Origin of the sequence: Paenibacillus chartarius, assembly GCF_042432825.1 — a bacterium.
In the GTDB taxonomy this organism is placed as follows: Bacteria; Bacillota; Bacilli; order Paenibacillales; family NBRC-103111; genus Gordoniibacillus; species Gordoniibacillus chartarius.
In genome coordinates this window covers 1-57,671 of sequence record NZ_JBHLWN010000060.1, presented here as the reverse complement: position 1 = coordinate 57,671, position 57,671 = coordinate 1, and the positions used below count along the sequence as shown (strand labels likewise).

Below are 57,671 nucleotides of genomic sequence, written 5' to 3'. Positions count from 1 at the left end.
CCGTTCCTGAAGCAATCGTACCGATACGGAGAGGAGCTTGTCCTATGAATGTGAAGAATAATGTTCGGCTGCTCTATGCATGCCGGTTTTTTCAGAGCCTGATTCCTGCTTACGTGATCGAGCGGCTGTTCTGGGAGCAGCGAGGCATGACGATCCCGATGGTCGTCTATACGGAATTGATTTTCGCCGTAACCGTGATGCTGCTGGAGGTTCCTACCGGCATTGCCGCGGACCGCTTGGGGCGGAGGCGTCTGCTGATCTTGAGCGCGCTGATGGGCTGCTTTGAATTTGTCATTCTGGTGTATGCTTCGCAATTTTGGCATTTCGCCGCTGTCGTCGTCATCGCCGGAATCGCGCGCTCGGCGGCCAGCGGAGCGGAGAACGCCCTGCTGTACGATACGCTTCTGCAGCATGGTCAAGAAGCGAGATTCGAGCGCCATCTCGGCCGTATGCAGGCGATCGACCTTACAGCCGCCGTCTTGGCCGCACTGTGCGGGAGCTTGCTGGCCAGCCGCTTCGAGCTTGAGCTGAATTACTGGATCTCGGCCTGCGCCGCAGGAATTGCGCTATGCGTTACTCTGCTTCTTGCCGAACCGCGTTCGGCCGTGTCCGGCGAAGCCGCCGAACCGGCGGCCGTGGGCTGGGGGCTGGCCTGGACCGTGCCGCTGCGCTTCTTCCGGAAGAATCCCGGCGTGCGCAGCGTAGTCCTGTGCGGAATCGTCGCCGGCGCTGCGATGAGCTATATTTATGAATTTTGGCAGCTGTACTTGGAGCGTCTGAATATCGAGATTGCTTATTTCGGACTCGTTTCCGCCGTATTGATGCTGATTCAGCTGCCGGGCAGCATCTTCGCCCATCGGCTTAAAGGCCGAATTCGCTATCGGACTTTACTGACCGGCATCATTGCCGTGTTCGCGGCAGGGTTCCTGTATGCAGCATGGGCGAAGGACATAACCGGGCTGGCTGCGATGATGCTCGTCTGCTTCGTATCGGGCTTGCTCGAGCCTCTTACGGCCGGCTATCTGCATCACCGGATCGATTCCTCGCTGCGGGCTACGGCCGATTCCTTCCAATCCTTAGGGGAGAATGCCGTGCTTATGCTGTCCGGGCTAGGCTTTGGCTACATGTCTTCGCGTTACGATATTTTCGGGGGATACGGCTGGATGGCCGCGGTATGCGGCGCTTGGCTGATCTATATGATCGCGGCGGGCGGCAGGAAAATCGAAGACTAGCTATTAACAAACAAGGAAGCAGTTTGCCGCGGCAAGCTGCTCCCTTGCTTGTTTAATCATCGGTGCTGTGAAGACTCCAATCAAATCCACCACTCACATAAAGTCAATTCCGGCTGGGAGGGGAAATATGTATATGGTAATGCTAGTTTTATCCACAAAAAGGATTATTATGTAATTCACTGGCAATCCAATTAGGAAAATCGGAGGCAGTTACATTAGATTCTTTTTGCTTTGGCGGTTTGATACCAGAAAAGCCTGCATACATACAGGAATCTCTCGAACAGCCAAATGTCGAGGCTAGATTCCTGCGAATCTGCAGGCATTTGAAGTCAGAACATCCATAACCGCCCCTACGCAGCAAAGATTCCTGTACATTTACAACCCTTCGTCTCTGTTAGCCGGTGAATGATCAAAATATCTGCACTCTCGCATTAATATTTTGAAGAAAAGACCCAGTCAGCTCCGTTCCAATCGGTAATGATTATTTTTTACCGTCCTCGTTCTAGGCTAGCCAGCCACTTCTCAGCGTACCAGGAACCAATGGAGAATATAATGGCTGTCGCTGTGTAACAGCAATAGAACAAGCTTGCTTCTTTAGAAAATGGATTCAGCAGCAAATACAGACTCAGAGGGAGGAAAGCTCCACCCATCGCAATAAAACCGGGGATTAGGAAAAGGAAGGTTTGAACAATCAGAGAGGGCCGGCAGACCGCCCGTAAGAATAAGATAACGGCAATATAAATTGGGACAACAAAGAAAAAGTAAGGCAATCCGATCCATACCCAAATCAAATGAGCATCGCTACCCATTCCTTGGTTATAGAAAAGTCCCAATGCCCCTAAGTAACATAAAACACCGGTAAAATAACTAATTACGCTGATCAACAAATACATAAGCAGGCGTTTAACCAAGTTTGGCGTCCCCCCCCCCCGTCATGCAGAGGAAGAGCCTACATATGCCGCTTCCCCGGCTACCTCGTTTGTTACTTAGTAGTCTAGCATAGGAGCATTCCCTCCGATACAGGTATCTCATTCCACTCGAATCATATCCATAAACGTCCGCAGCGGCTGTGAGATCCACTTCTTGGGCCGCAGGCCCAGCAGCAAATCCAGCCGAATTGCAGGATGTCGTATAGGAAGTACAGCCAGCTCGCCGCGCCGTATTTCTTCCTCCGCCGCCATGCGCGGCAGAACCGAAACGCCTGAGCCTGCCGCCAAGCACCGCTTGATCGCCTCCGGATTGCCGAGTTCCAGCGCAATCCGGTATGGGATGCCTTCGTCTCGCAGCACACGCTCTAGCATCGAGCGGTAATTACAACTTTCTTCAGCCATAATCCATTCGCTGTTTGAAAGGTGTTCCAGCATAACGAGATCGGACGCCCTCAGCGCTTCAGCTGGATTTGCGAGGAACACCAGCGGCTCCTCCCGGATCGTAGTCCATTGCAGAGCCGAATCGGGGGGGCCATTTTCAAGCAAAAGACAAACATCCTGCTCCCCTTCCTTTACCCGGTCGATCATCGTCTGCTCACGGCCGGTCACGATGCGGATGGAAAGTTCGGGGTAACGCGCCCTTAGCGGCTGAATGATCGCCGGCAGATAGTACGACGCGATCGAGTCAATTGTGCCGATCGTCAGCGTCCCGCCGCTCTGTCGCGCCAGACTCTCTCTCGACAACTGGTGGAGTTCAAGCATTTGCAGCGCGATTTTCAGCAATTCGTCGCCCGCGCTCGTCAGGCGCAGCCCTCTGCCGGATCGCTCGAACAGCTTGACATCGTAGTATTGCTCCAGTTTCTGCATCTGCATCGTGACGCTCGATTGCGCGTAACCGAGTTCCGCCGCCGCTCGCGTAAAGCTCCGTTGGAGTGCGACAGCGCGAAAAGTATGGAGATAGGTCAGGTCCATGGCTCCCACCATTATCATTATTTTTGATTTTGTTTATCACCTATTATAGATAACTGTTATGTTCGTTGCGATGGTAAACTGTCCTCAGTTGAAAAATAATCTAGTTTCTATAGGCGGTGGACATATGCTTCATGTAGAAAATCTAAAGGGTATTTTCGTTCCGGTCGCAACCCCGTTCACGCAGGACGGCGAGATTGACTTGGCTTCGTTCATTCATTATCTCGAGGAATTGCTGCGGCATCCGATACAAGGAATTGTGCTTAACGGAACGACCGGCGAAGCGCCGACGGTGGAATGGGCGGAGGTCGAAACGTTGTTTCATGCCGCGCGGACTGTCATCCGAAGGCTTGGCATTTGTATGCCTATTATCGTCGGGACCGGCACCAACGACACGAGAACGACAATAAGACGGACGGAGGCCGCTGGCAAATGGGGGGCGGATGCGGTTCTGGCTGTCACTCCGTATTACAGTCGTCCGTCCGCAGATGGCGTATATCGACACTTCAAGGCTGTTGCACATACCGGAGTTCCCCTCGTCGCTTACGAGGTGCCGGAGCGGACAGGGATTCGGGTGCCGGTTGACACGATGGTGCGGATCCTTGAACTCGACGGCGTGATCGGACTGAAGGACGCTTCGGGTGGTTTCGAATTGGTCAACGCTTTGGCAGGCCGTTCGGCGAAGCCGATCCTGGCCGGCTCGGACGACCTATTCGCTGCGATGCTCCGCTATGGCGCAAGCGGCGGCTTGTTGGCATCGGCGCATGTCCGGACGGAGGCGTTTCTGGAAGTATACCGGCTGGCAGAGGAAGGCCGATACGATGAGGCGGAAGCGGCCTTTAGCAAGCTTCTGCCGCTAATCCGCCTGCTCTTCCGGGAGACGAATCCCGCTCCAATCAAGTGGGTGCTCGCGCAGGCCGGCCTCTTCGCCTCCGATGCGCTGCGGCTGCCGCTTACACCAATCACCCAAGAACTTCAGAAGGAGCTGTCAGCCTTCTTGGCTTCTCCATGATGGAGGCCTTCCCTTTTCCGAATTCCGGATGGGGGAAGGCCTTCCTTTATTTGCCACCCCCCGAAAACTTTCCAGACCGCCGAAATTTTGTATCGAAATCATCCATTGGGTTTATTTAACAGTATCAATCAACGAGGAGCGAAGAACATGAAACGGTATCTCCCTATGAAGAAGCTGCTTGCAGCAACATTGGCCCTTTCGCTGGCGATCGGAACGGGCACGACGGCGTTTGCGAAGGACGGCAAAGGCAACAACAAGGACAACGATCACGACAACGGACGGCATCTCGGTCAAATCAAGCTGGATTTCAAGGACCTGCAAAGCAGCGACTTCGAATGGGCGCTCCGCTATATCGCCGAGCTGGCGTCCCGCCGCGTATTCGAAGGCTACTCGGACGGCACGTTCCGGCCGAACGAGAGCGTATCCCGCATAGAAGCGATCACAGCGGCGGTTCGCGTCATGGGCTTGCGCGAGAAGGCCGAGTCCGCCGAGGAAATGCAGACGAAGCTGAATTTCAAAGATGCGGCACTCGTGCCTGCCTGGGCAGTCGGCTACGTCGCCGTCGCTGTAGAGAACGGATTGTTCTCGGAGACCGATTCATTTGTCAATCCGCAGCAGCCGGCCGACCGGCTGTGGGCCACGACGCTGCTGGTCAAAGCGCTCAAGCTGCAGCAAGAAGCGGAAGCCAATATGAACGCCACGCTTCCGTTCAAGGATGCGAAGAGCATTCCGGCCGGCTCCGTCGGCTATGTCAAGGTCGCCATCGACAAGAAGCTCGTCGACGGCTTCGAGGATAACACGTTCCGCCCGAATCAGCCGGTCACCCGCGCGCAGATTGCAGCGCTGCTGACACGTGCCGGCGAGCAGCTGCCGGGGAATGCCGACGGGCTGTACACGGGAACCGTAAGCGCCCCTGTGTCCGGCAGCGTGCTGGCGGTCAGCCAGAACGGTCAGACGACCAGCCTAACGCTGGACGCGAATGCATTCATTTACCGTAACGGTGCCAAGGTCGGCTCTTCCCAGCTGCAGGTCGGCGATGTCGTGAGGGTGCGCGTATATAACAACCTTGTCATTTTCGTTGAAGTTACCCGAGCGGCCGGCACGAACCAGAATCCGAATCCGGTACCGGCTGCGGGCGTGCGGAACGGGACGGTAGCGGCCGCTGTAAACGGCGGCGTGCTGACACTGCTGAGCGGCGGCACGACCGTTGCTTTGCCGGTGAACGGCAACGCGCTGTACTTCCGCGGCGGCACGCAGGTGGGCGCTTCAAGCCTGCAGGTTGGCGACGTCGTTACGACTCGTTCCTATAATAACGCTGTCGTATACGTGGAGGTCACACAGCCGGTCGGAAGCACATCGACGCCTTCCTACAGCCGAAGCTTCACCGCAACCGTAACGGCTCCGGCTTCCGGCGGCACCATCACCTACGTCGCCGACGGCCAACAAGGCGTGATGTCGCTCAGCAGCGGCGCGTTCATCTATCGCAGCGGCGTACAGACGGATGCATCCGCATTGCAGGCCGGCGACGTGGTGACCGTGTACGCTTATAACAATACAGCCGCTGTCGTTGAGGTCAGGCAGACGGCTTCCACCGTTCCCGCTACGGGCAAAGGCGATCTCTCCGGAACCGTCGTCGGCTACGCGCAGAACAACGTCATCGCTGTGAAGAGCGGCGACAAGACGTACAAATTAACGTTCCACGCCAACGCTTTCGTATATCGGGGCGGTGTGCAAACCGCCGCCGGGGCGCTGCGGCCGGGCGACACGGTAACGTTCCGTTACGTTAACGGCGTCGTGCTCATCGCGGAAGTGACGAAGGAAGCCGGCGGCGCGAACTCGGCGCAGCCTGGCGTCGCACAGCATTCCGGTCAATTCGTCTCTGCGGCAAACGGCATGCTGACGTTTATTTCGGGGACGCAAACCGTCTCGCTGCAGCGGCATACGAACAGCTTCTTCCTGCGCGGCGGCCAAGTGGTAAGCGCCGATGCCCTCCAAGCGGGCGACATCATCACTGCGCGCGTTTACAATAACTTCGTGATCTTGACGGAAGTAACCTCCATGTCCAACAGTCAAAGCTCCGTCGTCTCCGGTACGTTCCAAAGCTCGACGTTGAACAATAGCGGCAAAATCGCCACGATCGCTATCATCAAGTCAGGCGAGAGCGCCACGACCGTTTACCAGGCGGCTTCAAACGTCACCATCACCGGCAATACCGGCAATCTCGTGCAGAACCGTCCTGTCGTGCTTCAAGTGACCAACAACGTCGTAACGGGCATCATCATTCAATAATTCGGCTCGGGAAAATAAACCAAACAGGCTATCGAAATGACTCGATAGCCTGTCAAGAGGGCATAACCGCCGGCAGCGTCAGTAACCGGCGGGACTGCCCTCTTTTTCGTATTCGCGCCAGAATTACTGCCAGCCCATTCTCTCTATGAGCGACTGAATTTGGCCGATATGATGGCGGCCATGCCAAGCGTATCTTTGAGCAGCTTCGTGAAGCGTCATCTCGCCGTAAGCAGGTGAAATGACCGTACGTTCGAATTGCTCCGGGGACAGCTTCCGCAGCAGCAGCACAAATCGTTGATGAAGGGCTTCCATGAGCTGAATGGAAATCTCGATCGGAGTGTCGTTAGTATCGCTAAGCTCGGCCCACTCCGCCTGCCTGTAGGAGCTTGCCGTCGGAGTCTCTTCCGTCAGCGCCCGCTTGAAACGTATGTACGCATTCATGTCATTGTCCGCGAGATGGTGCACGATTTGCCGTACGTTCCAGCCCCCCGGACGGTACGGGACCAACAGCTGTTCCGCCGTCAGCGATTGTACCGTAGACCGGAGAATCCCGGGCATTTGGGCAATGTCCTTGATCCATTCCTGCCGATGCTCCTCGGCAGGATGCGGCTCAGCCGCAAATTTTCCGATCGGATACATCAAAGCTTCCATAAGCTCACTCTCCTGCGAGTTCTTGATAGCCGATCCGCGCGGCGCTATCGCACCATGACCGCCCGAATGGCTTCAATGCCTTCCCACATATTCCCCGGTCGATCGAAGATGATCGAGACCGGCGCCTCGCACCCGCTACTCTTCACGATGTCCAGCAGTCTGCCAAATGACTCCGTATCGATGGATCCGTCCGCAAGGTAATCGGGCTTGGCATGAATGGAATGAGCTTGCGGAGCCCCGAAAGCGATACCGGCCTCCTTCTCCTCTTCCGTCAAATTGCCGAAGTCGACGATCGTGGCCTGCTTCTGGCCGAAGCCGACCAGCACCGCCGACCAGCTGCTGATGGTAGAAGTTAGAGAACGGAAGTTTTCCGTCACTATACGAACGCCTTGCGCGGACGCATACGCATCCAGCGAGCGAAGCGCTTCACAGCTGCGGGCGATAGCCGCGGCGTCCCCGGCCGGCTGCTCGCCGGCTACGATCCGGACAGCACGGGCCCCCGCTTGAGCCGCAACGTCGATCCATCCTTGCAAATACCGAATATCGGCTTCCCGTCTCCCCTCATCCGGCGACGAAATATCGCCGTAGTCGACCAACAGCGTATGGAAAATAACGCCGCTCGCCTCAAACGCCGCCTTCAGCTTCTTCACATACGCTTCCTCCGTTGCAGGAAAATGAAAGTGGCATACTTCCAAGAAACGGAACCCCCGCTGCGCCAGTACGGCGGGCAGCTCCAGCAGCTCCATCTCGGCAGGCTGAAACTCTTCGCGGATGGCAGGAGTCCTGCTTGCGTCGTCCCATATCGTCCAGCGCAGCGGGCCCAGAAGCCGGTGCAGGCTCCATGTGCTCAAGGATAAGTGTTCGGATCGGATCATCGTCGCCGTCTCCTCTTTATCGCTATTTTGCAATCATTTCCATCTTAATACGTTTCCCCCGTACCGATCAATGGCAATCTACGAAGCATTATCCTGGCTCCATTCGGCCGGGAGCGTAATCACGAACGCGGTGCCTTGCCCGAGCGTGGAGCTGACCGCCAGCGTACCGCGGTGCGTCTCCACAATCTTCTGCACGGTCGCGAGCCCCAATCCGGTGCCTTCGTAACCGCGGGCATTGTCCAGGCGGCGAAATGCGGAGAAAATGTGCGGGATATCGTCATCCTTCATGCCGATCCCGTTGTCTTCGATACGTATCGCGACGCTGACCCCCGACCTTTCTTCCGGAACGTCCGCCGGAGCTTGCAGTGAAATCCGCACAATCGGCGCACAGTCCGGGCGATGATATTTGATCCCGTTGCCGATCAAATTCTGAAACAGCTGGTACATCTGGGTCGAATCCGCCGCGATCACCGGCAGCTTGTCCAGCACCTGCACCTCCCCGCCGCATTGCTCCAATGTGGCGCTGAGGTCGGCCACGACAAGCCGTACGATCTCATCCAGATCCGCTTCGCTCACGACTGCGGCTTTCGCATTGACCTGCGCGTACGAGAGCAAATCCGCGATCAGCGCCGTCATCCGCCCCGCGGTTTCGGCAATTTGCGATACGTACGCTTTGCCCTTCTCGTTCAGGCCAGCGCTGTGCCGGACAAGCAGCAGCTCGCTCAGCCCGGATATAACGTTCAGCGGGTTGCGAAGATCGTGCGAGACGACTTGAGCGAACTCCTTCAAGCTTTCATTGCTTCGCTCAAGCTCGGACTGAATACATTCCAGCTCTTTCTTCCGCATATTTAGCTCCAGGAACACCCTCACCTTGCTAAGCAAAATATCCGGGTTGACAGGCTTGAACAAGTAATCGACGGCTCCGCTCTCGTAACCCTTGAACACGCTCTGCTCCTCTTTATTGCTGGCCGTCACGAATATGATCGGGATCTGTTTCGTCTCCTCGTTGCTGCGCAGAATCTCGGCGAGCTCGAAGCCGTCCATCTCCGGCATATGTACGTCGAGTAGGATCAGGGCGAAATCGTGCCGAAGCGTCAGCGAAAGCGCCTCGTTGCCGGAGGAGGCGACGAACAATTCGCACTCCAGGGACTGCAATATCCGCTGCATGGCAATCAAATTTTCTTTGCGATCGTCCACGATCAGCATTTTCAGTTCGGGAGTCCGCCGTTCCCCAATACGATTCATCTAACGTTCATCCTCCTCCTACCTTATCGCTTTCGGCTTCACGTCGGCAGCAGCTTACGGAAGATGCGCCACTTGGCCGAAACCGCCTCGAATTCCGGCTCGATGCCGGAGAACTCGATCGATTCTTTGCTGCCGATGCATAAGAAGCCCCGCGGCGCCAAGCTGCCGTTGAATAGGCGGAACACCTGATTCTGCAGCTGCTTGTCAAAATAGATGAGCACATTGCGGCAGAGGATCAGGTGCATCTCGCCGAAGGAGTGGTCCGTCGCCAAATTGTGCTGCGAGAACACGATGTTGCGCTTCAGGTCGTCGTGCATTTTGCCCATTTGATATTTCGCATGGTAGTAGTCCGAGAATGACGAGCGTCCTCCGCTGCGCTGATAGTTCAGCGTAAATTTCCGGATGCTGTCGAGCCCGTAGATGCCCTCCTGCGCGATGTGCAGCGACTCCTGGTTCATATCGGTTGCGTAGATTTGCACCCGGTCATAGAAGCCTTCTTCCTTCAGCACAATCGCCATCGAATATACTTCTTCGCCCGTCGCGCAGCCGGCGTGCCATATTTTCACGAACGGGTACGTCTTGAGAAGGGGGATCACCTTGCTGCGCAGCTCAAGGAAAAATTCCGGATCGCGGAACATCTCCGTCACCGTGACCGACAGCCCGTGCAGCAGCTCGCCGGCGAACGCGTCGTCGTACAGCAGCTTCGGGATCATGTCGGACAAATGCGCGAGCCCCGCCTTTTGCCGGACGAAGTGCAATCTCCGCAGCAAGGAGGAACGGGCATATTGGCGAAAATCATACCCGCACCGCTCATACAGCGCCTGCAGCAAAAGCTCCGTCTCCAGCTTCTCCGTCGCTTTATCGTTCATCCTTATTTAAAGAGCCACACGCGGATCAAGGACAGCAGCTTGTCGGTATCGACCGGTTTGGTCATATAATCGTTGGCTCCCCTTTCGATGCATTTCTCCTTGTCGCCCGTCATCGCCTTCGCCGTCAGCGCGATGATCGGCAGCGACTGGAACCGCGGAATCGCGCGGATGCGTTCCATCGCCTCGTAGCCGTCCATCACCGGCATCATAATGTCCATAATGACAAGCTCGATGTCCGGTTCCCCCTCCAGCTTCTCCAGCGCCAACTGGCCGTTATCGGCCATAATGACCTCAAGACCGTGCTGGCGCAGCACCTTGGAGAGAGCAAACGTATTGCGCAGGTCGTCGTCGACCAGCAGCACCTTGCGGCCGCGCAGCGTATCGTCGGATTCGCGCACCATGCGGATCATTTCCTTATGCTCCGGCGGCAGCGATTTGTGAACGCTGTGCAAGAACAGCGAGACTTCGTCGAGCAGACGATCCGGGGAATTCGCCCCTTTGATGACGATGGAATTTGTAAACCGGTTGAGCTGCTTATACTCGTCCTGCGTCAGTTCTTTGCCGGTATTGACAATAATCGGCGGCAGCTCGCGGTCCTTGTCGCCGACCAGCTTCTGCAGCATTTCGAAGCCGGTCATATCCGGAAGCCTCAAATCGAGAATGACGCAGTCGAAGTGCTGCGACTGCAGCAGGCGAAGCCCCTCCTCGCCGGAGTAAGCGCTTTGAATGCCGATCCGCTTATGCTTCAGAAGCTCGTGAATCGCTTTCTGGCTGCTGAGATCGTCTTCGACGACGAGCACCTGCTGAATGCGTTCGTTCAGCACGTTCTCGATTTTGCCGAAGACGGCGTCGATATCCTCCGCGCTGATCGGCTTCGACAGGAAGCCGATTGCGCCGCGGTGCAGCGAATCGAAGCTGCGGTCCTTGGCGGAAATAATGTGCACCGGGATATGCCTGGTTTCGTTATGAAACTTTAGATGGTCCAGCACCTTGATACCGTCCATATCCGGCAAGCCGAGATCGAGCAGCACCGCACTCGGCACGTATTGCTTGGCCAGCTGCAGAGCGCTGAAGCCGTCTTTGGCCGCCAGGCAGCGGAAGCCCTTCTTGCGCGACATGTCCATCAAGATTTGGGCAAAATCGGGGTCGTCCTCAATGATCAGAATCGACTTGCCCTGAGCCGGCACACCGATCATATCCCGATCGTCCGGGATGTACATGTTCTCCCGCGGGGAGACGGCTTCCGCCGCATCCGGTTCGGCCGAAGCGGCCACGAGCATGGAAGCCGCCTCCACCGGGGGACTACTTTTCGCTGAAGTGCCGCTGCCCGGGACCGCTCCGCGATAAGGCAAAATGAATGTGAAGCGGCTGCCTTCGCCTTCCTCGCTCCGCATCCGAATTTCGCCTCCCAGCAGCTTCGCCAGCTCGCGCGAAATCGTCAGGCCGAGACCCGTTCCGCCGTATTTCCGGCTAGTCGTGCCGTCCGCCTGCTGGAACGCTTCGAATATCGCCTTCTGCTTGTCCGCCGCAATGCCGATCCCGGTATCCGTTACCGTAAAAGCAATCCCGCCGTCATCTTGCGCAAGCTCGACTTCAAGCGTTACCGAGCCGGACGACGTAAATTTGATGGCGTTGGAGAGCAGGTTTTTCAAAATTTGCTCGGCACGCTGTCCATCGGTCCGGAACTGCTCCGGGACGCCGTCCGCCCGCCTTACGCGGAATTGCAGTCCTTTCTCCTTCGCCAGCGGCAGGAATTGCGCGTGCATCGCCTGCAGCATCGCATCGATCCGGACATCTTCCAACTGAATATCAAGCTTTCCCGCTTCCACTTTCGACAAGTCCAAAATATCGTTGATCAGCGTAAGCAAGTCGATCCCGCCGCTGTAGATGATTTTCGCCGAATCGATTTGCTCCGCCGACAAGTTGCCCTCTTCGTTCGCCGCCAGCGATTTGGCCAAAATCAACAGGCTGTTCAGCGGCGTCCTCAGTTCATGCGACATGTTAGCCAGAAATTCCGATTTGTATTTGCTCGCCAGCTCCAGCTCCCTGGCCTTCTCCTCCAGCTCCTGCCGGGAACGCTCAATCAGCTCGTTCTGCTTCTCGATATCCGCTCTGCGCAGCTCCAGGTAATGCGTCTTCTCCTCCAGTTCTTCGTTAATCGCCTGCAGCTCTTCGCTCTGCACCCGCATTTTTTCCTCGGACATCCGCAGCATCTGCGCTTGCTCCTCAAGCTCCTCGTTCGCCGTACGCAGCTCCTCCTGCTGGGCTTGCAGCTCTTCGGTCAGCTCCCGGGAACGGCGGAGCAGCTCTTCGGTCCGCTGGCGGCTGCTCACGCTTTGCAGCACGACGCCGAGCGACTGGGCCAGCTGCTCTAACAGATCGTGCTGGATGTCGGTAAACGGGTTGAAGGAGGCGAGCTCGATGACGCCAAGCACTTCGTTCTCATACATAATCGGCACCACGGTAATTTGCAGCGGCTTCGCCTCGCCAAGTCCCGATTGAATCGGCACATAGTCGCCCGGGACGTTCGTCAGTACGATCGGCTTCTTCTCGAGCACGCATTGTCCGACTAGCCCTTCGCCCGGACGAATGCGGGCCGACACCGACTTGCGCTCCTTAAACGCATAGCTGCCGAGCAGGACGTAATCCTCCGATTCCTTGCCCCGGCCGTCCTGCTCCTTCACATAAAAGACGCCCTGCCCCGCTTCCACAAGCTTGGCAATTTCCGAGATCAGCATCGTCGCGAGACGCTGCATTTGGGTGACGCCCTGGGACAGCCCCACTAAGCGGGCCAGCTCGGTCTTCAGCCAGTACTGCTTGGCATTCGTTTCCTTCGACTCCTTGAGCGCTTCGAGCATGCGAATCAATGCGATGCTGAGCTGGTCGCGGTCCGAGCGCGGCACGATCGTTTGCTCGTATTCGCCCATTGAAATGCGGTCCGCCTGTGCGATCACTTCACGGAAGCTGGCCACCATCTGATTGAAGCCGTCCGTCAGCTCCCCGATTTCGTCTTTCGTAACGTCATCCACCCGGATATCCGTCTCACCCTGCAGAATAAGTACCGTCGATCGTTGCAAGGCGCGGATTTGGCGGACCATCGTTCTCGAAACGGCGACGATGACGAGCAGGGAAACGGCAAACACGAACACATTAATGAGAATCACCGTCACCAGCGCCCGGATCGCTCCCGCTTGGACGGTTTCCATCGTTTGCAGCAGCTCTTTCGCCAGTCCGTCCTCCACTTGCTTGAGCAAGTCGATCTTCACGGTCGACAGCTCATACCAACGGTCGCCGTCTATGCCCAGCTTCTCGCCTGCCTTGGCTGACTTCGCCTGCGCGAGCATGCGCTGCGCTTCCTGCACATCCCGGCCTTTGACCGTATCCAGATACAGCTTGCGGCCGCCGTCCGAGGCAAACCCAAGCGATATCGATTGGTACAACTTTTGTTCGTTCTCCAGCATGTACAGCTGTTCAATGTCGGTTTGGCTGACCGCCGAATTCGATTGCATGCGATAGACGATAGCCCGCTCTTTGCTGGCCGCCATCTTTTCCTTGGACAAATAAATATAGGAAGACAATAAATTGCCGATTTGTTTATTCGTGCCCGAGAGATTGGCGCTCTCCATAACGAAGTAAAAACCGCTAACGATGTCCAAATAATATTGCAGCACTTCGTCGTCATTTTGCTTGTTTTGATCGATCTGCGTGCGTACCGCCGTCAACTTGTCAAGCGGTGAAAGCGCAGCTTCGAAATCGTTCGCCAACTGCTCGCCCAGCGCAGCGATGCGGTTCGACTGTACCAGCTCGCGCAGGTGCTCGAGCTCTTCGTCCGTCATCCGCCGCTGCTCCAATAACGCATCCAACCGTTCGGCCGTTCTTTGCGTAACGTAGCCGGACACGAGGCCGCGTTCCTTTTGCAGCTCGTGGACGAAGTCGTTGGCGGCGATTTCGGCAGCGACTAGCGTCTGGAGCTTGCCGATTACCGTCAGCTCCTTCGATTTATCCGCGATTTCGCTTGTCGAAAAATAAAGCAGGCCGAGTATCGGCACAATGATCATCATAAGCAGCTTGCGGTTGATTCGAGCATTACGCACCCATCGCATCGTCGATATCCTTTCCGGGGTCAAATGAATGATGATTTTCCGTTTAATCATTTCTACATTTATCGACCGGTTTCCTCTTCTTCGGCGCAAGTTCATATAGACGGAAATAACTAGATTTCATAATTTTTAATTTTCCACTAATATTCGCATAAGATTTGTTTGTTAGTTTGTGTAGTATGATGTCGAACCGGAAGGGGCTCATGATGATGGAGAGGTTTAAGTCACTAAGCGATGACGCTTTAGTCACAGCCTTCTGCACCGCAGTGGTGCGCAATTTAGAACAGGAGTTTATCGATATGCTCTACAAAGAAATTTGCTTGCGGGGCATTTCGTACGGCGCGGTCAAGGAGTGCGGCTCCGACTCTCGGTTCCCCCCATCTGTCCAAGACAAATAGGTCTTTTAGGCGAACGTTCCACCCCTTTCGGCATAGCTTACTAACATAGTCTATCGCGAAAGGGAGTGCTGGGCATGCCCAGATACCGCATTATCGTCGATCTTTCCGCACTTCGCTTATATGTGCTCGAGGCCAATAAAGTGGTCAAGGGATATCCTATAGCCGCCGGCGCCATATTGACTCGCACACCGACCGGCCAATTCTATGTCGTGAATAAAGCGCCTAATCCGGGCGGGCCTTTCGGCGCCTACTGGCTCGGATTGTCGAAGCCTCATTACGGCATTCACGGCACGAACAACGAATCCTCGATCGGCAAGCGCGTATCGCACGGCTGCATTCGGATGCACAACGCGGACGTGAAGGAGCTGGCCAAGCTCATACCGGTCGGAACGTCGGTGACGATACGCAGATAGAAGCCTTGGTTGGATAACGAGGTTGCGGGGTTATGTGGTTATTTTGGTTAGGAACAGGGTTTGGGATTACAGGGTTGCAGGGTTTCAGGGTTTCAGGGTTTCAGGGTTTCAGGGTTTCAGGGTTGCAGGGTTTCAGGGTTGCAGGATTTCAGGATTTCAGGATTTCAGGGTTTCAGGGTTTCGATTCAAAGCAGCTTTAACAAATATGTTTTCAAATCGACAATTCGGTCCGTATCGGGTTGTTCATGTGTACCTGCAACAATGAGAGGCACTAGCGATTCTACCGAATGGAAGGAGCCGTGGGCGCCTCCCTTGTGTTTTGGCGAATACCGGTCGCACAGCTCATACCCGCATTTGGCCGTTACGACCAGTTTGTCCCCTTCATGAGAGTTCAGCGCTGCGAGCAGCCGCTCCAATCCGTCCGGAAATCGGCCGTATTCCAGTGAATTTCCGCCTGTGAGGCGCAAATCCAGTACGTCCGGCTGTCCGTCCAGCGTCCAGCATTGCCCATATTTGTCGGTCAAGCCGCCACCCCGTTTAAACGTAAGCTCCTCCTGCGATTCAGTGTTTCGCACAACGACTCTTCCTTCTTCGCACCATGCGACAATATCGATCCGTTTGTCCGTAAGCACGGCCGAGGCAAGCTCTCTATAAGTAATATGGCTCGATCGTTTGTAGACGTAAGCCATCGTTTCGTTAACGGCCAGCACGAGATCGGTTTGCGCATTCGGGGAATGGCCGGTGTGCAGAACACGATACGGCTGCAGCAGCCGGTCGAGCCGAACGTACGGCTGTTCCGAATTCGACTTGATGGCCGAGACGCCGCTGTCCCCCATGATCACGAGCGTAAGCCGGTCCAGCAGCCGTTCGGGCGAGTCCTCGATGTACAGTAGCCGGCTAAGCTGCTTGTCAGCCTGTTCAACGGTCGCGAATTCCGACGGTCCGTTCTTGTGCGACGGCTTGTCGATATCGGGAAAATATACATACGTAAACTTGGGCAGAGCATTCGTCTTCAGCAGATGGAGGACGGTTTCCAATGCAAAAGCGGTATTGAAGCCGAACCGCACGAAGGGTCCATCGGGCAGCCGGATGCGCTCCCTGAGCGGATTGGCGAAGCGGGCGAATGAAAAATAGTCCGGAGCCTTCACCACTTTTGTCTTTGGCAAGGAGGAGACGAGGCGGATCCACCACGGCATATGCAGCGACTGAGTCGCAGAACCCCGGTATATCGTTCCGTTAATGGAACCCGAGCTTATCCCTGCTTGCCCGAGCTCTTCGAAAATCGTAGGCGTACCCGGATGAAGATGCGTTTCATTCAATTCCAGCATCGAGCTGTGCAGCACGCGGGAGACGCCATGCTTGAGCAGCTCCAACGGGCCTGTTCCGTAATTGATCAGCCGCTCCTCTCCCGTGTTGTACCAGATTAATCCCGGAACCCGGTGCCGGTCCGGATACGTGCCCGTCAGCAGCGTGCTGTCGATCGTGACCGACATCGTCGGGAAGGAACTGATCAGATTCGGATAAAACTGACCGTGTTCGATCAGGTAGCGGAAGGCCGGCAGCCGGCCCTGAGCGATCCCTTCATGAATGGTGGAGGAGAGCAGCGAATCGATCACGATCAGCATAACAGGCTTGGACCCTGCGGGCATAAACGTATCACTCCTTATCACGGTTACGAACAAAGCGGAGTACTTCGCTTCGATTCGATTAGTTTGTGACTTGTGACCAGAATTATCCACAATGTGATCCGTACCCGCAGGGTGTGGTCCATGAAGTGCTGCTACAACGGTTTTGGGCGGTCTTGTTGCGCTGCGGTGGGCCGTGCGGGTACTGAACAACGCCCTCTTGGGCCTTGTTGCGTTGCGGTGAGCAGCGCGGGTGCTGCTACAACGCCCTTTTGGGCCTTGTTGCTCCGCGGCAAACCGCGCACGCGCTGCTACAACGCCCTTTTGGGCCTTGTTGCGCTGCGGTGGGCCGTGCGGGTACTGCAACAACGCCCTTTTGGGCCTTGTTGCTTCGCGGCATGCCGTGTGCGTGCTGCTACAACGCCCTTTTGGGCCTTGTTGCTCCGCGGCAAACCGCGCACGTGCTGCTACAACGCCCTTTTGGGCCTTGTTGCTCCGCGGCAAGCTACGCACGTGCTGCTACAACGCCCTTTTGGGCCCTGTTGTGCTGCGGTGGGCAGCGCGGGTGCTGCAACAACGCCCTTTTGGGCCTTGTTGCTCCGCGGCAAGCCATGCGCGCGCTGCTACAACGCCCTTTTGGGCCTTGTTGCGCTGCGGTGAGCCGCGCGGGTACTGCAACAACGCCCTTTTGGGCCTTGTTGTGCTCCGTGGGCAGCGCGGGTGCTGTTCCAACGCCCTTTTGGGCCTTGTTACGCTGCGGCATGCCGTGCGTGTGCTGCAACAACGCCCTTTTGGGCCTTGTTGCTCCGCGGCAAACCGCGCACGTGCTGCTTCAACGCCCTTTTGGGCCTTGTTGCTCCGCGGCAAACCGCGCGGGTACTGCTACAACGCCCTTTTGGGCCTTGTTGCTCTGCGGCAAACCGCGCATGTGCTGCTACAACGTCCTTTTGGGCCTTGTTGCTCCGCGGCATGCCGTGCATGTGCTGCAACAACGCCCTTTTGGGCCTTGTTGCTCCGCGGCAAGCCGTGCGCGCGCTGCTACAACGCCCTTTTGGGCCTTGTTGCTCCGCGGCAAACCGCGCGGGTACTGCTACAACGCCCTTTTGGGCCTTGTTGCTCTGCGGCAAACCGCGCATGTGCTGCTACAACGTCCTTTTGGGCCTTGTTGCTCCGCGGCAAGCCGTGCGCGTGCTGCAACAACGCCCTTTTGGGCCTTGTTGCTCCCCGGCAAACCGCGCACGTGCTGCTACAACGCCTTTTTGGGCGGTCTCGGGCTGTCCTGGCACCCTAGAGACGTAAAGACGACCCTTTTCGGGCGGTCTTGGGTCATCGTGGCACCTTGGAGCTGAAAAGACGACCCTTTTTGGGCGGTCTTGGGTCGTCGTGGACCATGTTCCTCCCCCGCAAGCCGACAGCCCCGCCCCCCGCTACAACGCCCTTCCGGGCCTTGTTGCGTAAAAAAATAAGCGTACCCCGCCATAGCGGAATACGCCCCCAACTTACCCTATATAGATCGTAACGCAGTTCCTCCCCTTACGCTTCGATGTGTACAGCGCTTTATCGGCGCTCTTGTATATCGTCTCCTCGCTTCCGGAAGCGGCCGCCACCGCAATGCCCAGCGACACGGTGACGAACTCGCTGGTTGCGCTGCAGCGGTGCGGAATGCACAGCGCTTCTACGCTGGCTCGAATCTTGTGTGCCAGCTCATAGGACTGCTGCGCGTCAAGACCGGCGCACAGAACGCCGAACTCTTCTCCGCCAAGCCGGAATGCCGTGCAGCCCGTCCCGACCAGCTGCTCCCGAATGACCGCCCCAAGCTTGCGAAGGACAGTGTCCCCTTCAAAGTGCCCATACGTATCGTTATATTTTTTGTAATAATCGATATCGAGCAAAAACAGCGACAACGGCTCTCCCGCAGCCGAAGCCCGGTCGACCTCGCGGCCGAACACGTCGCTGAAGTGTCTGCGATTGTACAAGCCGGTCAGCTCATCCGTTATGGAAAGCTGCTCGATCCGCTTCTTATCCGTAATGTTATGGCCGATGAACGCGTATCCGGCAATCCGCCCTTGGTCCTTCACCGGTTCGACGGTGATATCGAGCCAGAGCGTGCTCCCGTCCTTCGTAATCTGCACCAGCTCGCCCTTCCATACCGTATCCGCCGCGGCCTGCAGCTCCCACAGCCGGGTAGAAGAGCTCGCAGGACCGGCCGGCACCAGAAACCCGTGGTTCCTGCCGGCAAGCTCTTCCTTCGTATACCCCGAGATGCGGCAAAACTCCTCGCTGACGGACGTAATTTGCCCAGCGGTATCGGTATGCATAATCATGACATGCTTATCGACGATATCGATATATTTGTTCAACTGCTCATTCTTGTCTTCCAGCTGCTCCGTCCGTTCGGCTACAAGCTCCTCCAGCCTGAAGCGGTGCGTTCGAAGCTCCTCTTCCGCCCGTTTACGCTCCGTAATGTCCTTTACCGTACCGAGAATCGCCGGCCTCTCCGAATATTGGATGACCGCCGCCTTAAAGATGGCGATGATCTCCCTGCTAATCTCGGGATGCGTCAGCCGGATTTCGTATTCGGCAAACTCGCCCTCCCCATTCAACAGCCCTTTATGGTATTGGCGGGCAATCGGCAAGTCTTCATGGTGTACATAACGCTCAAACCGATCGCCGGTCAGTAAGTCGACCGTGCTTCCGACCATATCCGCCATCGCTTCGTTCACGAAGACGAAACGATCGTTTTGAACAATGACGATTCCGTCCATCAAATGACCGACGAGCTCGCGATATTTCTCTTCCGATCGTTCCAGGTCGGAGTACAGGCTTGCATTTTCCAGGGAGTACACCATTTCGCGGGACAGCAAGTCGATCGTCTGCAGCCTCTCTTTGGTAAAGGCGCCACTGACCAAATTATTTTCCAAATAGATGATGGCCGTCACCTTGTTCTGGTTCATGAGCGGCATACACAGCACCGACTTCGGCCGGTATTGGAGCAAATACGGATCGTGCCGATACGGGTGGTCCGATTCCGCATCGTCCAGGATGACCGTCTCTTGCTTCTCCGCCGCTGCGTCAAACATACTTTTCGGGTAGAAATCATATTCGTTGCCGTCATACTTCGTGACCCGAATGGCGTCGCCCTCGGCCTCATACTCGCCTTCGACAACCAGCCCCGAACCGGTCATGACCCGAATGCAGCCGCGCTGCGCTCCGGCGTTCACAATAACGATCTCCATCAACGTATTCAGCAGCTGGCCGAGCCCGATCTCCTTCGACAGCGCTTGGGAAGCCATCATAATCGTACGAATGTCGATGCTCTCCACCGTCACGCTGATCGTGCCGTCCACCGGAGCCGGGATGCGGGCCGCTGCCGCGGAATGCACGCCGTAGTCCCTCTCCAGCTGCCGAACCTTGCCTTTCGCTCCCCAGACGGAGTAATAATATGCGGCTTGGCGAAAATAATAGAGGGCAAGATCCTGATAATCCTTATCCCGGTAATACTTGCCGGCCAGCTCGTTCGACAGCGCCTTGTAGCGGATGAAGCTGCCTTCGCCGGCCAGCTGCACGGCCTTCTGATACAGTGTCTCCGCTCTGCCGCCGCTTCCCGTCAATCTTGCCCATTCGGCCTGCATCATGACGTACTACAGCAGGAAGTTGTCCGGAAAATGCGCAGCCCACTTCTTCATCCGGCCAAGCTCCTTGCGCATCCGCAGACGAGCTCCAGGCTTCTCGCTCCACTTCATGCCGGGATAGCAGGCAGCCAGGCTCAAGAACGAATAAAGTGAGAACTCCTCCATAAAAGCCGAGCCGGCCAAAGTGCCGATATGCTTATCGGCTTCCTCCAAGTACGCCAGCGCCTCCCGGTACTTCCCGAACGTATACAAAATTTGCACTTTGCTCACGTAGTAAATGGCAATGCCCGAGTAGTACTTCGCTTCCGTCAGCTGCCGCAAATAGTCCGCCTCGGAAAAAGAAGCGTCATCGAAGGATAGCGGGTCACTCAGCTCCCCGGCCAGACTGAGAAACTTTTGCCGGGCCAGTCTTGCCGTAGCGAGCGCTTCTTTGTACTTGGTGTTCTGGATCATCGCGATCGTACGAACGCTATCCTGCAAATACCGTTCGATTTCCATAGACGGATTCCACAAATTCATATAGTAGCAAGCGTGGGCAAGATACAACAGATCGCCCGACTTCAAAGAAGACTCGATCGCCTTCTTATACTTGGCTTCAAGCGTGTCCCACGGGGCGCTCCAGCTGTAGCTGAACAGCGTATAGAGCACGCTGACCAGGCTGCGCCACTGGATATCGTTAAATTTCTCGTTGAGCTGCACAGCCAGGTCGCCGTACCGCTTCGCCCCTTTCAGATCGCCCAAGCCCGACAGCAGAATCGCAAAACCGACGTATGCTCCCGCCGATTCCGGCGCGTTCCCGTAGGTAGCGGACAAATATGTTTTCCTGAGCACGACCCATCCGAACAAATTCGTCTCTCCGGAAATGAACGCCGGCGGAATAAAGCTGACGAGCAGCTTCATCATCAGCCTGACCTGTCGATCCGAAATCGTCGGACCGGCCAGCAGCTGCTCGGCCGTTTTGCCGCGCAGAGCGAGCTTCACCCGGATGAGCTCCCTGAGCACTTTGCCCATGCCGACCTTATTCGGAACATTCAGCCCCAAAGCTTTCAACCCGAGCTTCCCGGCAGCGATCGATTCGCTCATCATTCCTAAATACGTATAATGATTCGCTTGCATTTCGTATACGAGAGCGGTCTCCATCGGCGTTCGCGCAAAGCGGATCAGCTCGCGGCAGGCGTCCTCCGCGGTCTGCAGCCGATGGGTCAAATAGGCGCATTCGCTGTACAGCTTGAAGATCTCAAATGTACGCTCATACTGCGCGGACCAAGCACCGTCCGGCAGCAGACCGATGGCGACCTCCAACAATTGGAATGACGTATCGTAGCCGAAAGCGTCCTTCGCCCGCTTTGCCGCCCGCAGGTTCACGTCCACGATCGTTTCCAGCTCATCCGCGCCCGCTGCATAGTCCAGCCCTTTGTTCAGATGGCCTGCAATATCGATCAGTTTCTCTTCCGTCTCCTTCAAGGAGAGCTGCTCCAGCATCAGCCTGCCGATCTTCAGATGCAGCCGCTTCCGCGTCTCCACATCGATCGTTTGATACAACGCCTGCTGAATCTTGTCATGCCGGAAGGAGAACGGAATTTCCAGACTGTCCAAGCTAAGTCCGTATTCTTCGGCAATCGTGCCGAGCACCCGGTAATTGCCGTTGAGCGGAACGATCACGTCCTCGTCCACTGCATGAACGAGCGCAGCCGTGAGCGTCTTGGTATCCATGCCGCTGATCAGGGAAAGCAGCGCCCAATCAAACTGCTGGCCGATCATCGCGCTGAGGCTGAGCACCGTTCGGACGTGTTCGGGCAGCCGATTGGTTTGAGCGATCAAATATTCGACGATATCGTTGCTGAGCGTCAATCCGCCGAGCCGCTCCTGCCGGATCACCCATGTCCCGCGCGTAGGATCGAAATAAACAACCCCTTGCTTATGCAAATCCTTCAGCAGCTCACCGACGAAGAACGGGTTACCTTTCGTCGTACTGCAGACGATCCGGCACAGCTTCCTCCCCGAAGCCGAATTCGCTGCAGCTCCGAGCGTATCTTCAAGCAGCTTGCCGACGTCTTCGTCCGTCAGCGGCAGGAGGTGAATCCGCTTCACCTCCTGCTCCTTGGCGATTTGCTCAACCGCTTCCATAAGCGGATGCCCGTCGGACAACTCATTATGCCGGAATGAGGCGACGACGAGCAGACGCCGCAAGCTGGTCGAGCCGACCAGCCGCTCCAGCAGCTGAATGCTGGACATATCGGCCCATTGCATATCGTCAAGGAACAGCACCAGCGGCTTCTCGTTGTAGGTCAATGCTTCTATGAATTGAAGCAGCGACAGGAAGAAGCGGTTCGTCTCTTCCGTCGGATTCAGCGGCTCGCTGGGCGGCTGGGTGCCGATCAGCGACTCCAGCTCCGGCAGCAAGCCGACGAGCAGCCCCCCGTTCTCGCCCAGCCGTTCGGATAACGATTGTCTCAGCAGCTCCACCTGAGCGGCTTCGCCGCTCTTCAGCTGCGAGAGCAGCGTCCGGAACGCGTAGATCATAGCGCTGTACGGAATATGCCGATTGTACTGGTCAAATTTGCCCTGAATGAAAAATCCCCGTGAACGGCTCACCAAGCTGTGCAGCTCCCCGACGAGAGCCGTCTTGCCGATGCCGGCTTCGCCCGAGACGAGCATGAGCTGAGAGCGCTCTCTCAAGCACGATTCAAACGCTTCCCCCAGCTCCCTCAGCTCTTTCTCCCGGCCATACAGCTTCTGCGAGAGCTGAAACACATCCAGACGATCCTCCCGCCCGGGGACGAACCCCTCTTCCTCGCGCTGCAGGCACCGCCGCAAATCCGCCTTCAAGCCGAATGCGCTCCGGTACCGGTCCTCCGGCGACTTCTCGAGCAGCTTCATAATAACGTCCGACAACGGCTTCGGCACGTTCCCGCGCGTAAGCTCGTGCGGCGGAACCGGACGCTTCGCAATAATCGCATACACCTGGTCCATAATGGAGCCGGATCCGTGCGGCCTAACACCGGTGAACATCTCGTAAAACATGACGCCCAGCGAATAATAATCCGACCGGTAGTCGATGCTTCGGTTCATCCGGCCGGTCTGCTCTGGTGAAATATACGGCAGCGTTCCCTGTAATAAGCCGGAGTTTTGAAACTCCGTCTTCTCTTTCGCAAGCTTCACCGACATGTCGAAGTCGATGATTTTAATTTCGCCGGTTTGCAGATTCACGATCATATTGGAGGGCTTCAAATCTTTGTGGATAACCCGCTGCTCATGAATGCCGCCGACAATATCCACGATTTGCAGCGCCAGCTTCAGCAGCGTCTCCTGCTCGCGCACGCTTTCGGTCAGCCAATCCTTCAGCGTCTGGCCGGGGATATTTTCCAGCACCATGACCAGATAGCCGCTCTGCTCTTCCAGCTTGACCGGCTTCACGACGCCGCTCACCTTCGGACTCAGCTCGACGAGGATGCGATACTCCTGCTTGAACCGCATAATCTCTTCATAGCTCGCAGCATCGGCCCGGAGCGCCTTGGCGATAAAGGGCTGCCCCGTCTCGGTGTCCCGGCACAGGCAAACGAGCTTGCTGCCGCTGTTGCAGAGCAGTTCTTTCACTTCATATTTCAAACCTTTGACCATGGGCAAAGCCACCTTTACTTCGCAGAGCTGTCAGTAACATCAAAGTTGTCGTCGAATTGAAACACCTTGGCTGCGAACAGCCAGAGGATCCAGCAGTTCACACCAAAGAATAAATACCCAAAGTAACCGAGAATCGGCATTTCCGAAAAAATATGTATCTTGTCCAAATAAGGCACCGAATACTTCCAGAAGTTCGGATTCGTCGGCTCGGTGCCGTGGAACCACTTGCTGCCGAAATTCCAGAACTCCCAAAAAAATCCGTTAAACAACGTTGCAATTGCAATCAAAATGAGCGGAGACCAATTGCCCTGCTTGAGCGACGAAAATGGCGTCCAATACCCGAGCAGCATCATCGCGGCCGACAGCAGCGGTACGAGCGCCACCCACAGCACCCAGAACAGCTGGAACGGGAACAAGCCCATCCCCAGAGCGAGCAGAAGTCCCACTATATAAAACGCAATCAGCATCGGCTTTGTTGCGCCCAGCTTCGGCCCGTCGCTGTAACGGTCGCGGAAAGCGGAGAACGTCTTGAGCAGCAAGTACCATTCGACAATGGCCGGAAGCACCGTCGTATATGACATGGAAAACCAGAAGATGTTGCCGAAATTTGTCAATATCGTATTATTCGGATAGTACCAATTTTCCATGACGAAAAAGTTCAAATACTCGAACGCATACCAGGAAAAGCACGATACGACGGCCAGCAGCTGCAGCGTCTTCGGCTTGCTGGACAGCAGCGATACGCCGCCATTGCGCTTATAGACGATACCGTCCAGCACCAAAATGAACGACCACCACAGCGGCACGAACGTATAATGCTCAATAAATTCGAAGCCTTTGAACCGCCCCCACATGAACAGCCAGCTTAGCCCGAGTACCGGCAAGCTCCACCAGAACCATGACGGATATGAGGCCGAAGGCCTAGGCGGAATCGGCTTCGCCGGCTTGAACCCGAACCATCCGGGAAACGCAAGAAAGAGCACAATGCCAAGTGCGACCGTACAGCCGAAAATAAAGAACGGCAAGTTGAACCCCGGGTCCGGAACGGCCATCAAGGCCGGAAATTCGCCATATCCGGGCGGATACCCGTCCCAACGCACTATGGATCCGATCCAGGGTAACGTGAAAATAGCAGCAAACGTGATGAGCAAAAACAGCAGCTTCTTCATATTCCTCCTCCTAGTTACCTAGTTCATTAGCTGTAATTTCTAAATTATTCGCCAAATCACGACAGATTTCCTTCTCCATCATAAAATGAATATACTGTAAAATGTGTTCGCATCGGTTTATGTAATCTTGGGGACATTCTGATATACTAAAGAATGGCTCTGCACTTGAAGAAAAGCGCATAACGGAGGATCGACCTTTGAACTATATCGTGCTGGACATTGAATTCAACGGCCGAAAATTTGCCAGCGATTTGCCGATGGAAGTCATCGAGATCGGGGCGGTGAAGCTGAACGAGGAGCTGCACAATACAGGGGAATTCTCGTCGCTGATTAAACCGGTCTATTTCGCCAAGCTCAATTCGTTCATTAAGCAGAAGACGGGCATCGCCCAGGAGGAGATCGATCGGGCGCGCGGCTTCGTACCGGTCATGCGGGAGTTCCAGGCGTGGCTCGACAGCGGCGAAAGCGGCGGCGAAGCTCCGCTGTTCGTTACCTGGGGCGGCGAGGACCTGAAGCGAATCGTGCTGGATACCCGCATGCACAAGCTGGACGACACGTATTGGACGTCTGTCTCGTACTTCGACCTATTGAAGGGCTTCCTGCGCCGGCAAGGACTGACAAATGACGTCAGCGTGGAGAACGCTTTGCAGCAGCTCGGCATCGACGCGTCGGGCTCGGCGCATCGGGCGCTGGACGACGCCAGGATGACCGCGGAAATTTTCCGCAGCCTTCATGCCGACTTGGACCTGACGATGACGCAGCAGTATAAGGACATGTTCTCGAATTCCAAAGAGCGGCGGCTGGTGAAAAATGCAGTCCGGGCCCTGACGGTACAGAAGATTGCCCCGGTTTGGTCCGAGCTGGTGGAGAAGGTGCTCAAGGATAAGGTGAAGCTCGACGACCCGCGCAAGGCGGCCGAGCTGGAGCAGCTGTTCCACGCCGAGGTGGAGAAGCAGCAGGCCGCCAGGGCCGAGGCTATGGCGAAAGCCAAAGCGGCCGCCGGCGCCAAGGCCAATGTGAACGCCAATATGAATGCCGCTGCTAATGCTAATGCTAATTCGGAAAAAATCGATAATTAGAAAATCGTGCCGCCGGCCGGTCCGCCGCCCGCCGCACAAGAAAAAAGGCTGCACCCGGAATCCGCATCTCCGGAGGTGCAGCCTTTTTCATTTAATCCCCTTTACGCTTCGCCAGACGAATGACGTTCCATGACGTTCTTGCCAGGCTCGCCTCCAGCACGCCATCGGAAATCGCGGAGCGTCCGTTGGTGTGAGGAACGACGTTGGCCTCTCCGGCTCTGTTGACCGCCTTCAAATCGTCATGCTCCAGCACAATATGCTCGACGATCTCGTAGCCTGCAAAGCTGCGTACGTCGCATTCCAGCGCAAGCGGCTCGGACAGATGGCGGTTCACCGCGAAGATCGTCAGTTCCTCCGATTCCTCGTTGTACACGCCGGTTGCGTCCAGGTAAGGCACGTCGGTGTAATCTTTGCTGTCGTAAACCGGTGAAGCCACGACGGCGTTCAGCGCATAGCCGCGTCCGAATTGGGAAGCGTGCATATACGGGAAGAATATCGTCTGCCGCCAAGCGCTGCCGCCGTTGTCGGTCATGATCGGCGCAATGACGTTAACCAGCTGTGCGAGGCAGGCCATCTTCACCCGGTCCGCATGCTTCAGGAACGTAATCAGCATGGAGCCGACGAGCAGAGCGTCCTCGAAGGTGTACACATCCTCCAGCTGCGGCGGCGCAATCGACCACGGATCCCGCTTCGAGTCCGCTTCATGGGAATGGTACCAGACGTTCCATTCGTCGAAGCTCAGATTGATCGTCTTCTTGCTGCGCTTCTTGGCCTTCACGAAATCGCAGGTTGCAATCACGGTGCGGATGAACCGGTCCATATCCATCGTTCTCGCCAGGAAGTTGGCCGCATCGTTCTGCGGATTGCCGTAATACTGATGGAGCGAAATGTAGTCTACCGCCTCGTACGTATGCTCCAGCACCGTCGCTTCCCACTGCGGGAACGTAGGCATCCCCACATGGGAGCTGCCGCAGGCGACAAGCTCGATGGACGGATCGACCTGGCGCATCGTCTTCGCCGTCTCCACGGCCAAGCGTCCGTATTCGTCCGCCGTCTTGTGGCCGATCTGCCACGGTCCGTCCATTTCGTTGCCGAGACACCATGTTTTGAACCGATGCGGCTCCTTGTAGCCGTGCGCCTTCCGCAAGTCGCTCCAATACGTGCCGCCGTCGATGTTGCAGTACTCGATCAAATTGCGCGCCGCGTCGATGCCCCGGGTGCCCAGGTTGACCGCCATCATCACTTCCGTGTTCGCCAGCTTCGCCCAATCGGCGAACTCGTTCGTGCCGACCTCGTTCGTCTCGATCGTCCTCCAGGCCAGCTCCAGCCGGCGCGGTCTGCTCTCGCGCGGTCCGACGCCGTCCTCCCAGTTGTAGCCGGAGACGAAATTGCCGCCCGGATAGCGCACAATCGGAACGTTCAGCTCCTTCACCAGCTCCAGCACGTCGCGGCGAAATCCGTTCGAATCGGCAGTCGGATGGCCCGGCTCGTAAATGCCGCCGTACACGGCTCTGCCCAAATGCTCGATGAAGGAGCCGTAAATCCGGTTGTCGATCGGAGCGATTTTGTATTCCTTATCCAGTACCATCTTCGCTTTCAGGCTGCTTTGGCTCATGTTCGTCATCCTCCACACTGTTTTTCGATTTGATAATATCGGTATTAACGACTGCTCGGATGGCCCCAAAATCACCCTCAACGCTGAGTAGTCAAGCTGATGTTCTATGAGGGATCACTTTAGGTTAACAATTATGTTATTTATGTATTGTATTTATTAATTAAGTTACCAAGCTCCGCCCGCTTCGTCAAGCATAACTTTCCAATCCACCCCCTATTCCCCTTGTTTACCCGCAGCGAAATCCATTATATTAATATTTATATAAATCAATTAACCGTATAAGAACCGCACACATAGACATATAGGGAAAAGGTGACCCCGATGAAACTCGATATCTCCGAGCAATCGCTGCCCGTTTACGAGGCATTGGCGAGCAACGTCCGCATTCAAATCATCCATCTGCTGTCGGGCAGGCCGATGAACGTACGCGAGTTGGCCGAGGCGCTGGGCTTAAGCAGCGCGATCATGACGATGCATGTCAAGAAGCTCGAAAGAGCCGGCATTATTTCGTGCGCGATGGTGCCGAGCAAGGGAGGAGCCGCGCAGAAGATGTGCTCGCTGCAGGTCGATTCGATCGAGATTCTGTTTCCCGACAAGCTGGCCGGCCGGCGGGAGTTCCACAAGACGGAAGTGTCGATCGGCCATTTTACCGATTTCGATATCGTCCCGACCTGCGGTATTTGCACGCCCGACAAGGTGATCGGCATGTTCGACGACCCTCGCTATTTCCTCGCCCCGGATCGGGTGCATGCCAAAATTTTGTGGTTCGGTCAAGGCTTTATCGAATACAAGCTGCCCAACTACTTAATGAACAGCGAGCTTCCCGAGGAGCTGGAAATTTCGATGGAAATTTCCTCCGAAGCGCCTGGCACGAATAACGAGTGGCCTTCCGACATTACGTTTTACTTGAACAACGTCCGTTTGGGCACGTGGACGAGCCCGGGCGATTTCGGCAGCAACCCGGGCAAATTAAACCCGAGCTGGTGGTTCAGCGATATTAACCAATACGGACTGCTCAAGCGGCTGATGGTGACGAAGGAGGGAACGTACATGGACGGAGCCAAGCTGTCCGATGTCACGATCGACCGGCTCGATGTCCGCCAGAAGCAGTGGACGTTCCGCCTGGCCGTCGAGCGCGATGCCGAGCATGTCGGCGGATTAACCTTATTCGGGTCGGCGTTCGGCAACTACAGCCAGGATATCGTCTTCAAGCTGTACTACAGCAAACTCCCCCAACCGGGGCATGATAAATGATCTTCCCAAATAGCAAAAGGAGCGGAGCCCGACTCGGCCGTCAAGCGCTCCACTCCTTTCGCATATGTCTCGTTTGTATTCTTATTTTACCTGCACAAGCCTTACGGAGCCCTCATAATCCGGCGTCCCGTCGTCATGCCATTTCAATACGCGCACATACGTATGGCGGTTCGGATCATAGAGCGGATCGCCGGTAATCTCCTTATAATTCCTCGCATGGAACACCAGCACGTCCTCCGCGCCGTCGTCGGTCTTCGTAAAGCTGTTATGCCCGGGACCGAACATGCCGAGCGTTTCATCCGTCTTTAAGAGCGGCTTCGGTGTCTTCGTCCAAGAGGCGGCATCGAGCAGATCGGCGTCCTCCGACGCGGCCAGATGGCTCATACAGTAATTGAAGTCGGTCGCGCTCGCCGAGAAGGAGATAAAGATGCGGCCGTCCCGCTTCAGCACCGCCGGACCCTCGTTCACCTTGAAGCCGATAATTTCCCAATCGTGCTCCGGGGTAGCGATCATCGTCTGCTTGCCGCGCAGCGTCCACGGATTGCTCATCTCGGAAATATATAAGTTGGAATTGCCGGGAATGTTCGGATCCTTCTGCGCCCAAACGAGGTACCGCACACCGCGGTGCTCGAAGGACGTAGCGTCGAGCGCAAAGCTCTCCCACGCCGTACGCAGCTGCCCTTTCTCCTCCCACGTTCCTTCCGTCGGATTGGCGGAGCCGTTCTCCAGCACGAAGATGCGGTGATCGAACAGGCCGTCCTGCGTCTCCGTTGTGCGCGCTGCAGCGAAGTACACGTACCACTTGCCGTCTATATGATGAATTTCCGGAGCCCAAATATTGGCGCTCAGCGGCCCGGTCTCGTATTTTCTCCAGATGACGACGGGCTCCGCCTCCCGCAGCCCGGCCAGCGTCGCGGAGCGGCGAAGCTCGATGCGGTCGTATTCCGGCACGGAAGCGGTAAAATAGTAGTGTCCATCCGTATGCTTGTAGATCAAGGGATCTGCTCTCTGGGCGATAAACGGTTCTTGAAAATCGGTATGGTAATCTCTCATGGTCTCTTCTCTCCCTATTCTCTATATTTGTTATCCTTTCACGCCGCCAACGGTAAGCCCGGAAACGAAGTAGCGCTGGAAAAAGATGAATACGATCAAAATCGGTACGATAGCCAGAACGGAGCCGGCGATCAGGATATCATAGTTGTTGCCGTACGGCGTCACGAGAGACGCCAGGCCGATCGGGAGCGTCAGCTTCTCCTTCGACTTCAGCACGATAAGCGGCCAAATAAAGCTGTTCCAGCTCGCCAGCGCCTGCAGAATAGCCATTGCCCCGAACGCAGGCGACATAAGCGGCACCATAATCCGGAAGAAGATGCCGTACTCCGAGCAGCCGTCAATGCGTCCCGCATCGAGAAAATCTTTCGGCAGCCCTTCCGCGTACTGCCGGAAGAAGAAGATCGGCAGCGGGGCGACGACGAACGGCAAAATAATGCCGGTGTACGTATCGATCAGCTTCATCGCAATCATTTGTTTATACAATGGCAAAATAATGATCTCGACCGGCATCATCATCACGAGCAGGACGAGCACGAAGATGAGATTGCGCCCGACAAACCGGTACATGGCCAGGCCATAGCCGACCATCGAGGACAGCACCAGGCAGCACACCGTATAGATCGCGGAAATCAGCAGGCTGTTTTTGTACCAGACGAAATATTTTTGCGCCGATTCCGACATCAGGAAAGCATAGTTTTTCAGCGACAGCAGCTCCGGCTGCAGCTTGACGTTCAGGCCGTAGCGCAGCAGCTCCTTGGACGGCTTGAAGGACGCCAGCGTCAGCGCGTAGAACGGAAACAGGGCAAGAGCGGCCAGAACGAGGAACAGCGCCAGAAGAAGGATCGTCGAGATCGACCACGTTCGCTTCGCGTGCATCGTTATTCCTCCTTCTTGAACAAGCCGAATGATTTCAGCTGAATGACGTTAATAACCATTGTAATGAGCAGAAGCATGATGCCGATGGCGGAGCCGAGGCCCAGATTGTTTTTCTCGATGCCTTCCCGGTACAGCAGGCCGATCATCGTAAGCCCGATGTCGTTCGGCGAGCGGTTGCCGGACCACAGCATGAAGCTCTCCGTAAACATCGAATAGCCGCCGTAAATACTGATGGTAATGACGTAGATCGTTACAGGCTTCAGCAGCGGCAGCGTAACCCGGAAAAATTTGTTGAGCGTATTGGCGCCGTCAATCTCGGCAGCTTCATACAGTTCACTTGGAATGTTTTGCAGCGCCGACAGGAAGTAAATCAGATTGACGCCAACAAACCGCCACGAAGCGAGCACGATCAGCACGAACATGCTGAGCGAGGAGCTGGCCAGCCAGTTGACGGTAGGCAAGCCGACCGCATGGCGGAGCGAGTTCATCACCGCTTCGTCCAGCTGGCCGAATACGAGCCGGAATATCGTTCCCGCCACGACGACCGACGTCAGCGACGGGATGAACAGTGTCGAACGGAAAAACGAGCTCCATATCATTCGCTTCGAATTCAAGAACACCGCCAGCAGAAGCGGAAGCGGAATCAATACGACAATCGTCCAGAACGTATAGCGGCTGCTGTTCAGCAAGGCGGTAAAGAACGAGTCGCTCCATAAGTTCTTGTAATTCTCAAATCCGATAAACCGGGTTTGGCCGGGCAGCACCTCTTGAAAGCTCATAATGATGGTAGAGACAACCGGATACGCGAAAAAGATCAAGAAGGACAGCACGAACGGGAGCACAAACACATAAGGAGCAACTCGACGATCATACAGCAACGTTTTCAAGCCACGATTCACTCCTTTCACCGGTAACGTTCGGCGGCTTAGCCTCGAGGAGGGAGATCTCCCTCCCCGTGAACCAGGCTCACCGATTACTTAATGCTTTTCGCTGCGTCGTCGAGCACCTGCTTCGGATCTTTCAGATCGTTCAAGATGAGGAAGTTGACCTTTGTCTTGACCACGTCGGATACGGCAGGCGTCTTCTCTTTCACGTTGATTGGCGCGATTTCGCTCTTCAGGGAGCTGAGGAATTCGAAAATATTTTTACCGAAGTAATCCGTGTACTTGTTGGCTTCCTTCATCTTAGCATCGGTCCATACGTCGGAACGGATCGGATCGAAGCCGAGCTGCTTCCAAATCTCGATATTGCCTTCCTTGGACACCTTCGCATAAGCCAAGAACTTCTTCGCGAGGTCAGCGCTCTTCGACTGCTTCGTGATCACTGTGCCCGTACCGCCCATACCGGACGAACGCGGCTCGCCCTGCTTGAATACCGGCATCGGCTTGATGACGATCTTGCCCTTGAGGTCGCCCATGTAATCCGTAAACCGGCCCATATACCACATCGGCATCCAGACGGAAGCGGCGCCGCCCTTATTCATGAAGCCGTAATATTCTTCCGCATGGTGATTGCCGCCCGGGGTCGGTACCGCAATCTTCTCCTTTACGAGCTTCTGCAGGTAGGTCAGCACTTCCAGATTCACTGCATCGTTCAGCTTCACATTGCCGTCTTTATCCAGAAAGTCTGAGCCGTGCTGAGCGACCATCGGCCACAGCGTCCATTGGTCGCTTGTCTCGACCGTTGTCATCGGCTTCCCGGTCTTCTCCAGCACCTGCTTGCCGGCCTTCTCGAAATCGTCCCACGTCTTGATGTCGTCAGGATTTACGCCCGCTTTATCCAAAATCTCTTTATTGTAATAAATCACCTGCGCGCCTACGTGGTAGTCGATGCCGTAGTATTTGCCGTCCTTCGCATAGTTGTCGAGACGGGACATGATCAGGTTCGCTTTCTCCGGCTCTACGATATCGTTAAGCGGGACGAGCTGCACATCTCCCTTCAAATAGTTGCCGATCTTGCTGATCTCGATGTCCACCAGGTCCGGAGCGCCGGTTCCCGATTGGAGCGCTACCGTCAGCTTGTTATGGTTATCGTCGTAAGGGAAAGTGGTTGCCTCCAGCTCGATCTGCTCGTTCGGATTTGCGGCGTTCCACGATTTGGCCATGCTTTCGAAAAACTTCTGATGCAGCTCATTGAACGTCCAGAACGTCAGCTTGGTCGCCGCGCCGGACTTTTTGGATGCGCTATCATTTTGATTCGCGCCAGTCTGCCCCGTGCCGCCGTCCGAACAAGCGCTAAGTACAAGCATAGATGCCAGCATAACTGCAGACGAAAGTTTCAATGCTTTTTTCACGAATTGTATCCCCCTAAAGTGGAATTTCGGTTCCATTACCTCGGTTCCATCCAAATTCAGGTATTGAAACCGCTTTACATTTTGAATTATAATATAGACATAATATGATTTATATACCCAATTGGTTATAAAATTTGGATTATTATATTTTACAGGGTGAATAAAATGAATAAGACCGCATTATATAAACAAATTCATATGGACATCAAAGAAAAGATTCTCAGCGGCGAGCTGCGCCCCAAGGATCGCGTGCCGTCCGAGCAAGAGATTATGGACGAATACAAGGTAAGCAAGATTACCGTCAAAAATGCGCTGACGACTTTGGCCGATGAAGGCCTGGTCGTGCGCATTCAAGGCAAAGGAACGTTCGTCTCGCCGGATCCCTTCATTCCCGAGGACCGCCGCCGGCAGGAAGCCGCGTTCAAATCCGATTCGAACTGCATCGGCTTCATTATTCCGACGATGAAGACGAGGGTCATTCAACAGCTCGTGGAGCACGTGGAATATTATTTGCAGGAGCGCGGCCTTCATATGATTTTGCGGCTGACGCGCGAATCGTCCGGCGAAGAATCCAGAGCGATCCGCGAGCTGACCGAAGCGAAAGTCCGGGGACTGATCGTATTTCCGACCGAAGACGAGAAATATAACGAATCGCTGCTGCGGCTGTCGCTTGACAAATTCCCTTTCGTCTTCATCGACCGGTATTTGCGCAATATCGAAACGTACACGATCACATCCGATAACTTCGGCGGCGCCTACGAGACAACATCTTATTTATTGAACAAGGGCCACCGCCAAATCGCTCTGATCTCGCCGGAGAACGCCAATACGGCTATCGAGGATCGAACGGCCGGCTTCGAGAAGGCGTACATCGACCAGGGGATCTCCATCGATAAGAACCTATGGTGTCACGTACCGCTTCACATTTTGCGCGGCCGGAACGCCCTTTCGTATATTATCGAGTTTCTGCAGGCCCACCCTCACATCACGGCAGCTTTCGCCTTGACCGCCGAAATGACGAATTTGACGCATCAGGCGCTGCAATCGATCCGGAAACAAGCGGGCGAGCTTGAGCTCATCTCCTTCGACGATCCGGAAATCGCCCATATTCCCTACGTCATGCAAGATGAAAAAGCGATGGCGCAAACGGCGGTGCAGCTGCTGCTCCGGCAAATGGAAAGCGAGTATGCGCCGCAGCAGGCTGTGATTCCCGTGAAGCTTGTTCTGCTGGAATAGCATGGAATAAAGAGCCCCCGGCTTGTACAGTCGGAGGCTCTTTGTGATCGTACCGTTACGGAGTATGGCTGAACAGATTGGCGTATGTGAGAGGCAGGAAGTCCCACTCGCCTTCCGGATTATACGTCGTCGAGCTCTTGACGATGCCCTTCTTCCGGATCATCGTTCCCAGGTTCGGGAGCGGCTCCGGCAAGCCAGGGGTCCAATTCTTATCGCCGATAACATCAACGACCTGACCGTCCTTGACAAGCTCGAACGCACATACGACAAATTCGGCCCTGCCGTCTCCGGTCATATCAAGCTCGCCTTGATACCATTGAACCGGTGTAATGTCCATCAAATCATAGAACGTGTGGTTAATCACGATGCCGAGCGTTCCCGGATACACATTTCCTACATTAGCGTTCGGGGTCGGCGGGATTTCCCTATTCTTCATAATTTCCATCATGTTGGTCGATTTATTGTATCGGTAGCCGACCACCGTATAATTCAGCGTACTCTCGTCCTTATTGAACATTTCGAGTACGATTCTGCCATCGGGTCCTCGCGTGTACTCCGCAAAGAACGCTCCTGCGCCCTGCTGCTCGCGAACGGTTACGTCAACGAAAACGGCGGATTGATCAGGGGCAACAATCCAATACGACTCCGTTGAACCTATTGCGCCCGGAACGGTCGTGAAGACGGTGCCGTTAATGGTTTCCGGCTGGTCCTGGGTCAAGGAACCCTTCACCTGCTTATATTTCGTAAACGAAGTTGCAGTCGGGAAATCGGCTGACAACTGATACGAAGCATCGGCAGTACCTTGTATGGCTGCAATCTGCTTCGTGCGCACAACCCGTGCAGCGAGCACCTCGATGGTGGTGCTGGTGCTTTTGCCATTGCCGTCATCAGCCGTAACGGTTACCGAGGTTTGGCCGTACCCGCCGGAGCCCGAAGCAAGCGTTAACGTATCGCCGTTAATGGTTGGCGTTACCAAATTGCTGTCAGCGGCTTCAACGGTATAGGTCAGCGAATCGCCATCTTGATCATTGAATAGATGCGCAATGGAAAACTGATTCGGCTGCACCGAGCCGCCGATGACTTGCAGCGGTACCGAACCGACGACAGCTGGAGCACTATTGTTCTTAGCGGTAACCGTGAACGTCATGCTTACCGGTGCAGCCATCCCGTCGGAAGCGGATACGGTAATGACGCTGGTGCCTAGGGAGAGTGCCGTCAGCGTAAGCTTCGAGCCGGAATACGTAACTGTCGTGACCGTTTCATCCGCCGACGAGGCGGTGTAGGTCAACGCATCCAGGTCCGCATCCGTAAATACGCCGGACACATCGATCTCAGCCGGACTTCCGACATACACCGTTTTATCTGCGATACTATCTGCTGTTTGAGGCGCTTGGTTATGTTGGATCGTGACCGGCATCTCCCCTGTTACCTTACCGCCGAAGCCGTCGTAGACGGTCAATGTAACTGTCGCGATGCCGAGTGCAACCGGCGTAATCTTCAGCTGGGTGCCCGTCATCGATACTTCAGCTATTGCGTCATTGCTCGAGACCGCTTCGAACGTTAGCGAATCCCCGTCGGCATCTTGGAAAAAGCTCGACACATCGACGGTCTTCTCGCCTTTCTCCAGAGCAATAGTTTGGGCTGGAATGCCGCTTACGGTCGGAGCCCGATTTACACGCAATGTAAAAGATTCGGTTACGGTCCCGCCTTTATTATCCACTGCGGTTACGTCAATCGTCGTCGATCCTCCCGCTACGGGATGAATCGTCAGCTGATTGCCTGACATGCTTACAGTAGCCACACTCGGATCTTGAGACATTGCAATGACGGTCAACGCATCTCCATCCGCATCCGAGAACACTTGGCTGATGTCAACGATAACGTCGCCTGTCCCCAGCGTGGTGAGTTGATCGCCAATGACCTTCACAACAGCGGGAGCCTGGTTGACAAGCAAGCTGAAGCTAGACTGCGCCGTTCCGTTATAACCGTCGTCTGCGGTTACGTTCACCGTCGTTGTCCCAGGCGCGATTCCGGTTATTTTGAGCACATTATCGTTTACTTCCGCCGTAGCCAAGCTTGAATCCAGAACGACAGCCGAGTACTTAAGCCTGTTCCCGTCAGGGTCGGTGAAGGCAGCGGTCAAATTGCCGTTCGGGTCGGTGAAAGCCTTGTCCAATTCGACAGTTAGCGGCGTAGAGCCGATGGTCGTCACCTGTTGACTTGAAAGCGGATCTCCCGCCGCCTGCGGCGCACGGTTTACGCGCACCTGAATATCGCTGCTTACAGTTCCGCCCCGGTTGTCATCGGCCGTCACATGAATCTTTCCAATTCCGGCCACTTCCGGCTTCAATATGAGCTGCGAGCCGCTGTATACCGCCTTCGCGACTGTTACCGGCTCATTGTCGACGGTGAAGCTCAGCCCGCTATCATCGATGATAAAGCTCAGCGCATCCCCATCCGAATCGGTAAACAATGTGTTCAGATCGACCGTTTTTTCCGTATCCGTCAGCTGCAGCACTTGCTCCTGTGCGCTCACGGTCGGGCTTTCATTCACTTCGACCGTAAATGTGGTGCGCTTCACCCCGCCTTTGCTATCGTCAGCCGTTACGGTAATCGTCGCTGTACCTCCGTGAACCGGTGTAACGGTACGGATGTCGCCTGTCTGCGATATTTCGGCTATGTTTTTATCACTCGAGGTTGCCGTCACCGTCAAGACGTCCTGATCCGGATCGGCGAACAGTCCGGCCAAATTCACCTGCCGCGTGTCCACCCCTACCGTAGCCTTAAGATTTGCGAGACTACCCGTAAGCTCTGGCGACTGATTGACAAGAACCGGGAAGATGATCGTAGTTGTCCCGCCTTTACCGTCCTTTGCCGTCACCAGCACGTTAGTCGTCCCGGCGCTAATCGCTGTAAGCTTGAGGCCGCTGCCGCTAATGGATGCCGATGCCAAGGACGGATTCTCGACGATCGCCTCATAGCTAAGCGTGTCATGATCCTGATCTTCAAAGTACTCCGGCAAAGAGATCGATACATCGCTGTTACCGATCGTTACGTTTGTTAATGAAGTGGAAACCTTCTGCTGCGGCGCCCGATTGACCAGCACCTCGAACGTTTTCGAGATTTTACCTCCCCTTCCGTCGTCGGCCGTAACGGCTACTTCGGCGGTACCAGCAGCAACCGGAGTCAATCGCAGCTGCTTAGAGCCGTCGACTGCCGTCACAATCTCCGCCGTTACGACGCCCTCGTTCTGAGAATCCGCCGAAATCGTCAGGGTATCGCCGTCTTTATCAGTAATTGGAAGAGATACGGTTCCCGCTCCATTGCCGATCGTCACCGTTTGCTTTTGGATGTTTTCCGCTTCCGGCGGACGGTTAACGGTAAACGCGAACGTTTCCGTTACCGCTCCGCCCTTGCCGTCCTTAGCCGTCACCGTAATCACCGGTGTACCCGCCGCCTGCGGCGTTATTTTCAGAACGTTTCCGTCCACGGTCACCTTGGCGCTTGTGTCGTCCTGAGACGCAGCCTCATACGTCAAGCTGTCACCGTCCAAATCGCGGAACACGTTCGACAAGTCCACTGTTACATCGGGGTTGCCAATCGTCCCCATTCGATCGCCGATCCGTACCACGACTTCCGGAGGAACATTGACCAGCACAGGTACCGTCCCTGTAACGCTCCCCCCTTTCCCATCGTTCGCGGTGATGATAATATTCGTCTTGCCTTTCTCGATCGGATCAATCATCAGGCTGCCCCCGCTGATCGAAGCGCCGGCAATCGCCGGATTCTCGGACACGGCCGAGAACGTCAGCGTATCCCAAGTGCTATCCGTGAAATAGCTGTCCGCCGGCTTATCCTTCACATAGACCGTCAACGGCTTCGGGCCGGCGCCCAATGTTACGATCTGCTCCGGGATCGGCTTCGCTACCGGCGGAACGTTAACCGTCACATTGAATCGAGTCGTTACGGACATGGTCCCATCGCTCGCGGACAGCTGGATCAAAATGTTATTCCCCGCACCTTTCGGCGTGATAACCAACTGGTTGTTGACTACCGCCGAAGGCACGGCAGCCGCATTCACATTACGGGACGTCGCCTTTATCGTCAAATTATCGTAGTCGCGATCCAGGAACACACCGGAAATGTCGATCGTCAGCGGGCCGTCGGCGAGCTGGATCAGCTTATCGCTAATCGGCGCTACCACCTCGGGGGCTGAATTCGATGGTCCCGCAGCGGCAGGGTTGACCGTACCGTTAATATTCGACACCTGCGTTTGGACGGCTCCAAAGTTTTGCACCACATTGGACGCTGCTACACCATCCGGTAGTACAAGGTTCTGCACCTGCACATTCGTCCCTACCGTCAGGTTCGCCTGGGTGTTCGAAACGGACAGCGTACCGACCTTCGCTTGGCTGTTCAGCGTAACCGGAGCGGCTGAATTCACCTTCAAGGCCCCGATATTGCCGCTTCCTGTCAAACTTAACGCACCGCTCGTCTTAATCTCCAATGCCTCCACATTAGCTTGCATATCCACTTGCTGAGCCCCGGCGGTTAACGTCACTTTGCTAATTGTCACACCGGAGTCTCCGACAATCGTCGCATTGCTGGACACCGTCATCTCTTCAACGGACGTATTGCCCAGCGATTCGACTCGAACGTCGGTTTTGTTCACCTGCACACCGGTCAGCATGGAATCGTTAAACACAACCGTATTCGTATCCCCGCCATTGACAATGGTATCTCCGGTCACAATCACATGATCCATGTAAAAATCATGCTGAAGCTCTTTCGTAATCTCCAGGTTCCCCGTAACGGTAAGACGCTTCAGCGAAACGAAGTCTGCAGCGATCTTGACGCTTCCATCGATCGTCACATCGCCGCCGTCAAGCAGCAGATTTTTGGAAAACTCCGCCTCCGACCCGGACGGCGCGGTGCCGCCCTTCGTAATGAGCAAGCTCTTGATCCGCTCGATTTGCTGGTTGTCGGCCTCAAACCGGAGACGGGCGCCCTGCAGAATCGCATGATTTTTTTCCTGGAATAAGGCTTTCAACGAATCGGAGACGGAATAGGCGACGCCGTTGATCAATACCCGGTCTTGCTGCAGCTGATCGATGGCCAGGTCGTAGTCATGGTTTTCCGCGAAGGAGCGCAGCAGCACCTCGGCGATCTCCTGCCGCTCGACCTGCTGCTTCGGCTTGAACCCTGCCGGCAGTTCGAGCAGCCCTCGTTCAAGAGCACGCTGGACGTATCCGAGCGCCCAGTCGGAAATATCGGCACGGTCGGCGACAATCAACCTGTCCGTGTTCGCGGCGGGCCGGTCCTGCAGCGCCCTGACTAAAACTACGGCCAGCTCTTCACGGGTAACCGGCGCATTCGGCCGGAATGCGTCCATTTCGTCGCCGACCATCAGGCCCGCGCTCTTTACCGCTTCAATATATCCGATTCCCCATGCATCCTTCTCCACATCGGCAAAGCTGGACTCGGTGACCTGCTTGGGCTCGATGTTCAAAGCTACAGTCAGAAGCTTCGCCAATTCTTGACGGGTCAAGGTGTCCGTCGGGCGGAACTGCCCGTTCAAGTCGCCGCTGATCCAGCCGTGCCGGACCGCTTCTTGAATCGCTTCTTGGCGAGCCGCTTCCAATAGCGCAATGTCGGCAAATCGCCAATCGGATTGAGCGTCGGTCCGCAGGGGGTTAGCCGTCTGCGCCGACATAGCCGTACCATTCGGATATGCCAATGTAGTCAGTACCATCGTGGCGACAAGCCAATTCGGTAATTTCGGTTTCAATGCGTTCTCCTCCTGATGTGATGCCGGGTTCATGAGCGATTTTTTAAAAAGAAGATGATAATGTTTTTCGACATATTGTGACAAACCCCTTCCATTAGCGATCTATGATTGAAAATTGATACTGTGCATAGGGCTACTCGCAGGCTAGCTGTATGTATCGTATGGCGTCTGCTTGGAGGACAATGAATTGGGCTAGCTGCTCTTCAGGCCGTCAGTCCGGTATGTCGCGGCTGCGTTGATGTGTACGGCTTGCTTTCTACTCCATTAAGCGACTTTCGAGGCGTTATTTTTGTCGAATAGCTCCATAGAAAGAAAATAACGGATCCTGGGGGCTCTATTTTGCAAGCCCCATGGCAAAAAGCGTCCATTTTCCGAAATTCGTTCCCGATAACGCCTCCGAAATCCGCTATTTCCGCCCCAAGATCGAATTCCGTACGAATAACGCCCCGAGAACCCGCTATACCTGTGCTCGCCCGACGAACTTCCCAGAATGGCCAGTGGCTTTTGCGAATCCTTCTGGGGGAACGAATTACAAGATAATTCCAAACGCTAAATTGCAAAAATAACCTAGCCGTCCCCGGCCAGGTTATATTATACGGAATTCTTCTATATGGAATTGACCACATTTACTGATGACACGATACAAGTTCGAATCCTTCGTTATACTCGGGAATTTGCAGCTTTTTCATAACACTTCTTTCCCGGTACGAGCTTCGTTTCGTCGTCTTTGTGCCTTGTCCTGAACATATCCATGTTCAACCGCATCGACTTCCCCGCCGCCAGAATACCGATGAAAATCACGCACCCCACGGCTACTCATCTTATCCAGGTACACGCATTGGTCGATGCCGCTCAACCGCAAGCTCAATGATCCTCCAGCTCGCGATGTCTCGCAAATTGCAGCAGCAAATAAAAATTGACGGCCAGCGCCAGCATCATAATCCAGTCCGACGTCCGCAAAATGCTGAGAGCGATGACTCCGGACGCCAGGATAAACATGGCAACGATTTTATCCGGTGACTTGTACGTAAACCTTGCATGCCGGGATATGAACGAAAATCCGTACCGGTAACGGACCATCAGCGCAACAATTCCCGAGATGACGATCATCGATACGAATACGACCAGGTAATTGGCTGGCCCCATTTGTGACATTTGCTCCATCGTGACAAGTCCAAGCGCCATGCATGCATACACGACAAGCGTCTGCAGCAGGCCGAATCCGATATAACCTAACAGCGTCACAATTAACACCTGATGGTAGTGCAGCTCGAACAACACTTTAATCGCGATAAAAAACAATATGTACATCAGGAACGTTTTGTAGGGCTCAATCTCCGGCACTTTGCGAATAAAATACGAAGCGACGCTCATCGGAATCGAGATCCAGAGAAGCGTCCGGGCATACCGCGCGAACGGAAATCGAAACAGAGAGAGCATCAAAGAAAAGATACATAAAATTTCCAGGGTTGAAAGCACAAGTGGTATTACGATATCCATCCACATGTCATTGCCTCCATTCTAAGGTGTAGTCTCGATGTATGTAAAAAAACACCAGGAATCGTGAAGGCACGATCCTGATGTATCCGCCATAATGCCTGTCTTCCGTAATGAAACAACATCGCAGCTTCAATCTTTCCACGGGCCGCGGGCTGTGCCAAACGACTATTTCTAAACATATATTATGTCCAATATAACATAATTCTGTTCCGCGGCAACAAAAAAATATTTAAGATAACGCGCCAGTCCCGCTCCCTCTACTCCTTCACCGAGCCAAGGACGATACCCTTGACGAAATATTTTTGCAGGAACGGATAGACGAGCAGAATGGGCAGGGAGCCGATGAACAGCTGGGCCGCCTTTACCGTCCGGTTCGAAATATTCGCAACATCCTGCGCGGAAACGCCGATTTGCGTCAAATTCTCGGAGACAACCATCGCATGGAGGAACGTCGCCAGCGGGTATTTCTCAACGGTGCTCATATAAATAACTCCATCAAACCATGAATTCCAATGCCCAACCATCGAAAACAGCGACAGCGTCGCGACAGCCGGCATGGAGAGAGGCAGGAAAATACGCAGCAGCACCCCGAAATGGCCGGCTCCGTCGATCAGCGCAGCATCCTCCAGCTCCTTCGGCAGCGTGCGGAAAAAATTCAGCATCAGGATCAAGTTCCACACGTTGACCGCGCCCGGTAAAATAAGCGCCCAGAGCGTGTCCGTCAAGCCGAGCTTGTTCACGAGGAAATACGTCGGAATCAAGCCGCCGCTGAACAGCATCGTAAACACGAAAAACCACGTATACGCCGTACGTCCCGGAAACCGGTCCGATGACCGCGACAAGCTGTAAGCCGCCATGACGATGACAGCCATCGAGATGGCTGTCCCCGCGAACGTCCGCTCGACGGCAATCCACAGGGAACGAAGGAATGCCTCGTTGCCGAGCGTCGTCGTGTAAGCCTCAGCCGTCCAGCCGATAGGCCAGAAATTGACGATATTGGCGGTCGCGGCCGCCCGCGAGCTGAAGGACAGCGCGAACATATGCATGATCGGCAATATGCAAAGGACCGAGAGGATGCAGAGAAAGACGATATTGAACACACTGAATACCCGATAGCCGTTCGTTCGATACACCATCCGCTTGCCCCCTCCTCTCAGAAAATACGATAATTGGCGATACGGTAAGCGAGCCAATAGCTCAGAAGGATCAGGAAAAATCCGACGGTCGACTTGAACAGGCCTACAGCTGTGCCGAAGCTGAATTCGCCCTTGGTGAGCCCTACCCGGTACACGAACGTATCGATAATGTCGGCCTTCGCATAGACGAGCGGATTATATAAATTCAGGATCTGGTCGAACCCGGCATCGAGAATCCGGCCGAGCGACAGCGTACCGACGACGACGATGATCGGCAGAATCGACGGCAGCGTGACATACATCGTCTGCTGCCATTTCGTTGCCCCGTCAATCTCCGCCGCTTCATAGAGGGCGGGATTAATATTGGACAGCGCGGCAAGAAAAATAATGGCCGAGAAGCCGAACTCTTTCCAGACGTCGCTGACGACAAGCGTAACCCGGAACCAGTCGCCGTTGCCGAGAAAAAATATCGGTTCCACACCGAATAGCCCAAGGAATCGATTCACGATCCCGCCGGTACCCAGAATGTCGATCAGGATGCCCCCGAGCACGACCCAGGAAATAAAATGCGGTAAATAGACCAGAGTCTGGATCACGCGCTTCAGAAGCATTTTGCGGAGTTCATTCAGCATCAGGGCGAAAATAATAGGAACGACGAGCTGGAACACCAGCTTGGCGGTGGCGATAATCAGCGTATTAACGATCACCTGCACGCTGTCGGGGTAAGAGAACAGGTAGCGGAACTGCTCCAGACCCACCCACTCCGAACCGAAGATGCCCATCCAAGGCTCGTAATTTTGGAAAGCGATCACCAGGCCGAACATCGGCACATAGGAGAAAATCAAGCAAAGAATGACAGCAGGCAAGAGCAGCACATGATAGGGCCACGTCCGGACCCAGTAGTCCCGCATCGCTTTGAGCTCCTTTCACGGATAAAGGAGGCAGCATCAGCCGAAGCCGAATGCGCGCCTCCCCTCCTTCTGCGTTATGGTTTGTTTTTCTTGTACCACTCGTTTACTTCCTTCGTGATCAGCTCTCCTCCGTTCTTGTTGAACTGCACCACAAACTCATCGAACGAAGAGAGCGGCTTCTCGCCATAGATGATGCGCAGATAGCTTTCCGTCGCCAGCTTCTGCAGGAACTCGCCATGCTTCTTCATGCCGTCGGTAAGCGGGCCGTTATACCGGTTCGGAATCTCCAAATTCTGTTCCGACACCGCGACGCTCGCGGCGGACAACTGCGCCTTGTTCAGACCTTTGACGCTCTGCTCGATCGGCGTCTTCGCTTCGGCGTTCGGATCGGCAATAAACTTCTTGATCGCATCGGCGTTCATGTAAGGCACCAGCGGCGCCATCGTGCCGGTGAGCGGGTACAACATCCACCGCATATCCATACCGGTTCCGTCCGCAAGAGGCCATTGATGCTTCGGTACTCCGTTCGCCTCAAAGTTGCCGTTGACCACCTTTCCGTCCTTCAGCACATAATCGTAGCCTTCATGAAAGCCTTTCTCAAAGCGGGGATCGAAGTAAGGGTCTTGCGGTCCCAGGTTTTTGGCCAGCAGCTTGTTGAAGTAGGCGAACCACGCCTCGATCTGCTTGAAGTCCTTGCTAAATACGAGATACCCGCTGTTCAGCGGTTTTTGAGCTTTAGCCTTTAACCCGTCCGGTCCTGCGGGCAGCGGGTAAGCCTGCCATTCCGCCTTCGGATCGACCTTGGCCGTGTCGCCTAGCGGCCAGGAGCCCATCCAATACGGCCCGAACATGACGCCGGCCATACCGGCGGCGGCAAGCTCGGCCGCCTTGCTCGGATCCTTGATGCCGGCTTCCTTGTCGATATAACCTTTCGCCATCCAGGAAGCCATCGTCTCCAAGTACTTCTTCGCATCCGGGTGTATGGCGCCGTAAGTCAGGTTCCCGTTCGCGTCCTCGTTCCAGAACAGCTTGATGTCGTACGTGTTCACCATTTGCTTGGTGAAGGCGCCGACGATCGGATCCGTTTGGCCCATCCAGGTCCACGGCCCTTCCTTAAGCGGGATGGCAAGCCCCGTTTCGTCATCCTTGCCGTTCCCGTTCGGATCTTGTTCAGAGAACGCTTTCAATACAGTCTCGAGCTCGGCAATCGTTGTCGGGGGCTTCAGGGACAGCTTATCCAGCCAGTCCTTCCGGATCCACATGACCGTGCCCTCGTCGCCCACGAAGAAGGTCGGAACCCCATAGATGTTTCCGTCTACCGTAACTTCCGGCAGCACGTGCGCGTATTTCTTGAGCGCCTCCTTATAGACCGGATGCGCGTATTTCTCAATGGCATCGTTAACCGGAAGCAGTCTGCCTGCTCTGATCAGATCCTTGAGAATGTCGCCGCCCGCGCTGAACGTATCCGGCAGTTTACCGTTTGTGGAAAGAGCCAGCCTGATCTTCGTCTCGTTATCCTCGAACTTCCCGACAACCCATTCATACTTCGTAACGATGCCCAGCTTCTCTTCCATCCACCGGGAATGTACGTTGTTCGTCAAATTCTCCCCGGGCTTGAACGCGTTCGGCCGGTTCTCGTCCACGATCGCCGTTGAAATCGTGATGGGCGGATCGAACTTGAAATCCCATTTCGGCTTCGTAGAATCTGCCGTTTGGGTATTCGGTCCCGTCTTCCCGTTCTCTGCAGCCGGCGCCTTCCCGGTGCCGCTGTCCGAGCATCCCGCAATCAGCAAACTCAGCGCCGTCACTGACGTCAGTATCGTCGTCCATGTTTTTCGCATTTTCACCGACTCAACTCTCCCCTTATTCGAAATCGCTTGCAACCGATACGAAGGCGTCTCAGCCGGCTTTCGTATCTACAATCATCATAAGCTTTACGGGATTGAGTCATATATGGAAGAATTATCATTTTATAGAAGAAAATCATTCATTTTCCGCACGATGCCGATCCCGGTATTCCTGAGGCGTGATCCGGTAATAGTCGCGGAATTTTCGAATAAACCAGTTCGTGTTCGGATAACCGATGCTCTCCCCGACTTTATAAATTTTGTAGTCCGTATGCTTCAGCAGCTCCGACGCCCGGCGCATGCGCTGTTCATAGATGTACTGAGAGACCGTTGTGTCCGTGAACTGCTTAAACAGCTTGGACAGGTGGTTCGGATGTACATAAACGCGCCGGGCCAGCAGCGTGAGCGACAGCTCCTTGTCAAGCTCCTCACGAATGTATTGCTGCGTCTTGCGGACGATCGCCGCGTTCTGATCCTCGGATTCCTCGCTCACCTTGCCGCGGAGCGTGTTAAGCGCATCCAGCGCCCAGCTCTCCAGCTGCAGCGCATGAAGCATCGCTTTCCCCTTGATATAAGCCGCCTGCCGGGGTTCAAGCATCTGTGCCAGCGTCTTGCCGCTGCGGTTCGCTATATATTGAAACGCGTTCGACAGGAAAAAGAATACGTCACGCATCAATTCGGGCGAGCCCGCATGAAGAAGCGGCGATACAAACGAACGAATTTTGTTCTCCGCCTCCTCCCACTGCGCCGTCTCCAGCAGATGGGTGAGCAGCGGGGCTTCATACAGCTTTCGCATCAAGCGAGCCTCCTCCTCGTTACGCTGCGGCGCCGGCGCGGATGCGTCCATGCCTCTGCTGAGCTTCGTCTTGGCCTCCAGGTAGCGCGCGTGAAGCTCGTTCGGAAATAAACACGTATCTGCAGCCGCGACGGCAATGTCGCCTTTCAGCAGCGTTCGTACTTCATGGCTCAGCCTGTCGATCCGTTCGCGAAACCATTCCGGCTCGGGCGGCGCCCCGGACAGATCGTACACTAAGACCAGCTGATATCCATCCTCGTCCACAGCGGTCCAGCAGTCGTACCGTTCCATCAATAACTCTTCCAAAATGTTGGTCACCGCAAAGCGGATCAAGGACTGGGAGTATAAATCCTGTCCGTCGAAGGGGGCTCGAAGCTGGATGAGACAGAGCGAGGCGTGACCTAAGCTCGGAAGGGGGATATCAAACAGCTTCAGCTTATCCGCAAGCGCCTCGCCGCGCAGCGATCCGCCCAGCACTTTGAGCAGCAGCCCGGACTTCAGCTCCGCGCTGTTATCCCGATAAATACGGAAGCCGTGCGCAATCCTCCGTTCGTGCTCGAGCTGCTTCACGATCCGCCCCACGGCATGCAGAAGCTGTTCATCCTTGGCCGGCTTGATGAGATAATCGAGCGCCTGGAGCTCGATCGCCTTGCGTGCATATTCGAAATCCGCGTATCCGGTCAAGAGCAGGCATTTGAGATCGGGCTTGAACGGCCTCGCCTGTTCAATCAGCTCCAGCCCGTTCATTCGCGGCATCCGGATATCCGTCATCAAGACGGAAATATCCGCTTCCTTCAGAACGGCAAGCGCTTCGCTTGCGCTGTAGGCTTTAAACACTCGAGTAATCCCGAGTCTCTCCCAAGGTATCGTGCCCGCCAGGCTGTCCGTATAGTGTCTTTCGTCGTCAACCACCAGCAGATTGATCACGGCGATCCCTCCGTCTTGATTACGATGTTCTGCATTCTCCAGATCAGCTCCACCTTAAGCCCGCCTATCGCGGAAGGCTGAACGGCGATTTCGGAGTCTCCGCCGAAATGGCCCTGAAGACGGTGATACACATTCCATAAGCCGCAGCCGGCATAATCGTCGGCTGGAAGTCGAAGCTCGGTCAGCAGCTTGGCGATCGACACCGCTTCCATGCCGCTGCCGTTATCCTCCACCTCGACGTGAACCCGGTCCTCCCTTGCGACGACCCGGATCTGAACCCGGCCGATATCGTCAACATGTTCAAGACCGTGAACGAGCGCGTTCTCAACAAGAGGCTGGATCAGCAGCCGGGGGATGCGAATCCGCTCCAGCGCTTCCGGCAGTTCAATCGAATACGCCAGCGACTCATTGCGCAGCCGGTGTATTTCCAAATACGTGTGCACGAATGCCAGCTCTTCCTTTAGACTGACCCCCCGATTGTCCATTCGCGTCGTGTACCGGAAATAATCGGAAAGATGATGCGCCATATCGATAACGGCCCTATCGTTCTTCATCTTGGTCATGTTGATGATAAACCCTAGGGAGTTATACAAGAAATGCGGATGAATTTGAGCCTGAAGCTGCTTGAGCGTCGCGTCCCGGGCGTGAATTTGCGATTGCAGCACATTCTCGATCAGATCCTGGATTTGCGCCGCCATCTCGTTGAAGTTCTGCATCAGGAACGAGAATTCATTATTGGAATTCTTCTTCAGGCGGTAGGAGTAATCGCCGCGCTTGATCCGTTGAACGCCGCGTACCAAGCGAAAGATCGGCATCTGCACGTTCCAATACAAGGCGAACGCCGCCCCGACGCCGGTAATAAGCAGAAGCACCGATGCGACAGCGAACAGCACTCGCTGCTGCTTGATCGGACCTACGACTTGGTCGAGGGGGACAGCATCGATCAGATGCCAGTCCAAGAGAGCGGAATAATAGTAGGTGATGAGATACTGCTTGTCATCGAACCAGCGAATCATGTAGCCAGACTCACCGCCGTCGATGCGGCCGCTGAGCACCGTGACGATTCTTTCCATCCTTTCCTCGTCGGCGGACCGGTTGGCGATGAGGGAGTAGCCTGTTTTGAAAAAAAACGGATCGCCGGAATGGCTCGCCTTATACGTGTCCAGCAAATTTTCAAAATCCCATTGAAACAAGTTAATCCTCACCGCTAAATCAAGCTCGTCAGGCCTAATCGAACTGGAGCCGGTTGTGACATAGGTGCGGGTAAAGCCGGAGCCGATACCCAGCTTCTCGCTGAAGCGCCATCCCAGGGAAAATTGATTCTCGTATTCGGTCCGGTCGAACCGGTAGGCAGGAGAAGAGGAGATGCCTTCACCGCGCTTCGGGAAATAAACAATGACTTCGTTCCGCCAATTGCCCGAGTTGCTCGCAAGCGACAGCTTCTCCTGAATGAGCAGTCTTGTTTTCAGCATCGGATAATCGCTTAGACTGAGATTGTAGAGGTACTCCAGCACGTTCATATCGACGAGGATCGGTGTGGAAACCAGCTCCAGCTTCTCAATACTGGCATCCAGTTGGGCCATGAACAGGGCCATACGGTTGAGGCTGGACTTGATCAGCTCGTCCTGGATGACACTGACGCTCCTGTGCGTGGAGTAGTAGTAGAGTGCCATAACGGGAACGAGCAAGGACACCAGCAACAGAATCATTTTCTGAAAAATGTTGAATTGCATGCGCATGCCTCTTCGCCAGCCTTTTCGGGACGCCAAATTTGTAAGCGCTCTCTCCGATTTTACATGCCATCCTGCCACTTCGGAAATAGAAGGAATCGATTTCCATAGAACATTTTGAGCCCGTTTATCGGCCTCACCATCCTTCCTGATTTTACCATCAATTATTGAGCTCCAACAATCGCGTAACATATAAAAATCCCCTCCGGAACGCGGTACACCGCTGCCCTGTGAGGGGAAATCGTCGGAATTCTGAATTCATTCCTGCTTAAGACGGCTTGGAACCGGCACCTTGGACCAATCCATATCCGTTCCCATATAAAAGCTGGTGTAGCATGGCTGGTTGTACACTACATTTTGCCATGCGACACCTGTCCGGTATTGGGGATCGTGCATCAAGGTGTACAGCTTGCGGTCCGTAACCTCCGTGCTCATATAGATGCGGAAAGCAGTGCTGTCCGCCGTGCGGACGACCAGCTCCTCCCGCCAGTCTCCGAAGAGATCGGCCACGAGGCAGGGGTTGCCCTTGGTACCGTTGTTCGAGCGGGTTCCTTCCGCAGTCAGCAGCCTGCCGCGCTTCCAGTCCTCAATCACCACCGGCTCATCGAAGATGCCGCCGATGATCTGGGTGGTCATATCGGCCGCCCACTTGATGCTCATGTTGGTGCCCGGAGCCTTCTCGTCCAGCTGCTCTCCCTTGGCTGAGCGCAAGCCCCGGGACGGTTCATGCGCCAGATGGCTTTCGCTGCACCAGGTTTGGAGACCAGGTACCCCAGGCTCCACCTTGCCGATCATCCCGCGGCCCACGTCCTCCGCGGCGAAGGCTCCGTAAAGCACCTCCCCGGTGGCAGCGTCCCGCAGCGTGTAGCCGTAAGGACCATGAACGCCCGCCTCATGCACCATATAAATCTGCAGTCCATCCCGGTCAGGGTCGATGCGGGCTACATGCAGGGCATCGCCGTGGCCAAGCTTGGCGTACCTTCCCGGCGCAGCGCTGCCCTCCGGAAGGATGCCGCCGGAGCTGTACAGGATGCTGCCGTCATGATCCACCGTAGCCGACCCGTAGACGATCTCCTGGCAGCCGTCCCCGTCCACATCCGCCGTACTCAGCGAGTGCGCCCCCTGCTTGGCCAGCCCGCCGTACGGTTCATTGCGCCCGTTCTGCATGTGCAGAGTGTCCCGAAAAGGATTGTTCATCGTCACCCAGCCGCTGTCGGTATACCAATGCTCCTTCAGCTCCTGTCCGTCCCAGCTGTACGCGGCGATGGCCGCTCTGGTGTAATAGCCGCGGGCAAACAAGGCATAGGGCTTGCGGCCATCCAAATAAGCCACTCCGGCCAGGAAGCGGTCCACCCGGTTTCCCGGTTCAATGCGGTTCCAGGCATAATCTCCCCACATCAGTCCGTCATCATGGCGTCCCGGCTTGTAGCGGATCGTCGCCAGCTCTTCCCCCGTCTCGCCGCGGAACACGCTCAAATACTCCGGCCCCTTCAAAATAAAGCCCTCAAAGCTGCGGAGCTTGTTGCGCTCGCTTCTCTGCGGGGCATATACGTCCATGAAATGATCGGCCAATCTGACCGCATCCTCCCTGGACAGCGGATAGGCGTACGTAGGGGTTAGGCCGAAGCATTCCTCCAGTGTGGCGGGCCATCGCCCGGATACGACCTCCTCATGCGCATGCCAGCCCATAAACATCTCCACCACATGCTCGTAATAATCCGTACTGCTCATGCGGTAGTCGTCTTCATGGCTGACCCCCGCTTCCGCATCCTCCGGAAGCAGCGTGATATATTCTTCGGATACGGGGACACCATCCTTATAGCGAATTACTCTTGTTCCCGGCGCCGTCTTGAACATCAGCTCGGCCCTGCCGTCCCCGTCGAAATCATAAACGAGGAACTGGGTATAGTGGGCCCCGGCCCGGATATTGACGCCCAGATCGATCCGGTACAGCAGCGTGCCATCCAGCTTGTAGCAGTCCATGTACACATTCCCGGTATAGCCGGCATGGGATACATCCTTGGAATTGGAAGGATCCCACTTGACGATATATTCGTATTCTCCGTCCCCGTCCACATCCCCGACACTCATGTCATTGGCGCTGTAGGTATAGCTTTGTCCGGCGGGCGTCACGCCGTCTGCGGGCTTCTTCAGCGGAACTTCGATATAATCGTTTTCCCATGGCCGAACGCCGGCGCACTGCTCCTGCTCGGTTCCATCTATGACAGCGCTTACGGAATAGACGGAGTCCCGAGTGCCGCTTTTGTCCAAGTAATTGGTGCTGTCGCTGATTTCCGCGATTTTTTTCCCGTCCCGGTACAAATAAAAATCCGCCCCGGCAAGGCCATGCTCCTGTGTGCCCGTCACTTCGTGACCCAATAGTCTCCAACTGACGAATATCCCTTCGGAGGTACAGGCTGCAGCTAACCCCCGGTTCAAACGCTCCATCTGCACGTTCATGCCAAACTCCCCCTGCTCTCAAATGCATGTTCACCTTGCTTCATACCCGGAGGCCGCACGGAAAGAAAGCCGCCGGGCTTTGTGCACATGTATCTTACCCTTTCAATATCATTTCCGGCAATCGGACATTTTTGACCGGCCGGGTTATGGGGTAGTACTCTTTTGATGAAGTCGCATTATTTGCGAGTGTCGGCTTCAGGTGTAGACATGCCGCCGGTTCGGAGCACGCATAACGTCTGCTGACCAGAACGGGCGAAACTACATCGCCGATATAGGCGTAGGCGACCTTTGGTACTTCCTTTCCGGTCCATAAGCTCGGAGCTTGCATTCAGACTCGCTCCGCATAGAGAAATGGCCCGTCGATTAGAGCGGAACCATCCAATTAATCTCCGGTTTTTCACCTGCAGCCTTCATTTTTTTTGAAATGAAAACCAAAATTTTCAAAAAAATAGATGGAAATTCATTTTATATCATGTTAGCATTCGAAATGCCTGAGAACCTTACAATGAAAGGAAGATGAAACATGCAGATGAAAGTCGAAACGCTTCCAAACTATCGAATTGCTTATGTTAGACAAACAGGTCCGTATGGCCCCGCCAACGCGCAAGCAATGGAGAAGGTAAAAGAATGGGCTATGGAACGAAACCTACTTGACGAATCGGCAATTCTATTGGGAATACCACAAGATAACCCTGAAACTACACTTCCTGAAAACTGCAGATATGATGCATGCATTGTCATTTCCCGGGATTACCCAATTGACGATTCCATCTGCGAAAGTGAATTTCACGGTGGGGAATATGCAGTTTGCATAGTAAAACATACAGCGGAAGAAATGCAAAGGGCATGGGCTGAATTGTTGTCAGCTGTACATCATAACGAATTTCGAATAGATAACAAACCGATAATAGAAAAATACACAGGCGAAATGCTTAACAACGATCTTTGCGAAATTTGCATACCTATAAAGATGCAGAATTAGCCCGGGATCATTACCGGGCATCCATCTTTATTCCTTGAAGGGATCGCCGCGGACGCGCTGCCTATCCGCGGCAAGCCTATATCATTTCTTTTCACAAGCTACACCGTCATCATCGCGATCCAATTTCGAACCGTAACCCGGTTCTCCACGACGAATATTAAAAAGTCCTGCTTTATTCGCCTCTGTGCAATTGGCAAAGCTCACAACAGCTACGGCCTCGGGAGCAGACTTTGTCTCCGTCTTCTGGGCACTTACAGCAGGGGGATTTACAGAATTTATAGAAGACTCTTTCGTTTCGGGCAGTACGCTGCCTTCTTTGATTCCATCCACCACAAACAGCACTCTGGTTCCGTCCGCATAGCCTTCCAGCTTGTTGCCTATCCAAGATCCGGAGCCGCGATTATCGGCCGATTCGACGTAGGCAATATCCGCCCCTTCCCCGCCTTCCGCGCACATGGCCATTGGAAACTCGTCTCGATCAAAACCACTTTTTGTAGGAATGCCTGCTAAGGATTGAGCCCGGTTATGATCGGCATTCTTGCGATCAATTGTGCAAACAGCGGATTCCCCGTGATGAATTGCACTTATGATATGAGCAGCGGTTTTGGGGTATTGATCACCCGGGAAATGTAACACGGCGTCATAGGAAGCTGGGTTCACCCCTGCTACGACTTCCTTCGCCGCCTTATTCTGATCGGCTGCCACAGCTTGCTGGGGGGGTTCTATTGTTACTTGTTCTGCTATCTGCTTCTTCGTTGGTGCTGCCTGTCCATTCGTTGTCGCAGGTTCCGCCGCAGGCTTCTCCGTAGTGATGGGTGGAGATTGTGGAGTCACCGGGGCCGATAGTTGGCTGTCTGTAGTGCCTGAGCTCATCACGGAGCCAATCATTATGATGAGGATGTAACCCAAGGCTGCATATCGCTTAGCAGGTGTCAACTTCCTCCATTGAAACAAAAGCATCATATACGGCACGAAAATCCATCCTAGTACCTTCCACATATCTTTCCTCCGCCTAGTCTGTCGTCAAGTGTTGTATTCAGAAAAATATGTTGTGGAACCGTTGGCCCATACCTTTTCCGCATCCTGGCAAAAGCACGGAAGGCGGCATAAACGATCAAAATATCTATATTTACGCCTATTAACGACAAGATTTTCCTGAATCATTCGACAAAATCATTCGAAATCCTCCTTGCGATCATTCAGGGCAATAAACTAGTATGGTGTGGCGCACGCGCAAAAAAACATGGACGCCCTCTGCATTTTCCTATAAGTTCTTAGTAGATCTTATGATGTAACGCCGGGAGGTTGAATGTCGTGTCAGGTAGCTTAGCCGGAAAGATTGCACTAGTAACAGGAGCAGGCAGCGGACTCGGAAAGACGATCGCCAAGGGGCTTGCCGAACATGGGGCCATGGTCGTGCTTGTCGGCCGCAGGGAGAATCATTTAGCGGAAACGCAGAAAATCATAGAGGCTGCGGGTGGCAAAGCCGCCATATATAAAGCGGATGTGAGCGATAGAGCAAGCGTTGACGGATTGGCGCAATATGTTTTGACTAACGTCGGTGTGCCATCGATTGTAGTGAATGCGGCGGGGATTTACGGAGAAACCGAACCTATCTCGAATAGCGCCCCCGACCTTTGGGTCAACACGCTTATGATCAATACGGCAGGCCCTTATTTCATATGCAGAGCGTTTGTCAAAGAAATGATTCAACAAGGCTGGGGGCGCATCGTCAATATTTCCTCCGCCGCTTCTTTATCGAATCCCAAACCGACGAACAGCGCCTACGCCGTAAGCAAAGTCGCATTGAACCATTTTACGAGGCAGCTGGCCGTCGAAGTGGAAGGCACCGGCGTGACAGCCAACGTGATGCATCCCGGAGAAGTCAAGACGGAAATGTTCGAAGCGATACGCCAAGCATCCGAAGCAAACGGAGATATGAAGAGGTGGATCGATTGGGTAGAGGACACCGGAGGAGACGCCCCCGAGAAATCCACCGATTTGATCGTCAATTTGACGAAGCAGGAGTCCGACGGAGTCAATGGCCGCTTCTTGTGGATCGAAGACGGGCTCAAGCCGCCTTTGAAAAGCTGGGACTGAGTGATTTCCGTAAGTACAAAGGCGGCCGATCGTGATGAATCGGCTGCCCTTTTAGCGTCTTCCCTTAATTTAACCCGCCCATGATGGGGTGTGGTACATACGGCTCCTCCAAGCTCGCCACTTCACCCGGCGTTAGTTTCACGGATAAAGCGGCGACGGCGTCCTCCAAATGATGAGGCTTGGTCGCCCCGACGATCGGTGCCGTCACCGGCTCCTTCTGCAGCACCCACGCAAGTGCGACTTGCGCCCGGGGAATGTCTCGGGCGGAGGCGATCTCTGCGACACGGTTTACTACGATGCGGTCGGCATCGGCGGTTTGCGCATAGAGTGACTTCCCAAACTCATCCGTCTCAGACCTGGCGCTTTGTTCATCCCAATCACGTGTCAATCGGCCGCGCGCAAGCGGGCTCCAAGGAATGACGCCGACTCCCTCTTCCCGGCAAAGCGGCAGCATCTCCCGTTCTTCTTCCCTATACAGCAAATTCAAATAATTTTGCATCGAAACGAATCGAGTCCAGCCGTTTCGTTCAGCGACATGCTGAGCTTTGAGGAACTGCCAGGCATACATCGAGGACGCGCCGATATAACGCGCCTTCCCCGCTTTCACCACATCGTGGAGCGCCTCCATCGTCTCCTCGATTGGCGTTCCGTTGTCCCATCTATGGATTTGATACAGATCGACGTAATCGGTACCAAGCCGCTTTAGGCTGTTATCGATTTCACTCATGATCGCCTTGCGGGATAGACCGCCGCCGTTAGGTCCGGAACGTACACGACCGTGCACTTTGGTCGCGATGACAACTTCGTCGCGGGGCGCGAAGTCCTTTAAAGCGCGGCCGACAATTTCCTCGCTGGTTCCGTCTGAATATACGTTAGCGGTATCAAAGAAGTTGATTCCCAGTTCAATCGCCCTTTTAATAAAGGGCCTGCTCTGCTCTTCGTCCAGCGTCCACGGATGCGATCCGCGATTGGGTATCCCGTAGCTCATGCAGCCCAGGCAAATACGGGAAACTTCAAGTCCACTTCGGCCAAGCTTAACATATTCCATGCGCGCACACGCTCCCTGGGAATTTCATGATACAGAAGTCAATTTCCATTTTATCACAGATGCCCGAATTACAATATTGACTCTACATTGTCTATAGTACGGTCAGCTGACAGATCCACATCGTCATCGCTTAACCATCGCGGCACTTACTTCCCAAAGTCGGGAGGCTAAGTGCCGGTCATAGGTCATTGGCTTGGATTTTACTATTTTTCGGTTACTGAAATATTTCCCCGTCATTCCTTCCACTTCAGGAGACAATGCAAGATAAACGGATGTATCCGCATGCTCCTCCGGGGTTTTCAGGAAAGGGGTAAACAGTGTAGTTAGTAATTGTGCAAATCCTCCTTCCGTATAAACACTAATATTGGTCTTCGCTTCCCCGGGATTCAGACAATTTGCGGTTATCCCCGTTCCCTCTAAACGACGGGCCAGCTCGTAAGTGAACAGAATGTTAGCTAGTTTCGTCTGAGCATAGGCTTTAAAAAAGCGATAACGCTTCGAGAAGTGTAAGTCGTCAAAATGAATCTTGCCATAATAATGTCCAAGCGAAGAGACCGTCACGATCCGCCCCGCCTTACTGATCATAAGCTGTTCTAACAACAGGTTGGTTAATAAAAATGGTGCCAGATGGTTGACGCCAAATTGCATTTCGTAACCGTCTTGAGTGAGCTGCCGCTCTCGCGTTATAACGCCCGCATTATTGATTAATACGTCCAGATGACCATAGTTGTTCGTGTATTCCGCCGCCAACCTTCTAACATTAGACAATGCGGAGAAGTCACAAATCATCAAATCGATATTCGGATTGCCGCTTTCCTTCACGATTTCTTCTTTTGCGAGCTCTCCTCGATGTGGATCTCTGCAGACCATTACGACTCTAGCATTTTGCTTGGCTAAAGAAAGTGCCGTCGCTTTGCCCAGCCCGGAATTCGCACCTGTTACCATAACGATGCGTTGTTGTTTCAACCCATTCATGTGTCCACTACCCCTCCGCATTTTATTCAACACTAGTGTTGATTATCTTGAATTACAAGTTATATAGTATGGAAGAGTCGAAAAATACTCAATCGTTGGAATATCCGGGATATGTACAGTAATGAACAGAATGAAGGTAATCTGTCGATTACACATAAAAAAATTGGAGGACTCGCAGGGATGAAGATGGATCGCAGAAAACTGAGGACAAGACGGCTCTTGCAAAAGGCTTTACTTGAAGTCATTGAAGAAAAAGGGGCAGACCGGGTTACGGTCAGTGATGTGACCAAGAAAGCAGACGTAAATCGCGGCACCTTCTATCTGCACTACACGGATTCTCTGGATATGCTCCAAAAAGTAAAAGAAGAAATATGGGAAGGCTTAAGAGCACGTATCGACAGCCTGAATCCATACGATTACCTGCAGTTTGCTCATAAGAAAGAGCCCGATCCCGCATTAGTGAAGGTTGTGGAGTATTTTGGGGAACATGCGGATTTTTTCCGAGTTATTCTCGGACCGAAAGGCGATCCGTCTTACAGCATTCGCATCAAAGATTATTTGATAAAGCAGCATTTGTCCAACTTGCTGAACCCTGCACACCCTAAAGTGTCGAATTCTTCACTACCCTTCGATTTCCTCATTGCTAGTGTCGCATCGGCAAATCTAAGCATCCTTCAGTATTGGATAGATACGGAAAAACGTCAATCACCCAAAGAGATCGCCCTTATGATCACGCAATTGATAGGAAACGGCGCCTTTCAATTAGTCGACAGGAGCAGCGGGTAAATAAAAAGAACTCCATCAGTTATTGAAGTGCACCCCTTAGAATAGACATTGGAAAAACCCCCTGGTTATTCCGATGAATGGCGGTTAAAGGACAAAAATTTCATCACTATCCAGAATCGGTGAAGCGTGAAGCGATTCGGTTGCATGTGGAGGAAAAGTGGCCGTATCGAGAGATTACGGAACATCTACGAATACATGATACAGGTCGGGTTAAAAAATGGATGAGGAAGTACCGGGAAGAAGGTGAGCG

The 57,671-nt window shown here is 54.6% G+C and carries 39 protein-coding genes and 2 pseudogenes; 13 read left to right on the top strand and 28 right to left on the bottom strand.

The window, feature by feature from the left end:
• The first annotated feature begins 44 nt into the window (after positions 1–44).
• Positions 45–1,232, top strand: a complete 1,188-nt coding sequence (locus tag ACFFK0_RS14610; RefSeq protein WP_377470993.1) for an MFS transporter — start codon at positions 45–47, stop codon at positions 1,230–1,232.
• Between the two features lie 488 nt (positions 1,233–1,720).
• Here the strand turns inward: ACFFK0_RS14610 and ACFFK0_RS14605 are convergent, their stop codons facing one another.
• Both ACFFK0_RS14605 and ACFFK0_RS14600 read right to left on the bottom strand, forming a co-directional pair.
• Entirely contained in the window at positions 1,721–2,143 is a 423-nt protein-coding gene (locus tag ACFFK0_RS14605; RefSeq protein ID WP_377470992.1) for a hypothetical protein, read from the bottom strand.
• Positions 2,144–2,260: 117 nt separating this feature from the next.
• Complete coding sequence (locus ACFFK0_RS14600) at positions 2,261–3,133, bottom strand: LysR family transcriptional regulator (protein ID WP_377470991.1); 873 nt, start codon at positions 3,131–3,133, stop codon at positions 2,261–2,263.
• A gap of 124 nt (positions 3,134–3,257) precedes the next feature.
• Here ACFFK0_RS14600 and dapA point away from each other — a divergent pair, with 124 nt between their 5' ends.
• Together dapA and ACFFK0_RS14590 are read left to right on the top strand one after the other, a co-directional pair.
• The gene (gene dapA, locus ACFFK0_RS14595) at positions 3,258–4,142 is read left to right on the top strand and encodes a 4-hydroxy-tetrahydrodipicolinate synthase (RefSeq protein ID WP_377470990.1); all 885 of its coding nucleotides are present in this window, start codon (positions 3,258–3,260) and stop codon (positions 4,140–4,142) included.
• 147 nt (positions 4,143–4,289) lie between these two features.
• Positions 4,290–6,431 (top strand): S-layer homology domain-containing protein, encoded by a 2,142-nt coding sequence (locus ACFFK0_RS14590; RefSeq protein WP_377470988.1) that lies wholly within the window; start codon positions 4,290–4,292, stop codon positions 6,429–6,431.
• Positions 6,432–6,554: 123 nt separating this feature from the next.
• Here ACFFK0_RS14590 and ACFFK0_RS14585 read toward each other — a convergent pair whose 3' ends face one another.
• The 5 genes from ACFFK0_RS14585 to ACFFK0_RS14565 all read right to left on the bottom strand — a co-directional run bounded on the left by ACFFK0_RS14585 (position 6,555) and on the right by ACFFK0_RS14565 (position 14,174).
• Positions 6,555–7,082, bottom strand: a complete 528-nt coding sequence (locus ACFFK0_RS14585; RefSeq protein ID WP_377470987.1) for a YfiT family bacillithiol transferase — start codon at positions 7,080–7,082, stop codon at positions 6,555–6,557.
• Positions 7,083–7,126: 44 nt separating this feature from the next.
• On the bottom strand, positions 7,127–7,957 hold the full coding sequence (locus tag ACFFK0_RS14580) for a sugar phosphate isomerase/epimerase family protein (RefSeq protein WP_377470986.1): 831 nt from the start codon (positions 7,955–7,957) through the stop codon (positions 7,127–7,129).
• 78 nt (positions 7,958–8,035) lie between these two features.
• Positions 8,036–9,202 (bottom strand): sensor histidine kinase, encoded by a 1,167-nt coding sequence (locus ACFFK0_RS14575; RefSeq protein WP_377470985.1) that lies wholly within the window; start codon positions 9,200–9,202, stop codon positions 8,036–8,038.
• Positions 9,203–9,240: 38 nt separating this feature from the next.
• A complete protein-coding gene (locus ACFFK0_RS14570; protein ID WP_377470984.1) occupies positions 9,241–10,071 on the bottom strand; it encodes a CheR family methyltransferase in 831 nt (276 codons plus the stop codon).
• Positions 10,072–10,073: 2 nt separating this feature from the next.
• Positions 10,074–14,174: a response regulator gene (locus ACFFK0_RS14565; protein WP_377470983.1), complete on the bottom strand. Its 4,101-nt coding sequence runs from the start codon at positions 14,172–14,174 to the stop codon at positions 10,074–10,076.
• Between the two features lie 176 nt (positions 14,175–14,350).
• On the opposite strand from ACFFK0_RS14565, the gene sda reads away from it, so the two are divergent.
• Both sda and ACFFK0_RS14555 read left to right on the top strand, forming a co-directional pair.
• A complete protein-coding gene (sda, locus tag ACFFK0_RS14560; protein ID WP_377470982.1) occupies positions 14,351–14,569 on the top strand; it encodes a sporulation histidine kinase inhibitor Sda in 219 nt (72 codons plus the stop codon).
• Between the two features lie 74 nt (positions 14,570–14,643).
• Positions 14,644–14,982 (top strand): L,D-transpeptidase, encoded by a 339-nt coding sequence (locus ACFFK0_RS14555; RefSeq protein WP_377470980.1) that lies wholly within the window; start codon positions 14,644–14,646, stop codon positions 14,980–14,982.
• Between the two features lie 185 nt (positions 14,983–15,167).
• Here the strand turns inward: ACFFK0_RS14555 and ACFFK0_RS14550 are convergent, their stop codons facing one another.
• From ACFFK0_RS14550 to ACFFK0_RS14535, 4 genes are all read right to left on the bottom strand, one after another.
• Complete coding sequence (locus ACFFK0_RS14550; protein WP_377470979.1) at positions 15,168–16,631, bottom strand: alkaline phosphatase family protein; 1,464 nt, start codon at positions 16,629–16,631, stop codon at positions 15,168–15,170.
• 1,475 nt (positions 16,632–18,106) lie between these two features.
• Positions 18,107–20,242 carry a sensor domain-containing diguanylate cyclase gene (locus tag ACFFK0_RS14545; protein ID WP_377470977.1) on the bottom strand — a complete coding sequence of 712 codons (2,136 nt, stop codon included), beginning with the start codon at positions 20,240–20,242 and terminating at the stop codon, positions 18,107–18,109.
• Between the two features lie 6 nt (positions 20,243–20,248).
• Positions 20,249–23,860, bottom strand: coding sequence for an ATP-binding protein (locus tag ACFFK0_RS14540; RefSeq protein WP_377470976.1), 3,612 nt, complete (start codon positions 23,858–23,860; stop codon positions 20,249–20,251).
• A gap of 14 nt (positions 23,861–23,874) precedes the next feature.
• Positions 23,875–25,029, bottom strand: a complete 1,155-nt coding sequence (locus tag ACFFK0_RS14535; RefSeq protein ID WP_377470975.1) for a small-conductance mechanosensitive channel — start codon at positions 25,027–25,029, stop codon at positions 23,875–23,877.
• A gap of 197 nt (positions 25,030–25,226) precedes the next feature.
• On the opposite strand from ACFFK0_RS14535, the gene ACFFK0_RS14530 reads away from it, so the two are divergent.
• On the top strand, positions 25,227–26,108 hold the full coding sequence (locus ACFFK0_RS14530) for a 3'-5' exonuclease (RefSeq protein WP_377470974.1): 882 nt from the start codon (positions 25,227–25,229) through the stop codon (positions 26,106–26,108).
• Positions 26,109–26,199: 91 nt separating this feature from the next.
• Here ACFFK0_RS14530 and arfA read toward each other — a convergent pair whose 3' ends face one another.
• The gene (arfA, locus tag ACFFK0_RS14525; protein ID WP_377470973.1) at positions 26,200–27,723 is read right to left on the bottom strand and encodes an arabinosylfuranosidase ArfA; all 1,524 of its coding nucleotides are present in this window, start codon (positions 27,721–27,723) and stop codon (positions 26,200–26,202) included.
• A gap of 321 nt (positions 27,724–28,044) precedes the next feature.
• Between arfA and ACFFK0_RS14520 the strand changes: the two genes are divergently transcribed.
• A complete protein-coding gene (locus ACFFK0_RS14520) occupies positions 28,045–28,977 on the top strand; it encodes an ArsR family transcriptional regulator (RefSeq protein ID WP_377470972.1) in 933 nt (310 codons plus the stop codon).
• 81 nt (positions 28,978–29,058) lie between these two features.
• On the opposite strand, the gene ACFFK0_RS14515 is transcribed toward ACFFK0_RS14520, so the two are convergent.
• From ACFFK0_RS14515 to ACFFK0_RS14500, 4 genes are all read right to left on the bottom strand, one after another.
• Complete coding sequence (locus ACFFK0_RS14515; RefSeq protein WP_377470971.1) at positions 29,059–30,030, bottom strand: glycoside hydrolase family 43 protein; 972 nt, start codon at positions 30,028–30,030, stop codon at positions 29,059–29,061.
• Between the two features lie 30 nt (positions 30,031–30,060).
• Positions 30,061–30,906 carry a carbohydrate ABC transporter permease gene (locus ACFFK0_RS14510; protein ID WP_377470970.1) on the bottom strand — a complete coding sequence of 282 codons (846 nt, stop codon included), beginning with the start codon at positions 30,904–30,906 and terminating at the stop codon, positions 30,061–30,063.
• A gap of 2 nt (positions 30,907–30,908) precedes the next feature.
• Entirely contained in the window at positions 30,909–31,793 is an 885-nt protein-coding gene (locus ACFFK0_RS14505; RefSeq protein ID WP_377470969.1) for a carbohydrate ABC transporter permease, read from the bottom strand.
• An 86-nt stretch (positions 31,794–31,879) separates the two neighbouring features.
• Positions 31,880–33,235, bottom strand: coding sequence for an extracellular solute-binding protein (locus tag ACFFK0_RS14500; RefSeq protein ID WP_377470968.1), 1,356 nt, complete (start codon positions 33,233–33,235; stop codon positions 31,880–31,882).
• A 129-nt stretch (positions 33,236–33,364) separates the two neighbouring features.
• On the opposite strand from ACFFK0_RS14500, the gene ACFFK0_RS14495 reads away from it, so the two are divergent.
• Entirely contained in the window at positions 33,365–34,435 is a 1,071-nt protein-coding gene (locus tag ACFFK0_RS14495; RefSeq protein ID WP_377470967.1) for a GntR family transcriptional regulator, read from the top strand.
• Between the two features lie 55 nt (positions 34,436–34,490).
• Here ACFFK0_RS14495 and ACFFK0_RS14490 read toward each other — a convergent pair whose 3' ends face one another.
• From ACFFK0_RS14490 to ACFFK0_RS14455, 8 genes are all read right to left on the bottom strand, one after another.
• Positions 34,491–40,223, bottom strand: coding sequence for an Ig-like domain-containing protein (locus ACFFK0_RS14490; RefSeq protein WP_377470966.1), 5,733 nt, complete (start codon positions 40,221–40,223; stop codon positions 34,491–34,493).
• 864 nt (positions 40,224–41,087) lie between these two features.
• Positions 41,088–41,597 carry a hypothetical protein gene (locus ACFFK0_RS14485; protein WP_377470965.1) on the bottom strand — a complete coding sequence of 170 codons (510 nt, stop codon included), beginning with the start codon at positions 41,595–41,597 and terminating at the stop codon, positions 41,088–41,090.
• A 383-nt stretch (positions 41,598–41,980) separates the two neighbouring features.
• Positions 41,981–42,859: a carbohydrate ABC transporter permease gene (locus ACFFK0_RS14480; protein ID WP_377470964.1), complete on the bottom strand. Its 879-nt coding sequence runs from the start codon at positions 42,857–42,859 to the stop codon at positions 41,981–41,983.
• 17 nt (positions 42,860–42,876) lie between these two features.
• Positions 42,877–43,770 (bottom strand): ABC transporter permease, encoded by an 894-nt coding sequence (locus ACFFK0_RS14475; protein WP_377470963.1) that lies wholly within the window; start codon positions 43,768–43,770, stop codon positions 42,877–42,879.
• Positions 43,771–43,844: 74 nt separating this feature from the next.
• Positions 43,845–45,617 carry a type 2 periplasmic-binding domain-containing protein gene (locus ACFFK0_RS14470; protein ID WP_377470962.1) on the bottom strand — a complete coding sequence of 591 codons (1,773 nt, stop codon included), beginning with the start codon at positions 45,615–45,617 and terminating at the stop codon, positions 43,845–43,847.
• A gap of 136 nt (positions 45,618–45,753) precedes the next feature.
• The gene (locus ACFFK0_RS14465) at positions 45,754–47,340 is read right to left on the bottom strand and encodes a response regulator transcription factor (RefSeq protein ID WP_377470961.1); all 1,587 of its coding nucleotides are present in this window, start codon (positions 47,338–47,340) and stop codon (positions 45,754–45,756) included.
• Complete coding sequence (locus ACFFK0_RS14460; RefSeq protein WP_377470960.1) at positions 47,337–49,073, bottom strand: sensor histidine kinase; 1,737 nt, start codon at positions 49,071–49,073, stop codon at positions 47,337–47,339. Before ACFFK0_RS14460 ends, ACFFK0_RS14465 begins: the two co-directional genes overlap by 4 nt.
• Positions 49,074–49,328: 255 nt before the next feature.
• Positions 49,329–51,530: a rhamnogalacturonan lyase gene (locus ACFFK0_RS14455; RefSeq protein WP_377470959.1), complete on the bottom strand. Its 2,202-nt coding sequence runs from the start codon at positions 51,528–51,530 to the stop codon at positions 49,329–49,331.
• Between the two features lie 223 nt (positions 51,531–51,753).
• Here ACFFK0_RS14455 and ACFFK0_RS14450 point away from each other — a divergent pair.
• Positions 51,754–51,837, top strand: a pseudogene (locus ACFFK0_RS14450) (cupin domain-containing protein); the annotation flags it as partial.
• A gap of 216 nt (positions 51,838–52,053) precedes the next feature.
• Positions 52,054–52,512 (top strand): AraC family transcriptional regulator, encoded by a 459-nt coding sequence (locus tag ACFFK0_RS14445; protein WP_377470958.1) that lies wholly within the window; start codon positions 52,054–52,056, stop codon positions 52,510–52,512.
• An 81-nt stretch (positions 52,513–52,593) separates the two neighbouring features.
• On the opposite strand, the gene ACFFK0_RS30685 is transcribed toward ACFFK0_RS14445, so the two are convergent.
• Positions 52,594–52,716, bottom strand: coding sequence for an excalibur calcium-binding domain-containing protein (locus tag ACFFK0_RS30685; RefSeq protein WP_446686280.1), 123 nt, complete (start codon positions 52,714–52,716; stop codon positions 52,594–52,596).
• Between the two features lie 123 nt (positions 52,717–52,839).
• Positions 52,840–53,217: pseudogene (locus tag ACFFK0_RS30680) on the bottom strand (NucA/NucB deoxyribonuclease domain-containing protein); the annotation flags it as partial.
• 609 nt (positions 53,218–53,826) lie between these two features.
• Between ACFFK0_RS30680 and ACFFK0_RS14435 the strand changes: the two are divergent.
• Entirely contained in the window at positions 53,827–54,612 is a 786-nt protein-coding gene (locus tag ACFFK0_RS14435) for an SDR family NAD(P)-dependent oxidoreductase (protein ID WP_377470956.1), read from the top strand.
• Positions 54,613–54,676: 64 nt separating this feature from the next.
• Here ACFFK0_RS14435 and ACFFK0_RS14430 read toward each other — a convergent pair whose 3' ends face one another.
• Positions 54,677–55,660 carry an aldo/keto reductase gene (locus tag ACFFK0_RS14430; RefSeq protein WP_377470955.1) on the bottom strand — a complete coding sequence of 328 codons (984 nt, stop codon included), beginning with the start codon at positions 55,658–55,660 and terminating at the stop codon, positions 54,677–54,679.
• A 123-nt stretch (positions 55,661–55,783) separates the two neighbouring features.
• Complete coding sequence (locus tag ACFFK0_RS14425) at positions 55,784–56,635, bottom strand: SDR family oxidoreductase (protein ID WP_377470954.1); 852 nt, start codon at positions 56,633–56,635, stop codon at positions 55,784–55,786.
• A 180-nt stretch (positions 56,636–56,815) separates the two neighbouring features.
• On the opposite strand from ACFFK0_RS14425, the gene ACFFK0_RS14420 reads away from it, so the two are divergent.
• The gene (locus ACFFK0_RS14420) at positions 56,816–57,421 is read left to right on the top strand and encodes a TetR/AcrR family transcriptional regulator (RefSeq protein ID WP_377470952.1); all 606 of its coding nucleotides are present in this window, start codon (positions 56,816–56,818) and stop codon (positions 57,419–57,421) included.
• 77 nt (positions 57,422–57,498) lie between these two features.
• Positions 57,499–57,671: helix-turn-helix domain-containing protein (locus ACFFK0_RS14415; RefSeq protein ID WP_377471068.1), on the top strand; the 173-nt coding region annotated here is incomplete at its 3' end.

Coding starts and splice junctions, on each gene's coding strand:
- ACFFK0_RS14610 (WP_377470993.1), top strand. CDS start 45: ATGAATGTGAAGAATAATGTTCGGCTGCTCTATGCATGCCGGTTTTTT.
- ACFFK0_RS14600 (WP_377470991.1), bottom strand. CDS start 3,133: ATGGACCTGACCTATCTCCATACTTTTCGCGCTGTCGCACTCCAACGG.
- dapA (WP_377470990.1), top strand. CDS start 3,258: ATGCTTCATGTAGAAAATCTAAAGGGTATTTTCGTTCCGGTCGCAACC.
- ACFFK0_RS14590 (WP_377470988.1), top strand. CDS start 4,290: ATGAAACGGTATCTCCCTATGAAGAAGCTGCTTGCAGCAACATTGGCC.
- ACFFK0_RS14585 (WP_377470987.1), bottom strand. CDS start 7,082: ATGGAAGCTTTGATGTATCCGATCGGAAAATTTGCGGCTGAGCCGCAT.
- ACFFK0_RS14580 (WP_377470986.1), bottom strand. CDS start 7,957: ATGATCCGATCCGAACACTTATCCTTGAGCACATGGAGCCTGCACCGG.
- ACFFK0_RS14575 (WP_377470985.1), bottom strand. CDS start 9,202: ATGAATCGTATTGGGGAACGGCGGACTCCCGAACTGAAAATGCTGATC.
- ACFFK0_RS14570 (WP_377470984.1), bottom strand. CDS start 10,071: ATGAACGATAAAGCGACGGAGAAGCTGGAGACGGAGCTTTTGCTGCAG.
- ACFFK0_RS14565 (WP_377470983.1), bottom strand. CDS start 14,174: ATGCGATGGGTGCGTAATGCTCGAATCAACCGCAAGCTGCTTATGATG.
- sda (WP_377470982.1), top strand. CDS start 14,351: ATGATGTCGAACCGGAAGGGGCTCATGATGATGGAGAGGTTTAAGTCA.
- ACFFK0_RS14555 (WP_377470980.1), top strand. CDS start 14,644: ATGCCCAGATACCGCATTATCGTCGATCTTTCCGCACTTCGCTTATAT.
- ACFFK0_RS14550 (WP_377470979.1), bottom strand. CDS start 16,631: ATGCCCGCAGGGTCCAAGCCTGTTATGCTGATCGTGATCGATTCGCTG.
- ACFFK0_RS14545 (WP_377470977.1), bottom strand. CDS start 20,242: ATGATGCAGGCCGAATGGGCAAGATTGACGGGAAGCGGCGGCAGAGCG.
- ACFFK0_RS14540 (WP_377470976.1), bottom strand. CDS start 23,860: ATGGTCAAAGGTTTGAAATATGAAGTGAAAGAACTGCTCTGCAACAGC.
- ACFFK0_RS14535 (WP_377470975.1), bottom strand. CDS start 25,029: ATGAAGAAGCTGCTGTTTTTGCTCATCACGTTTGCTGCTATTTTCACG.
- arfA (WP_377470973.1), bottom strand. CDS start 27,723: ATGAGCCAAAGCAGCCTGAAAGCGAAGATGGTACTGGATAAGGAATAC.
- ACFFK0_RS14520 (WP_377470972.1), top strand. CDS start 28,045: ATGAAACTCGATATCTCCGAGCAATCGCTGCCCGTTTACGAGGCATTG.
- ACFFK0_RS14515 (WP_377470971.1), bottom strand. CDS start 30,030: ATGAGAGATTACCATACCGATTTTCAAGAACCGTTTATCGCCCAGAGA.
- ACFFK0_RS14510 (WP_377470970.1), bottom strand. CDS start 30,906: ATGCACGCGAAGCGAACGTGGTCGATCTCGACGATCCTTCTTCTGGCG.
- ACFFK0_RS14500 (WP_377470968.1), bottom strand. CDS start 33,235: ATGGAACCGAAATTCCACTTTAGGGGGATACAATTCGTGAAAAAAGCA.
- ACFFK0_RS14495 (WP_377470967.1), top strand. CDS start 33,365: ATGAATAAGACCGCATTATATAAACAAATTCATATGGACATCAAAGAA.
- ACFFK0_RS14485 (WP_377470965.1), bottom strand. CDS start 41,597: ATGAGCGTCGCTTCGTATTTTATTCGCAAAGTGCCGGAGATTGAGCCC.
- ACFFK0_RS14480 (WP_377470964.1), bottom strand. CDS start 42,859: ATGGTGTATCGAACGAACGGCTATCGGGTATTCAGTGTGTTCAATATC.
- ACFFK0_RS14475 (WP_377470963.1), bottom strand. CDS start 43,770: ATGCGGGACTACTGGGTCCGGACGTGGCCCTATCATGTGCTGCTCTTG.
- ACFFK0_RS14460 (WP_377470960.1), bottom strand. CDS start 49,073: ATGCAATTCAACATTTTTCAGAAAATGATTCTGTTGCTGGTGTCCTTG.
- ACFFK0_RS14455 (WP_377470959.1), bottom strand. CDS start 51,530: ATGAACGTGCAGATGGAGCGTTTGAACCGGGGGTTAGCTGCAGCCTGT.
- ACFFK0_RS14445 (WP_377470958.1), top strand. CDS start 52,054: ATGCAGATGAAAGTCGAAACGCTTCCAAACTATCGAATTGCTTATGTT.
- ACFFK0_RS14430 (WP_377470955.1), bottom strand. CDS start 55,660: ATGGAATATGTTAAGCTTGGCCGAAGTGGACTTGAAGTTTCCCGTATT.
- ACFFK0_RS14425 (WP_377470954.1), bottom strand. CDS start 56,635: ATGAATGGGTTGAAACAACAACGCATCGTTATGGTAACAGGTGCGAAT.
- ACFFK0_RS14420 (WP_377470952.1), top strand. CDS start 56,816: ATGAAGATGGATCGCAGAAAACTGAGGACAAGACGGCTCTTGCAAAAG.